At 74.4% G+C, this 57,671-nt stretch carries 42 protein-coding genes and 1 pseudogene (1 of these 43 running past the window's edge); 15 read left to right on the top strand and 28 right to left on the bottom strand.

Features of this window, described 5'->3' with window-relative positions:
• Positions 1 to 307, bottom strand: a 307-nt coding sequence (locus BUB17_RS13510; RefSeq protein WP_244277202.1) for an IS630 transposase-related protein, incomplete at its 3' end; no start/stop codon positions are given.
• Positions 308 to 350: 43 nt separating this feature from the next.
• Positions 351 to 1,313, bottom strand: coding sequence for a 2-hydroxyacid dehydrogenase (locus BUB17_RS13515; RefSeq protein WP_072918762.1), 963 nt, complete (start codon positions 1,311 to 1,313; stop codon positions 351 to 353).
• Positions 1,314 to 1,408: 95 nt separating this feature from the next.
• Between BUB17_RS13515 and BUB17_RS13520 the strand changes: the two genes are divergently transcribed.
• Positions 1,409 to 2,572: a PQQ-dependent sugar dehydrogenase gene (locus tag BUB17_RS13520; protein ID WP_072918763.1), complete on the top strand. Its 1,164-nt coding sequence runs from the start codon at positions 1,409 to 1,411 to the stop codon at positions 2,570 to 2,572.
• Between the two features lie 75 nt (positions 2,573 to 2,647).
• Here BUB17_RS13520 and gatB read toward each other — a convergent pair whose 3' ends face one another.
• The 4 genes from gatB to gatC are packed head-to-tail and all read right to left on the bottom strand — an operon-like array spanning position 2,648 to position 6,241.
• Positions 2,648 to 4,147 carry an Asp-tRNA(Asn)/Glu-tRNA(Gln) amidotransferase subunit GatB gene (gatB, locus tag BUB17_RS13525; RefSeq protein ID WP_072918765.1) on the bottom strand — a complete coding sequence of 500 codons (1,500 nt, stop codon included), beginning with the start codon at positions 4,145 to 4,147 and terminating at the stop codon, positions 2,648 to 2,650.
• The gene (locus tag BUB17_RS13530) at positions 4,144 to 4,326 is read right to left on the bottom strand and encodes a hypothetical protein (RefSeq protein WP_072918766.1); all 183 of its coding nucleotides are present in this window, start codon (positions 4,324 to 4,326) and stop codon (positions 4,144 to 4,146) included. The genes gatB and BUB17_RS13530 overlap by 4 nt, the downstream gene beginning before the upstream one ends.
• On the bottom strand, positions 4,323 to 5,855 hold the full coding sequence (gene gatA, locus BUB17_RS13535) for an Asp-tRNA(Asn)/Glu-tRNA(Gln) amidotransferase subunit GatA (RefSeq protein ID WP_083606328.1): 1,533 nt from the start codon (positions 5,853 to 5,855) through the stop codon (positions 4,323 to 4,325). The genes BUB17_RS13530 and gatA overlap by 4 nt, the downstream gene beginning before the upstream one ends.
• A complete protein-coding gene (gene gatC / locus BUB17_RS13540; protein ID WP_072918768.1) occupies positions 5,852 to 6,241 on the bottom strand; it encodes an Asp-tRNA(Asn)/Glu-tRNA(Gln) amidotransferase subunit GatC in 390 nt (129 codons plus the stop codon). Before gatC ends, gatA begins: the two co-directional genes overlap by 4 nt.
• A gap of 255 nt (positions 6,242 to 6,496) precedes the next feature.
• Between gatC and BUB17_RS13545 the strand changes: the two genes are divergently transcribed.
• Both BUB17_RS13545 and BUB17_RS13550 read left to right on the top strand, forming a co-directional pair.
• Positions 6,497 to 7,165 (top strand): ACT domain-containing protein, encoded by a 669-nt coding sequence (locus BUB17_RS13545; protein WP_072918770.1) that lies wholly within the window; start codon positions 6,497 to 6,499, stop codon positions 7,163 to 7,165.
• Between the two features lie 118 nt (positions 7,166 to 7,283).
• A complete protein-coding gene (locus BUB17_RS13550) occupies positions 7,284 to 9,500 on the top strand; it encodes an HNH endonuclease signature motif containing protein (protein ID WP_141243025.1) in 2,217 nt (738 codons plus the stop codon).
• A gap of 79 nt (positions 9,501 to 9,579) precedes the next feature.
• Here the strand turns inward: BUB17_RS13550 and ligA are convergent, their stop codons facing one another.
• The 11 genes and pseudogenes from ligA to BUB17_RS13605 form a co-directional block, all read right to left on the bottom strand.
• On the bottom strand, positions 9,580 to 11,838 hold the full coding sequence (gene ligA, locus BUB17_RS13555; RefSeq protein WP_244277203.1) for an NAD-dependent DNA ligase LigA: 2,259 nt from the start codon (positions 11,836 to 11,838) through the stop codon (positions 9,580 to 9,582).
• Positions 11,839 to 11,895: 57 nt separating this feature from the next.
• A complete protein-coding gene (locus tag BUB17_RS13560; protein WP_208983397.1) occupies positions 11,896 to 12,930 on the bottom strand; it encodes a methionine synthase in 1,035 nt (344 codons plus the stop codon).
• A gap of 82 nt (positions 12,931 to 13,012) precedes the next feature.
• Positions 13,013 to 14,056, bottom strand: a pseudogene (gene mnmA, locus BUB17_RS13565) (tRNA 2-thiouridine(34) synthase MnmA); the annotation flags it as partial.
• Between the two features lie 2 nt (positions 14,057 to 14,058).
• The gene (locus BUB17_RS13570; RefSeq protein WP_072918773.1) at positions 14,059 to 15,264 is read right to left on the bottom strand and encodes a cysteine desulfurase family protein; all 1,206 of its coding nucleotides are present in this window, start codon (positions 15,262 to 15,264) and stop codon (positions 14,059 to 14,061) included.
• Positions 15,261 to 16,643, bottom strand: coding sequence for an MFS transporter (locus tag BUB17_RS13575; protein WP_244277204.1), 1,383 nt, complete (start codon positions 16,641 to 16,643; stop codon positions 15,261 to 15,263). Before BUB17_RS13575 ends, BUB17_RS13570 begins: the two co-directional genes overlap by 4 nt.
• Before the next feature lie 181 nt (positions 16,644 to 16,824).
• The gene (locus BUB17_RS13580) at positions 16,825 to 17,787 is read right to left on the bottom strand and encodes an electron transfer flavoprotein subunit alpha/FixB family protein (RefSeq protein WP_072918776.1); all 963 of its coding nucleotides are present in this window, start codon (positions 17,785 to 17,787) and stop codon (positions 16,825 to 16,827) included.
• Positions 17,788 to 17,821: 34 nt separating this feature from the next.
• Complete coding sequence (locus BUB17_RS13585) at positions 17,822 to 18,601, bottom strand: electron transfer flavoprotein subunit beta/FixA family protein (RefSeq protein ID WP_072918778.1); 780 nt, start codon at positions 18,599 to 18,601, stop codon at positions 17,822 to 17,824.
• Between the two features lie 130 nt (positions 18,602 to 18,731).
• A complete protein-coding gene (locus BUB17_RS13590) occupies positions 18,732 to 19,517 on the bottom strand; it encodes an enoyl-CoA hydratase/isomerase family protein (protein WP_072918780.1) in 786 nt (261 codons plus the stop codon).
• 214 nt (positions 19,518 to 19,731) lie between these two features.
• Positions 19,732 to 21,366 (bottom strand): glycosyltransferase family 39 protein, encoded by a 1,635-nt coding sequence (locus BUB17_RS13595; RefSeq protein WP_175561363.1) that lies wholly within the window; start codon positions 21,364 to 21,366, stop codon positions 19,732 to 19,734.
• Between the two features lie 237 nt (positions 21,367 to 21,603).
• Positions 21,604 to 23,280, bottom strand: a complete 1,677-nt coding sequence (locus BUB17_RS13600) for a hypothetical protein (RefSeq protein ID WP_072918781.1) — start codon at positions 23,278 to 23,280, stop codon at positions 21,604 to 21,606.
• A 191-nt stretch (positions 23,281 to 23,471) separates the two neighbouring features.
• Positions 23,472 to 24,272, bottom strand: coding sequence for an ABC transporter ATP-binding protein (locus BUB17_RS13605; protein ID WP_072918783.1), 801 nt, complete (start codon positions 24,270 to 24,272; stop codon positions 23,472 to 23,474).
• A gap of 68 nt (positions 24,273 to 24,340) precedes the next feature.
• Between BUB17_RS13605 and glgX the strand changes: the two genes are divergently transcribed.
• A complete protein-coding gene (gene glgX / locus BUB17_RS13610) occupies positions 24,341 to 26,473 on the top strand; it encodes a glycogen debranching protein GlgX (protein ID WP_072918785.1) in 2,133 nt (710 codons plus the stop codon).
• A 248-nt stretch (positions 26,474 to 26,721) separates the two neighbouring features.
• Here the strand turns inward: glgX and BUB17_RS13615 are convergent, their stop codons facing one another.
• Together BUB17_RS13615 and glgP are read right to left on the bottom strand one after the other, a co-directional pair.
• Entirely contained in the window at positions 26,722 to 27,711 is a 990-nt protein-coding gene (locus BUB17_RS13615) for an FHA domain-containing protein (RefSeq protein ID WP_072918787.1), read from the bottom strand.
• Between the two features lie 176 nt (positions 27,712 to 27,887).
• Positions 27,888 to 30,437, bottom strand: coding sequence for an alpha-glucan family phosphorylase (gene glgP, locus BUB17_RS13620; RefSeq protein ID WP_072918788.1), 2,550 nt, complete (start codon positions 30,435 to 30,437; stop codon positions 27,888 to 27,890).
• A gap of 179 nt (positions 30,438 to 30,616) precedes the next feature.
• Between glgP and BUB17_RS13625 the strand changes: the two genes are divergently transcribed.
• The 5 genes from BUB17_RS13625 to BUB17_RS13645 all read left to right on the top strand — a co-directional run bounded on the left by BUB17_RS13625 (position 30,617) and on the right by BUB17_RS13645 (position 40,557).
• Positions 30,617 to 32,650: an alpha-1,4-glucan--maltose-1-phosphate maltosyltransferase gene (locus BUB17_RS13625; RefSeq protein ID WP_072918937.1), complete on the top strand. Its 2,034-nt coding sequence runs from the start codon at positions 30,617 to 30,619 to the stop codon at positions 32,648 to 32,650.
• A 112-nt stretch (positions 32,651 to 32,762) separates the two neighbouring features.
• The gene (treS, locus tag BUB17_RS13630; RefSeq protein WP_072918790.1) at positions 32,763 to 34,595 is read left to right on the top strand and encodes a maltose alpha-D-glucosyltransferase; all 1,833 of its coding nucleotides are present in this window, start codon (positions 32,763 to 32,765) and stop codon (positions 34,593 to 34,595) included.
• Entirely contained in the window at positions 34,592 to 35,986 is a 1,395-nt protein-coding gene (locus tag BUB17_RS13635) for a maltokinase N-terminal cap-like domain-containing protein (RefSeq protein WP_072918793.1), read from the top strand. The genes treS and BUB17_RS13635 overlap by 4 nt, the downstream gene beginning before the upstream one ends.
• Positions 35,987 to 36,014: 28 nt before the next feature.
• A complete protein-coding gene (gene glgB, locus BUB17_RS13640) occupies positions 36,015 to 38,867 on the top strand; it encodes a 1,4-alpha-glucan branching protein GlgB (protein ID WP_072918795.1) in 2,853 nt (950 codons plus the stop codon).
• A 292-nt stretch (positions 38,868 to 39,159) separates the two neighbouring features.
• Entirely contained in the window at positions 39,160 to 40,557 is a 1,398-nt protein-coding gene (locus BUB17_RS13645) for a neutral zinc metallopeptidase (RefSeq protein WP_244277205.1), read from the top strand.
• Positions 40,558 to 40,575: 18 nt separating this feature from the next.
• Here BUB17_RS13645 and BUB17_RS13650 read toward each other — a convergent pair whose 3' ends face one another.
• The 5 genes from BUB17_RS13650 to BUB17_RS13670 all read right to left on the bottom strand — a co-directional run bounded on the left by BUB17_RS13650 (position 40,576) and on the right by BUB17_RS13670 (position 45,978).
• A complete protein-coding gene (locus BUB17_RS13650) occupies positions 40,576 to 41,544 on the bottom strand; it encodes a tetratricopeptide repeat protein (protein ID WP_083606333.1) in 969 nt (322 codons plus the stop codon).
• A gap of 49 nt (positions 41,545 to 41,593) precedes the next feature.
• Positions 41,594 to 42,118: a MarR family winged helix-turn-helix transcriptional regulator gene (locus BUB17_RS13655; RefSeq protein WP_072918798.1), complete on the bottom strand. Its 525-nt coding sequence runs from the start codon at positions 42,116 to 42,118 to the stop codon at positions 41,594 to 41,596.
• A gap of 126 nt (positions 42,119 to 42,244) precedes the next feature.
• Positions 42,245 to 43,729 carry a phytoene desaturase family protein gene (locus BUB17_RS13660; RefSeq protein ID WP_072918800.1) on the bottom strand — a complete coding sequence of 495 codons (1,485 nt, stop codon included), beginning with the start codon at positions 43,727 to 43,729 and terminating at the stop codon, positions 42,245 to 42,247.
• A gap of 15 nt (positions 43,730 to 43,744) precedes the next feature.
• Positions 43,745 to 44,755, bottom strand: a complete 1,011-nt coding sequence (gene meaB / locus BUB17_RS13665) for a methylmalonyl Co-A mutase-associated GTPase MeaB (protein ID WP_175561364.1) — start codon at positions 44,753 to 44,755, stop codon at positions 43,745 to 43,747.
• Positions 44,756 to 44,787: 32 nt separating this feature from the next.
• Entirely contained in the window at positions 44,788 to 45,978 is a 1,191-nt protein-coding gene (locus BUB17_RS13670) for an acetyl-CoA C-acetyltransferase (RefSeq protein WP_072918945.1), read from the bottom strand.
• Positions 45,979 to 46,179: 201 nt separating this feature from the next.
• On the opposite strand from BUB17_RS13670, the gene BUB17_RS13675 reads away from it, so the two are divergent.
• The 5 genes from BUB17_RS13675 (at position 46,180) to BUB17_RS27825 (ending at position 52,480) form a co-directional block, all read left to right on the top strand.
• Positions 46,180 to 47,028: an alpha/beta fold hydrolase gene (locus tag BUB17_RS13675; RefSeq protein WP_072918802.1), complete on the top strand. Its 849-nt coding sequence runs from the start codon at positions 46,180 to 46,182 to the stop codon at positions 47,026 to 47,028.
• 250 nt (positions 47,029 to 47,278) lie between these two features.
• Positions 47,279 to 47,734, top strand: a complete 456-nt coding sequence (gene mce / locus BUB17_RS13680; RefSeq protein ID WP_072918804.1) for a methylmalonyl-CoA epimerase — start codon at positions 47,279 to 47,281, stop codon at positions 47,732 to 47,734.
• Between the two features lie 105 nt (positions 47,735 to 47,839).
• Complete coding sequence (ccrA, locus tag BUB17_RS13685) at positions 47,840 to 49,171, top strand: crotonyl-CoA carboxylase/reductase (RefSeq protein WP_072918807.1); 1,332 nt, start codon at positions 47,840 to 47,842, stop codon at positions 49,169 to 49,171.
• 203 nt (positions 49,172 to 49,374) lie between these two features.
• Positions 49,375 to 50,643 carry a coiled-coil domain-containing protein gene (locus BUB17_RS13690; RefSeq protein WP_072918811.1) on the top strand — a complete coding sequence of 423 codons (1,269 nt, stop codon included), beginning with the start codon at positions 49,375 to 49,377 and terminating at the stop codon, positions 50,641 to 50,643.
• Between the two features lie 304 nt (positions 50,644 to 50,947).
• Positions 50,948 to 52,480 carry a class F sortase gene (locus BUB17_RS27825; protein ID WP_244277206.1) on the top strand — a complete coding sequence of 511 codons (1,533 nt, stop codon included), beginning with the start codon at positions 50,948 to 50,950 and terminating at the stop codon, positions 52,478 to 52,480.
• A gap of 110 nt (positions 52,481 to 52,590) precedes the next feature.
• On the opposite strand, the gene BUB17_RS13710 is transcribed toward BUB17_RS27825, so the two are convergent.
• From BUB17_RS13710 to nucS, 3 genes are all read right to left on the bottom strand, one after another.
• Positions 52,591 to 52,827, bottom strand: coding sequence for a hypothetical protein (locus tag BUB17_RS13710; RefSeq protein WP_244277207.1), 237 nt, complete (start codon positions 52,825 to 52,827; stop codon positions 52,591 to 52,593).
• A gap of 73 nt (positions 52,828 to 52,900) precedes the next feature.
• A complete protein-coding gene (locus BUB17_RS13715; RefSeq protein WP_072918819.1) occupies positions 52,901 to 54,697 on the bottom strand; it encodes a 3-hydroxyacyl-CoA dehydrogenase family protein in 1,797 nt (598 codons plus the stop codon).
• Between the two features lie 111 nt (positions 54,698 to 54,808).
• Complete coding sequence (gene nucS, locus BUB17_RS13720; RefSeq protein WP_072918821.1) at positions 54,809 to 55,480, bottom strand: endonuclease NucS; 672 nt, start codon at positions 55,478 to 55,480, stop codon at positions 54,809 to 54,811.
• A gap of 77 nt (positions 55,481 to 55,557) precedes the next feature.
• Here nucS and BUB17_RS13725 point away from each other — a divergent pair, with 77 nt between their 5' ends.
• On the top strand, positions 55,558 to 56,415 hold the full coding sequence (locus tag BUB17_RS13725; RefSeq protein WP_083606330.1) for a hypothetical protein: 858 nt from the start codon (positions 55,558 to 55,560) through the stop codon (positions 56,413 to 56,415).
• A 55-nt stretch (positions 56,416 to 56,470) separates the two neighbouring features.
• Here BUB17_RS13725 and BUB17_RS13730 read toward each other — a convergent pair whose 3' ends face one another.
• Positions 56,471 to 57,671: the 3' portion of a dicarboxylate/amino acid:cation symporter gene (locus BUB17_RS13730; protein WP_072918823.1), read on the bottom strand. 134 nt of this gene lie beyond the right edge of the window; the window shows 1,201 of its 1,335 coding nt (coding positions 135-1,335); the start codon falls outside the window, past its right edge; it ends in the stop codon at positions 56,471 to 56,473.

Here is a 57,671-nt window from a genome sequence, read left to right on the forward strand (position 1 = left end):
CCGTCGCCGGCGACACCTCGATGCCGGTGGCGGCGGTGAACGCCGCGGCGTGCTCGGCCAGCGTCGCCTCCGGGCACTGCGCCAGTCGGCCGGGCAGCCAGGCGCGCACCGCCTCGGTCTTGACCGCCGCCGGACCGGGCTTGATCGCCCGCCGTGGCGCCAAGCTGCCGGTCTGGCGGCGCAACCGCACGTACCGCTCGATGCTGGGCACCGACACACCGAACACCGATGACGCCTGCTCCCGGCTCATTCCGGCGTCCACTGCCGCCAGCAGCTTCTCCCGAAGATCCACCGAATACGCCCGCATGGCCCGGGCCGTACCCACCCATCAATTCACCCGACCACCGCTGTCAGTAGGCGTCCACCACGTTGACCAACGGCTCGTCGGCCAGCACGCGGGCCAGCTGCGCGGTGAGGGCGGCCGCGGCACGCGCGTCGGTTCCCGGGACCTCCCCGGCCACGTGCGGGGTGAGCAGCAGTCCGGGCGCCGACCAGAGCGGGTGGCCCGGCGGCAGCGGCTCCGGGTCGGTGACGTCCAGGGCGGCGCGCAGCCGGCCCGCCGTCAGTTCGGCGAGGAGTGCATCGGTGTCGACGACGGCGCCGCGGGCCGCGTTGACCAGCAGCGCGCCGTCGGGCATGGCGGCGAGGAAGGCGGCGTCCACCATGCCGGTCGTGGCCGGGGTGAGCGGCACGACGACGATCACCACGTCGGCCACCGGCAGCAGCCGGGGCAGCTCGTCGGTGCCGTGGACCCCCTCCCGTGGCCTGCGTGCGACCGAGGTCAGCTCGACGTCGAAGCCCGCGAGCATCCGGCCGATCGTGCGGCCGATGTCGCCGGCGCCCAGGACGAGCACGCGGGCACCGACCAGGGAGGAGTGGGTGGCGAACGACCAGCGGCCGGCGTCCTGCTCCCGGACGAAGAACGGGATGCCGCGCTGGGCCGCCAGCGTCGCGGTGACCGCCCACTCCGCGGTCGAGGGCGTGTGGGCACCACGGGCGTTGCAGAGCAGCACGCCCCGGGGCAGGCGCCCGACGAACCGCTCGGCGCCGGCGCTGAGCAGCTGCACCAGGCGCAGCCGGGGCAGCGCGTCGAGGAACCCGTTCCCGGGCAGGGTCGCGCGGTTGACGCGCGGCACCCAGACCTGCGCCCGGGTGGCCTCGCCGGTGGGGAGGCCGGCGTCGGCGTCCACCGGGTACGCGCGCACCCGTGGGGACAGTCGCTCGACCTCCTCGGCCAGCGCCGGGGTGGGGACGAGGACGTGCAGCGTCTCGTCGGGGCCGACGACGGAGGAACCACGGAACTCGGTGGGCACGGCCCCCGACCCTAGGAGGACCCCGTCCTCCCCACCCTCGCGGGCTCGGTGCGGGACCCGGGACGGGGCCGTCGGGCGCACGTACTGTTCGAGGAGTGAGCCGGCAGCACACGCGAGGGGGACGGGGCCTGGCCGCCGCCGCCCTGCTCGCCGTCGTCCTGGCCGGCTGCGGCAGCGACGGCTACGAGCCGGCCGGCCCCTTCCGGCCGCAGCCGGAGGGCCCGCCGCCCCAGGTGGGGCCGCCCACGGAGTCCCCGCAGGCACCCGGCCCGGGGGACCCGGCCGACCCGGAGGGCGAGGAGGACGGCGGCGACCCGAACGTGGTGGCCTCCGGCCTCACCGTCCCCACCGGCCTGGTCGTGCTGCCCGACGGCACCGCGGTCGTCGGCGAGCGGGAGACCGGGCGGCTGCTGCAGGTCTTCCCGGACCGCTCCCCCGCCCGCGAGCTCATGACCGTCGGCGGCATCGACGCCGCCGGCGACGGCGGGCTGCTGGGGCTGGCGCTCTCGCCCACCTTTTCCGAGGACGGGCTGTTCTACGCCTACGTCTCGACGGCCACCGACAACCGGGTGGTCCGCTTCCCGATGGGCGGCATCCCGAACCCGGTGCTCACCGGCATCCCGCGCGGCGAGACGCACAACGGCGGTGGGCTGGTCTTCGCCGCCGACGGCACGCTGTTCGTGGGCACCGGCGACACCGGGAACGCAGGCCTGGCCCAGGACCCCGCGTCGCTGGCCGGCAAGGTGCTGCACGTCGACGTGTTCGGCCGCCCGGTGGGCGCGGACCCCGTGCACAGCACCGGCCACGCCGACGTCACCGCGCTGTGCGTGGGCGGCGAGGCATCGCTGTACGCCACCGACGACGCCGCGTCCGGGCCCGACGAGCTCAACGCCGTCGTCGAGGGCGGCGACGCCGGCTGGCCGACGGCGGGCCCGGCGAGCACCGGCCCGGTCGTGCAGTTCCCGACGGAGGGAGGCGGGCTCGGCGGCTGCGCGGTCGCCGGCCGCACCGTGTTCCTCGGCTCCCTGGACGGCCGGCGGGTGCACACGGTGCAGCTCGACGGCGGCGGCGTGCTGGCCGAGGAGCCGGGCGCGTTCCTCACCGACCGGTACGGCCGGCTGCGGACCGTCGTCCTCGACGGCGAGGGCGCGCTGTGGGTCACGACGTCGAACAAGGACGGCATCGGTACCCCGGCCGAGGACGACGACCGGGTGCTGCGCGTCTTCCCGCCGGGCGGGGCGTCCGACTCGCCGCTGTAGCAGCCCCTCGATGATCATGGCGCTGCGACCACCCTCGCGGTGGACGAGGTGGTCACGGCGCCATGATCGCGGGAGTCAGCTCCCGACCACGCGCTCCTCGAGCATGCGCTTCACCGTCGCGGCGTCGGCCTTGCCGCGGGTGGCCTTCATCACCGCGCCGACGAGCGCGCCGAGGGCCTGCACCTTGCCGCCCTGCACCTTGGCGACGACGTCGGGCGCTCCGGCGATCGCGGCCTCCACCGCGGCGACCAGCTCGTCGGACTCCCCCAGCACCGCCAGGCCGCGGGCCTCGACCACCTGCGCCGGGTCGCCCTCGCCGGCGAGCACGCCGTCGAGCGCCTGCCGGGCCAGCTGGTCGTTGATCGTGCCCTCCGCGACCAGGCGGGTCAGCTCGGCGACCTGCCGCGGGGTGACGGCGAGCTCGGCGAGCTCCGCGCCGGCGTCGTTGGCGCGACGGGCCAGCTCGCCGAGCCACCACTTGCGGGCGTCGGCCGGGGTGGCGCCGGCGGCCACGGTGGCGTCGACCAGTCCGAGCGCACCCGCGTTGACCAGCCAGGCCATCTCCGTCACCGACAGGCCCCACTCCTGCTGCAGCCGCGCGCGGCGGGCGACCGGCAGCTCCGGCAGCTCGGCGGCGAGCTCGTCCACCCACTCGGCGTCCGGGGCGATCGGCACCAGGTCGGGCTCGGGGAAGTACCGGTAGTCGGTGGCCTCCTCCTTGCTCCGTCCCGGCGAGGTGCTGCCGGTGTCCTCGTGGAAGTGCCGGGTCTCCTGCAGCACCCGGCCGCCCGCGTCGAGGACGGCGGCCTGGCGGCGCATCTCGTACCGGACGGCCCGCTCGACGCTGCGCAGCGAGTTGACGTTCTTGGTCTCGGTGCGGGTACCCCACTCGAGGCTGCCGACCGGAGCCAGGGAGGTGTTCACGTCGCAGCGGAGGCTGCCCTGCTCCATCCGGACGTCGGAGGCGCCGAGGGTCTGGATGATGTCGCGCAGCTCGCTGACGTAGGCGCGGGCGACCTCCGGGGCCTTGGCGCCCGCGCCGGGGATCGGCCGGGTGACGATCTCGACCAGCGGGATGCCGGCCCGGTTGAAGTCGACCAGCGAGTGCGAGGCGCCGTGGATGCGGCCGGTGGCCCCGCCGACGTGCAGGTTCTTGCCGGTGTCCTCCTCCAGGTGCACCCGCTCGATCTCCACCCGGTAGGTCTCGCCGTCGACCTCGACGTCGAGGTGGCCGGCGGTGCACAGCGGCTCGTCGTACTGGCTGGTCTGGAAGCCCTTGGGGATGTCCGGGTAGAAGTAGTTCTTCCGGGCGAAGCGGCACCACGAGGCGATCCGGCAGCCCAGCGCCAGCCCGATGCGGATGGTCGCCTCGATGGCGGCGGCGTTGGCCACCGGCAGCGAGCCGGGCAGGCCCAGGCAGACCGGGCACGTCTGGGTGTTGGGCTCGGCGCCGAAGGTGGTGGCGCAGCCGCAGAACATCTTCGACGCGGTGCCCAGCTCGACGTGGGTCTCCAGGCCGATGACCGGCTCGTAGCGGGTGAGGGTCTCGTCGTAGTCGACGAGGGTGTCGCTCATCTGGAGTTGGTCTCCTTCGGACCGGTGCTGCGGCCGCTCAGCCAGGCCCCGACGGCGGTGAGCAGACCCAGGACGATGAAGACGGCGAAGAACACCTCGCCGGTGACGATCCAGCCGACCAGGCCCACGAGGACGACGAACGCGGTGAGGGCCCAGGCGGCCTTGAGCGCGCCGTTCATGCCGCGGTCCGCTGGGTGAGCTCGTCGAGGAACCGGGAGCCGCGGGTGGCGTCCAGCGCCGCCTCGACCGCGGCGGCGACCCGGTAGCAGCGGTCGTCGGCCAGCGCCGGGGCCATGACCTGGAAGCCGACCGGCAGCCCCTCGGACAGCCCGCACGGCACCGAGATCGCCGGCAGCCCGGCGAGGCTGGCCGGCAGCGTGCACAGGTCGGCGGCGTACATCGCCAGCGGGTCGTCGACGCGCGCGCCGATCGGCCAGGCCACCGTCGGGCTGGTCGGGCTGACCAGCACGTCGACGTCGTCGAACGCGCTGGTGAAGTCCCGGGTGATCAGCGTGCGGACCTTCTGCGCCTGCCCGTAGTAGGCGTCGTAGTACCCGGCGGACAGGGCGTAGGTGCCGAGCACGATCCGCCGCTTCACCTCCGGGCCGAAGCCCTGCTCGCGGGTCAGCGACATGACCTCCTCGAGGGAGTGGCTGCCGTCGTCCCCCACCCGCAGGCCGAAACGCATGCCCTCGAAGCGGGCCAGGTTGGACGACGCCTCGCTCGGCGCGATCAGGTAGTAGGCCGGCAGCGCCAGGTCGAACGCCGGACAGGACACCTCGCGGACCTCGGCGCCCATGCCGGCCAGCAGCTCGACGGTCTCCCGCACGCGGTCCAGGACGCCGGGGTCGTAGCCGTCGGTGTGCCCGTCGCCGCCGAGCTCGCGGACGACGCCGACCCGCAGGCCGGCCAGCTCACCGCGGGCGCCCTCCTGCGTGGACCGCACCAGGGCCGGCACGGGGGCGTCGATGCTGGTGGAGTCGCGGGGGTCGTGCCCGCCGATCGCCTCGTGCAGCACGGCCGCGTCGAGCACGGTGCGCGCCATCGGGCCGGCCTGGTCGAGGCTGGAGGAGAACGCGATCAGCCCGTACCGGGACACCGAGCCGTAGGTGGGCTTGTGCCCGACCAGGCCGGTCATCGCGGCCGGCTGGCGGATCGAGCCGCCGGTGTCGGTGCCCAGCGCCCAGGGGGCCAGCCCGCCGGCGACCGCGGTCGACGATCCGCCGGAGGAGCCGCCGGGGATCCGGTCGGGGTCCCACGGGTTCCGCGTCGGGCGGTAGGCGGAGTTCTCGGTGGAGGAGCCCATGGCGAACTCGTCCATGTTGGTCTTGCCCAGCAGCACCGTGCCGGCGGCCTTGAGCCGCGCGGCGACGGTCGCGTCGTACGGCGGCCGCCAGCCCTCGAGGATCCTCGAGCCGCTGGTCGTCGGCACGCCCTCGGTGACGAAGACGTCCTTGAGCGCGACCGGCAGGCCGGCCAGCGGGCCGAGCTCCGCACCTGCGGCGCGGGCGGCGTCGACCTCGCCGGCGCGGGCGAGTGCGGCCTCGGCGTCGACGTGCAGGTAGGCGCCGAGGACGTCGTCCTGCGCGGCGATCCGGTCGAGGTAGGCCTGGGTCAGCTCGACCGAGCCGGTCTCCCCGGCCGCGAGCCGGCGGCCGAGCTCGGCGGCGTCCAGCTGCGTCAGGTCGGTGTTCACGGGGGCGGTCACTCCTCCTCCCCGAGGATCTGCGGCACGCGGAAGCGGTCGTCCTCGGCCGCCGGCGCCTGCGCGAGGACGACGTCGCGCGGCAGGCTCGGGGTGACGACGTCCTCGCGGGTGACGTTGGTCAGCGGTACCGCGTGGGTCATCGGCGGGACGTCGCCGGCGTCGGCCTTCCCGACCGCGGCCACGGCGTCGAGCACCGCGGACAGCTGCCCGGCGAAGTGGTCGAGCTCCTCGTCGGTGAGGGCGAGGCGGGCCAGCCGGGCCAGCTGCGCGACGTCCTCACGCCCGAGTCCGGCGACGGCATCACGCCCGGGTCCGGCGACGTCCTCGCGGCCGAGCGCGGCGGACGCCTGCGACTCGGCCGTCTCCTGCGGGGAGGGGGTGCTCATGCGGGGGCGGGACTCTCCTCGGTCGGCGCCCGACGGGCGCTCGTCACCACGTTCGGAACCTCGCCACTGTACGTGCCGCGCCTGTCGCGCCGGTCGGCCGGAGGCGGTCCGCGCCAGGTCGCTCGACCGGCGGGCCGTCGATGGGGGAAGCTGTCGCCGCCCGCGATCGACGGAGATCGAAGAAGGACCCCCTGCCCCCCACCGCTCGCGAGCTCGCGGCGGGACCCTGCAGGGGGCCGCTGACCCGGAGGCACCGTGTCCTATCTCCTTCGGCTGGTCGTGCCCGACCGCCCCGGCATCCTCGGCGCGGTGGCCACCGCGCTCGGCGAGGCGGGCGTGGACATCGTCTCCGTCGACGTCCTGGAGCGCGGTGGCGGCGTAGCCGTCGACGACATCCTCGTGGACCTGCCCACGGGCCGGGTGCCGGACAGCCTGATCACCGCCGCGCGGTCGGTGCCGGGGGTGCAGGTCGAGTCGCTGCGCCCCTTCGCCGGCCCCCTCGACATGCACCGCGAGCTCGAGCTGCTGGAGGCGCTCGCCCGGGCGGCCGAGGACACCGCCGCGAAACTGCTCGCCGCCGAACTCCCTCGGGTCTTCCACAGCGGCTGGGCCGTCGTCCTCCGGGGCGCGCAGCGGTGTCCCTGCGAGGTGCTCGCCGCCTCCGAGGCCGCGCCCACCTTCGACGAGATGACCCTGCCCTGGCTGCCCATGTCCGCGCCGCAGCTCCTGCCGAGCGAGGCGGAGTGGCTTCCCGAGCGGTGGCGGGAGATGGCCATCGAGATGATGGCCACCCCCTTCGGCGACCCCGGGACGGCCGTCGTCATCGGCCGCTCCGGCGGGCCGGCGTTCCGCCGCTCGGAGCTGCTGCGGCTGGTCCACCTCGCCGGCATCGCGGCCAGCGTCGCCCACCTGCCCCCGGCCTGAGCTCTCACCTCGCCGGCTAACCGGCCGCTCGCGCGCTCGGTCGACCGCCACCACTTCTCCTTCCTGAGCTGGGCTTTCCGCTTGCAGCAGCACCCTGTTCGAACGTATGATCGATTGCATGGGCGACGGCGGGCGGACCAGCACCCCGGGTGCCGAAGCTGCGCCCACCGTGGGGTGGGCGTCCGGTCCGCTGGGGGTGGTGCAGGCCGCGGACCGGGAGATCGCCCGGCAGGTCGCGGTGCGGGCGCGGGCGGTGGCGGCGTTCGCCGCGTCGCGGCCGGCGTGGACGGACCGGCAGCAGGGCGAGCGGGGCGCGATGAGCGCCGAACGCTGGGCGGCCCGCCCGGAGGTGCTGCGGTCGGTGTCGGAGTGGGCCACGCCGGAGCTGGCGATCGCGGTGAACCTGACCCAGCAGGCCGCGCAGGACCTGCTGCAGGAGTCCTTGACGCTGGTGACCCGGCTGCCGGGCACGCTGGCGGCGCTGGAGTCCGGGCTGCTGCACCGGGGGCACCTGTGGCACCTGCTCGACAAGGTCGCCCCGATCGCCGATGACCGGCTGCGCGCCGAGGTCGAGGCCGACCTGCTGGCCTGGGTCGGTCGGCGGCAGACGGTAACCTCCCCGGCGCAGCTAGGCGACAAGGCCCGCAGGGTGGTCGCTCGGCGTGATGCCGCGGCGGCCGGGCGGCGGCTGGCCCGGGCGCTGAAGGAGCGCGGCATCTCGATCCGGCCGGAGCGGGCCGACGGGATGGCGGCGGTGACGGTGGTGTGCACGCTGCCGGAGGCCAGGGCCTTCTACGCCGCGCTGGTGCAGTGCGCCGAGGCGCTCGTCGACGAGCCCGGCGGGCCGGTGCGCACCCGCGGGCAGAAGATGGTCGACGCCCTCGTGGACTTGGTGCTGCGCCCCGGGAAGACCGACCTCCCACCGGTACAGGCGCTGCTGACCATCGTGGCCTCGGTGCACACCGCCCTGGGTGGCGACCAGCTCGGTGAGGTGGACGGCATGGCGGTCCCGGCGGAGATGGCCCGCCAGCTGGCCCGCGCGTTCGCCGGCCTGGACACCACCCCGTCCGGTGCTGAGGACATCACCACAGACCGCACCGCCAGGGACGGCACCGCGGCTGACGGCATCGTCACCGAAGCGGCCGGATCGCCGGAGGACAGCGCGACCACCGACGACTCAGCGGTCACCACGGGCAGCACCGTCGGCACCGACATGGAGACCCGACCGGTCGACACGGAGCCGAACGACACCGCGTCGTCGGCCGGGGGCACATCCTGGCCCGACGATGTCGAGGGCGGCCCGGTCGAGCGGGCCGCCCAGGAGTTGAGCGGCTTCGACTTCGACCAGTGGCTGCAGGAGCTGGTGCGCTCCGGCTTCGGCGATGACCCCGCCCCCGATGACCCTGGCTGGCTCCCCGGTGGGCCACCGGACCCCAGCGAGTGGGACGCCGGTCCCTGGCACGACCCCTGTGAGTGGCTCGACGACCACGACCACGACCACGACAACGGCCACGACCAGCACCTGCCCGCACCCGATCCCGATAGCGATGCCGATGCCGATGCCGATGCCGATGGTTCGGCGTCGCCGGACGGTGATCCGCCCGGCGGTGGCTGGTGGGCGGCCGCCGACTGCGCGGTGGACCAGGCAGGTGCGACGGTGCACGCCGCCCGGCTGGCGCTGGGCGCGGCCAGGCGGATGGTGCGCACCGCGCAGAAGGCCGACGCCGCCGACGAGGCCGTCTGGGAGGTGAGCACCGCCGGGCGGGTCACCGCCGCCGACGACGCCCTCGCCGCCCTCGCGGTGGCCGCCGACACCCAGCGTGAGGAGTTGGCCGCGCTGCTGATGGCCACAGGCGGGGGTGGGCTGGCCGACCAGCCCCGCATCGCGGTCACCGACGCGATCACCGGCGCCCTGCTGACGCTGACCGACCTGCCTCAGCTTCGGCGCACCGGCACCTGTGGGCGACCGGCGTGCCGGCGCCGGCCGGAAGCCTGCGGCCACGACCTGACCGGCCGCCCTGGTCTCGGCCGGCCCGGCCCCACCGACGCCTACGCGCCGGGTGCGGCGCTGGACCGGTTCGTCCGCGCCCGCGACCGGCGCTGCCGCTTTCCCGGCTGCCGCCGCCGCGTGCCCAAGGCCGGCGAACTGGACCACCACCGGCCGCACGCCGAGGGTGGGGGGACCGCCGCAGCCAACCTGGCCGGCTACTGCACCGGCGACCACCGCGGCAAACACCAGGCCCCCGGCTGGCGACACGACCTGGCCCCCGACGGCAGCCTCACCGTCACTACCCCCACCGGCCTGACCGCCACCACCCAACCCCCGCCCTACTGAGCGACCCGCGGCCCGAGGCGAACTCTCGAGGGTCCGGTGCCGATGCGCCCCCTCAAGGCGCCGCCGCACGGCGACTTCGTCACCCGGCTCCCCGACCGGGCTCGGCGACAGGACGACCGGGACCGTCGTCAGTGGTCGCCGCGTCGTCGGAAGCTGCGGTGTCGGAGGCCGACGCCTCGGCAGCCGGCTCGCTGCCGTCGCCGATCGTCGCCACGGCGCGGGCAGCCTCCGGCCCCTCCTCCAGCAGCACCCGGAAGCCGTCGGCGTCCAGGATGGGCGCCTTGACCTGCACCGCCTTGTCGTACTTGCTGCCCGGGTCGGCGCCCACGACGACGAAGCCGGTTTTCTTGCTCACCGAGCCGGTCACCTTGCCGCCGCGCTCCTGGATGGCGGCGATCGCCTGGTCGCGGCTGTGGTCGCGCAGCGACCCGGTGACGACGACGGTCACCCCGGTCAGCGGACCCGGCCCGGCGTCATCCCCCTCGTCGGCCATCCGCACCCCCGCCGCCCGCCACTTCTCGACCACCCCGCGGTGCCAGTCGACGGCGAACCACTCCGTGACCGACCGCGCGATGGTCGGCCCCACGCCGTCGGCGGCGGCCAACTCCTCCTCGGACGCCTCGGCGATCCGGTCGAGCGAGCGGAAATCGCGGGCCAGCGCCTGCGCGGCCGTCGGTCCGACGTGCCGGATGGACAGGGCGACCAGCACCCGCCACAGCGGGACGTCCTTGCGGGTCTGCAGGTTCGCCAGCAGCTTGCGCCCGTTGGCCGACAGCGTGCCGTCCTTCTTGGTGAAGAACGCCGTTCGGCACAGCGCGGCCTCGTCCAGGGAGAAGACGTCGCCCTCGTCCTCGATGAGGTGCTCCTGCAGCAGCGCGATGCCCGCCTCGTAACCGAGGTTCTCGATGTCGAAGGCGCCGCGGCCGGCCACGTGGAAGACCCGCTCCCGCAGCTGCGCGGGACAGGACCGGGCGTTCGGGCAGCGGATGTCGGCGTCGCCCTCCTTCTCGTGCCGCAGCTCGGTGCCGCACTCCGGGCAGTGCGTGGGCATCTCGAACTCACGCTCGGCGCCGGTGCGCGCGGCGACCACCGGCCCGAGCACCTCGGGGATCACGTCGCCGGCCTTGCGGATGACGACGGTGTCGCCGATCAGCACGCCCTTGCGCCTGACCTCGCTGGCGTTGTGCAGGGTGGCCAGCTGCACCGTCGACCCGGCGACCTTCACCGGCTCCATGTAGGCGAACGGCGTGACCCGCCCGGTGCGCCCGACGTTGACCCGGATGTCGAGCAGCTTGGTGGTGGCCTCCTCCGGCGGGTACTTGAAGGCGATCGCCCACCGCGGCGCGCGCGAGGTCGAGCCCAGCCGGCGCTGCAGCGCCACCTGGTCGACCTTGACCACCACGCCGTCGATCTCGTGCTCCACCGAGTGCCGCTGCTCGCGGTAGCGCTCGATGTAGGCCCACACGCCCTCGAGGTCGTCGAGCACCTCGAAGCGGTCGCTCACCGGCAGGCCCAGCTCGCGCAGCCTCGTGTAGGCCGCCGACTGCCGGTCAGGCGTGAACCCCTCTCGCGCGCCGAGCCCGTGCACGACCAGCCGCAGCGGGCGGGAGGCGGTGACCCGCGCGTCCTTCTGCCGCAGCGACCCGGCCGCGGCGTTGCGCGGGTTGGCGAAGGGCGGCTTGCCCTGCTCGACCAGGCCCGAGTTGACGTCGGCGAAGCCGGCGATCGGGAAGTAGATCTCGCCGCGCACCTCGAGCAGCGGCGGGATGTCGTCGCCGGTGAGCTGCTGCGGGACGTCGTCCATCGTGCGCACGTTGGCGGTGACGTCCTCCCCCGTGACGCCGTCCCCCCGGGTGGCCGCGCGCACCAGCCGGCCGCGCTCGTAGACCAGGTCGACCGCGACGCCGTCGACCTTGAGCTCGCACAGGTAGACCGCCGCGGAGCCGACCTCCCGCTCGACGCGGGCGGCCCAGGCGGACAGCTCGTCGCCGGAGAACGCGTTGTCCAGGCTCTGCATCCGCTCCAGGTGCCGCACCGGGGCGAACGTGGCGGCGAAGCCACCGTTGACCTTCTGGCTCGGCGAGTCCGGCGTGACGAGCGCCGGGTGGGCGGCCTCGATCGCCTTGAGCTCGCTCATGAGCTCGTCGTACTGGCCGTCGCTGACCAGCGGCGCGTCCTGCACGTAGTAGGCGAACGCGTAGCGGTCGAGCTCCTCCGAGAGGTCGCGGTGCCGGGTCCGCGCCTCGTCGGGGAGCTCGGTGACGTCCGCCCGCTCGGCAGCGGCCTCCACCCGGGGGGCGTCGGCCGGCGGCTGGTCCAGGTCGGCGTCGGTGGTCACGGCGGAACGGTATCCGGCGGGTCCGACGGCGAACCGACGATCACCCGGCCGTGTACGTCACTCGGGCAGCAGGTACCGCGCGGCCTCGCGTACGTGGGTCATCGCTGCCCGCGCGTGGCCCGGTGTCGCCCCTGCCAGCCCGCAGGACGGGGTGAGCGTGACCGCCTCGTGCAGCCGGTCGGCGGGGAAGCCGAGCTCCCGCCACCACGCCCGCAGCCGGGACGCGGTCGCCTTCGGCGCGGGCAGCGGGGCGTCGGCGCCCGGGACGACGCCCGGGAACAGGTGCGTACCGGCCTCGACCGCGGTGCCGAGGGCGTCGAGGTCCTGCACCAGCCCCAGGTCGAAGGAGACGGCGTCCGCCCCCGCCGAGCGGAACAGCTCCAGCGGCGCGCGGTCGGCGCAGCAGTGCACCACCACGGGGCCCGGCAGCGCACCGACGACGGCGGCGAGCTCCTGCTCCACCACGGCCGCCTCGACGGCGGGCAGCTTGCCGAACCCGCTCGCGGTCGGTAGCGCGCCGACGAGGACGGCGGGCAGCGACGGCTCGTCCAGCTGCACGACCACCTGGGCGCCGGGCACCCGCGCGGTGACGGCAGCGACATGCGCGGCGAGGCCCTCGGTGAGCGACTGGGCGAGGTCCCGGCGGGCGCCGGGGTCGACGACGGCGCGGTCGCCGCGGGTGCGCTCCAGACCGGCGGCCAGCGTCCACGGCCCGGCGGCCTGCACCTTGAACGGGCCGGTGTAGCCCTCGGCCACGTCGTGCAGCGCGTCGAGGTCGCGGGCCAGGAGCTCCTCGGCGCGGCGCTGGTCGATCCCCGCGCGCGGCACCAGTCGCCAGCCGGCGGGGGTCAGCTCGACGGCCAGGTCCACCAGCAGCGCGGCGCTGCGGCCGACCAGGTCCGCGCCGGCGCCGCGGCCGGGCAGCTCGGGCAGGTGGGCGAAGTCGGGCAGCTCGCCGGTGACCACGCGCAACGCCTCGACCGGGTCGGTGCCGGGCAGCGAGCCGACACCGGTGGCCGGTCCCCACGACGGGCGCGCGGGCGTCCCCTCCTCGGGGGACGGTCCGGGCGCCGGCTCGATCGGTGCTGCCACGCCCGAGACGGTAGCCCTGCGACGCCCGGCCGACGCCAGGCCGTGGCGAGGGCTGGGCCGTGGCGAGGGCCGTGCCCTGGCCCAGCACCAGGTCGCCGCGCTCGGCGTCGGGGGCGTACAGCACCGCCGACTGCCCGGGCGCCACACCGCGCTGCTGAGACCCCAGCAGCAGCCGCAGGCCGCCTTCGTCCCCCGCGGTCACCTCGCACGGCACCGGGGTGCCGTGCGCCCGCAGCTGCACCTCCGCGGGGAACGGCAGCGCGGGCGCGGGGCCCGTCCAGGTCGGCGCCGTGGTGCGGACCTCGCCCACCCCGGCGAGGTCGGCGGTGCCGATGGTCACCGTGCGGGTCACCGGCTCGATGCCGAGCACGTAGCGCGGCCGGGAGTCGCCGACCGCGACGCCGAGGCCACGGCGCTGGCCGACGGTGAAACCGTAGGCGCCCGCGTGCTCGCCCACCGTCGCGCCGGTGGCGGCGTCCACGACCGGGCCGGGCTGCGCGCCGAGCCGCCGGGCGAGGAAGCCGCGGGTGTCGCCGTCGGGGATGAAGCAGATGTCGTGCGAGTCGGCCTTGGTGGCCACGGCGAACCCGCGCTCGGCGGCGATCTCGCGCACCCGCTGCTTGGTCATCGAGCCCAGCGGGAAGACCGCGCCTGCCAATTGGTCGGCCGTGAGGACGGCGAGCACGTAGGACTGGTCCTTGGCCGCGTCCACCGACCGCCGCAGCTCCCCGCCGGCCAGCCGCGCGTGGTGGCCGGTGACGACCGCGTCGAAGCCGAGCGCCTGCGCGCGGTCCAGCACCGCGGAGAACTTGATCTTCTCGTTGCAGCGCAGGCAGGGGTTGGGCGTGCGGCCCGCGGCGTACTCGGCGACGAAGTCCTCGACGACGTCCTCGGTGAAGCGCTCGGCGAGGTCCCAGACGTAGGACGGGATGCCCAGCTCGTCGGCGACCCGGCGGGCGTCGTGCGCGTCCTCGACGCTGCAGCACCCGCGCGCGCCGCTGCGCAGGGTCTGCCGGTCCGGGGAGAGCGCGAGGTGGACGCCGGTGACGTCGTGCCCGGCGTCCACGGCCAGGGCGGCGGCGACCGCCGAGTCCACTCCCCCGCTCATCGCGGCGAGCACCCGCATGGTCACCGCCGCCCCATCCCGGCCCGCCGGGCTCGCTCCACGACCGGGCCGATCACGTCGAGCACCGCGTCGACGTCGGCGTCGGTCGAGGTGTGCCCGAGGCTGAAGCGCAGCGAGCTGCGCGCGCGGTCGGGATCGGCGCCGGCGGCCAGCAGCACGTGGCTCGGCCGCGCAACGCCGGCGCTGCAGGCCGACCCGGTGGAGCACTCCACGCCGCGGGCGTCGAGCAGCATGAGCAGCGCGTCGCCCTCCGCACCGGGGAAGGACAGGTGCGCGTTGCCCGGCAGCCGCCCCGGCCCACCGGCGACGACGTCGTCCAGCGGGGCGCCGTTGAGCTGGGCGTCGGGCACCTGCGCCACCACGCCGGCCACCAGCCGGTCGCGCAGGGTGGCCAGCCGCGCGGCGCGGTCCTCCCGTTCGGCGACGGCCAGAGTGGTGGCCACCTGCAGGCCGACGATCGCCGCGACGTCGAGGGTGCCGGAGCGCACGTCGCGCTCCTGGCCGCCGCCGTGCAGCAGCGGGGTGCACTCGGCCTCACGGCGCAGCAGCAGGACACCGGCGCCCATCGGCCCACCGAGCTTGTGCCCGGTCATGGTCAGCGCGTCGACGCCGCTGGAGGCGAAGTCGACCGGCACCTGCCCGACCGCCTGGACCGCGTCGGTGTGCACCGGGACGCCGACGTCGTGCGCGACGTCGGCGAGCGCGGCCAGGTCGCTGACCGTGCCGATCTCGTTGTTGGCCCACATGACGCTGACCAGGGCGACGTCCTCACCGGTGCCCAGCGCAGCGTGCAGCGCCTCGGGGGTGACCCGGCCGGTCGGCTCGACGGGTAGCCAGGTGACGTCGGCGCCGTCGTGCTTGGCCAGCCACTCGACGCTGTCGAGCACCGCGTGGTGCTCGGCGGGGCTGATCACGATGCGCCGGCGGCGGGAGTCTGCGTCGCGCCGGGCCCAGAACAGGCCCTTGACGGCGAGGTTGTCGCTCTCGGTGCCGCCGCCGGTGAACAGCACCTCCGACGGGCGCGCACCCAGCGCCTCGGCCAGCCGTTCGCGCGACTGCTCGGCGACCCGGCGGGCGGCCCGGCCGCTGGCGTGCAACGAGGAGGCGTTGCCCACGCGGCCCAGCTGCTCGGTCATCGCGGCCAGCACCGCGGGCAACAGCGGCGTGGTCGCCGCGTGGTCCAGGTAGACCGCCTCGGAGCTGCTCATGACGCCGCCAGGGTAGTCCCGGCGCCGGGGACCGCCTCCCGCGGCGGAACAGCCGCCCGTCCGGCCAGCCGCGCGCCCAGCAGCGCGAGGGCGGTGCAGACGGCGACGGACGCCGCCACCGCCGCAGGCAGGCCGAGCAGCCCCTCCGTGGCCGCCGCGACGAGGACGCCGGCCAGCCCGATGCACAGGGCCGACATGGTCACGTCGGCGATCTGCAGCGCGGCCGAGTCCGCACCCCTGCGGTGCTCCGGGGACTGCTCCAGCAGCAGCACGCCGACGCTGGGCATGCCGAACCCCATGCCCAGACCGGCGACCGCCCAGGTCAGGTACGCCGGCCAGCCGCTCAGCGCGGGGACCGCGGCCAGCACGGTCGCGGCCAACCCCGCGGCGAGCAGCACGAACCCGAGGCGCAGCAGCCGCTCCCGCGGCACCTGCGGAAAACGGCCCTGCAGCTGCGAGGCCAGCGCCCAGCCCACCGCGCCGGCGGTCAGCGGGAGGCCTGCGGCGGTGGGGCTGTGGCCGTGCACGCTGGTCAGCAGCAGCGGGATCAACGCGTCCATGCCGAAGAAGGCGCCGGCCAGGAGCCCGCGGGACGCGACCACCGCCGGCAGGCCCCGCGCGACACGGGCGGTTCCGCGTGGGAGCAGCGGGCGCAGGCCGGCGACCAGGGCCGCCGCGCCGAGGACGGCGACGGGCACCGCCGGCAGGTCCAGGCGCTGGCCGGCGTACTGCAGCGCCGCGATCCCGAGACCGGCGAGGACCGCCCACCAGCGCCGTCCCCGCGCCGGGGGTGGCGGGGAGTCCGGCGCGGTCAGCGACCGGCCGGCCGAGAGCACCAGGACGGCGCCGAGGACGATCAGCGGCAGCAGGCCGAGGAAGACCAGCCGCCAGCTGGCGTGCGTGGTCACGAGCCCGGCCAGGACGGGACCCACCAGGGCCGGGAGCACCCACGCCGCGGAGATGGCGCCGAACAGGCGGGGCCGCAGCGACGACTCGTAGGCCTGTCCCGCGATGACGTACAGCAGGACCACCATGACGCCGGCGCCGAGCCCCTGCAACGCCCGTCCGGCGACGAAGACCGCCATGCTCCCGGCCAACCCGGCGACCAGCAGTCCCGCCGCGAAGGCCGCGACCCCCCAGGGCAGCGCGATCCGGGGACCGCGGCGGTCGCCGGCGTCCCCGCCGACGACCATGCCGACGACCGAGGCCACGAGGAAGGCGCTGAACGGCCAGGCGTACCAGGCCAGCCCGTCGAGCTCGACGACCGCGGTGGGCATCGCCGTCCCGACGGCCATGGCCTCGAACGCGACGAAGGTGACGAGCATGAGCAGGCCCGCGGTCGTCCGCCGGTGTGCCTGGTCGAGGATCCCCGGCACCACGCTTCCGCCCACCTCTCCGCCAACCCGGTCGGCCCCCGGACGCTTCCCGCCGGACAGCCGTCGAGCGCCGGCCCCCGGAGGGAACCGGCGCTCGACGCGGCGACCTACTGGAACGGCCTCGCTGTGGCCCCCTGCAGGGCCCCACCGCGAGCCTGCGAGCGGTGGGGGGCAGGGGGGTCCTCTATCTGCGGGCGGTGATGGCCTCGGTGGCCTGCGGGACGACGGTGTTCAGGTCGCCCACGACGCCGAAGTCGGCGAGCTCGAAGATCGGCGCCTCGGGGTCCTTGTTGACCGCGACGATGGTCTTGGAGGTCTGCATGCCGGCCCGGTGCTGGATGGCGCCGGAGATGCCGACGGCGATGTACAGCTGCGGGCTGACGGTCTTCCCGGTCTGCCCGACTTGGAAGGTGTGCGGGTAGTAGCCGGAGTCGACCGCGGCACGGGAGGCGCCGACCGCCGCACCGAGGGAGTCGGCGAGCGCCTCGATGATGGAGAAGTTCTCCGCCGAGGCGACGCCGCGACCACCGGAGACGACGATGGAGGCCTCGGTCAGCTCCGGGCGGGAGGACTTCTGCTCCACGACCCGGTCGACGACGCGGGTGGCGCGGGCCGCGTCGGACAGCTGCACCGCCACCTGCTCCTCCTCGGCCGCGCCGGGCGCGGGCTCGGGGGTGACCGAGTTGCCGCGCACGGTGTAGATCGGGGTGCCGACGGTGACCTTGGAGTGCACGATCGTCGCCCCGGCGAAGGCGACCTGCGTCGCGGTGCCGTCGGGCGCGATCTCGGTGACGTCGGTCAGGAACCCGCTGCCGGTCTTGATGGCCAGCCGGCCGGCGACCTCCTTGCCTTCCGGCGAGGACGGGATGACCACCGCGGCCGGCGACTTCTCGGCCACCAGCCGCGCGAGCACCTCGGCCTTGGGGGCGACGAGGAAGGAGTCGACCTCCTCGGACTCGGCGACGTAGACCTTCTGCGCGCCGAACTCGGCCAGCTGCGCCTTGGCGGCGGCGGCCGAGCCGGGGCCGCCGACGACGACCGCCGCGGGCTCACCCAGCGCACGGGCGGCGGTCAGCGCCTCCAGCGTGGTCTTGCGCACCCCCTCACCGGTCGGGTTGAGCTCGACGAGGACCAGGACCTCAGCCATGGGAACTACCTCTCTCCTTCGAATCCGGTCCGGGTCAGACGATCTTCTGGGCGGCCAGGAAGTCGACCAGCTGGGCGGCACCGTCGCCCTCGTCGTTGACCTTGACCCCGGCGCCCTTGGGCGGGCGGCCGGCGAAGTCGATGACCTGGCTGGTCGCCGTCGCCAGGCCCACGGTCGCCGGGTCGATGCCGAGATCGGCCAGCGACTTCTTCTCCACCGGCTTCTTCTTGGCGGCCATGATCCCCTTGAAGGAGGGGTAGCGCGGCTCGTTGATGGTGTCCCAGGTGGACACGACCGCCGGCAGCGGCGCCTCCAGCGCCCAGAAGCCGCCGTCGGTCTGCCGCTCGACCCGGGCCACGCCGCCCTCGACGGTGAGCTTGCGGGCGCCCGACAGCTGCGGGATGCCCAGCCGCTCGGCCAGCAGCGCCGGCATCACCGACAGCTGGCCGTCGGTGGACTCGGCACCGCACAGCACGATGTCGAACGGCATCTGCTGCAGTGCCGCGGCCAGGATGGCGCTCGTCTGCGGGGCGCAGGCGCCGTGGATGGCGTCGTCCACCACGTGCACGGCCTTGTCCGCGCCCATCGACAGGGCCTTGCGGATCGCGTCGGCCGCCGAGTCCGGGCCGACGGTGAGCACGGTGACCTCGCCGCCGTGGGCCTCCTTGAGGACGAGGGCCTCCTCGATGGCGTACTCGTCGATCTCGTTGACGACGTTGTCCGCGCTCCCCCGGGCGACGGTGTTGTCCGCCGGGTCCAGGTTGCGCTCGCTCCCGGAGTCGGGGACCTGCTTGACCAGAACGACGATGTCCATCGTCAACCCACCTCCACGCACAAAGGGCGCGGGCTGTCGCCCGCCTGCTCCGATAGTGGACGTTACCGGCCGGTAACGACCCTGCTGCCGGGGGCCTGGGTGAGCTGGGTCACCTCGGCCCGGGGATGGCTCAGCGCCCGGTGAAGGTCGCCTTGCCGGGACCGTTCTCGAGGAACGAGCGCATGCCGGTCGCCTGGTCCTCGGTGTCGAACAGCTCGGCGAACAGCCGGCTCTCCAGGACCAGTCCCTCGCGCAGCGGCCGGTCCAGGCCCTCGTCGATCGCCTTCTTGGCAGCGGCGAGCGCCAGCGGCGGCCCGGCGGCGAACTTGCGCGCCATGGCCACCGCCGTCTCGTACACCTCGGCGTCGGGGACGACGGCGTCGGCCAGCCCGATCTCCATCGCCTCCTCCGCCCCGACGTGCCGGCCGGTGAAGACCAGGTCCTTCGCCTTGGCCGGGCCGACCAGCCGGGCCAGCCGCTGGGTACCGCCCGCGCCGGGGATGACGCCGAGGAGGATCTCGGGCTGGCCGATCTTCGCGCCGGCACCCATGACCCGGAAGTCGGCGCACAGGGCCAGCTCGTAGCCGCCGCCGAGCGCGTAGCCGGTGATCGCGGCGATCACCGGCTTGGGGATCTCCTGGACGGCGGTGAACGAGTCGGTGAGCTCGCGGCCCCAGGCGACCATGCTGCGGCCGTCGAGCTGGGACATCGCCTTGATGTCGGCGCCGGCGGCGAACACCCGCTGGCCGCCGTAGACCACGACGGTCCGCACGTCCTCGCGCTTCCCGGCCTCCAGGGCCGCGGCGCGGACCTCCATGTGCAGCTGCTCGTTGATCGCGTTCATCTTGGGCCGGTCCAGGCGGATGGTCCCCACCCCGTCCTCGACCTGCAGCGTCACGAACTCCGGCTCTGCCACGGGGACCTCCTGGCGGTGGGCGACGTCGTCGTCCGCACCCTAGCCAGCGGCCCGCCGCCGTCCCCCCGCCGGGCGGCCCGGTGACGTACGGGAAGGGCCCCTCTGCAGGGCCCCTCTGCAGGGCCCCCCGCCGGCCACGTTCGGAGGCTCGCGCCGAGCCTGTGCGGCGTGAGGGGAACGGGGTCCTCCCATGGTGGGGGGCAGGGGTCCGCTCTCAGGCGACCGGCGGCAGGTACTGCAGCCGGCTGTCCTCGAAGATGCGGCGCTCGGGCGTGACGACGAGCTCGGCCGGCCCGCGGGCGGCCTCCAGACCGTCGACGAGGCTGCCGCAGCGCTGCGCCGAGGGCACGCGGTATCCAGGCCCGGTCACGACCCAGACGGCCGATCCGGCGCCGGCGCGCTGCAGCACGTCGGCGGCGACGACGGCCGACGGTGTGCTCGTCATGCGGGCCTCGTAGTCGGTCCAGTCGACCCGGTCGGCCGGGCGCAGGTCCGGGTAGACGACCAGCTCCAGCCCGGCCTCCGGCGGGATCAGCCGGGACACCGAGGGCCCGAGCTGGTCGGGGCAGAAGACGACGACGTCGCCGGGGCTGGCGTCGTCGAGCGCCTGGGCCACCTCCCCCGCCTGGGTGCGCGGATCGGCCAGCTGCGGCAGTGCGGTGACCAGCCCGAGCCCGGCGACGACGACGAGCCCGGTGGCGCGCACGCCGGTCCCGGGCAGGGCTGCCACGCCCAGGGCGGCCAGCGCGAGGAACCCGAACACGGCGACGCTGGTGTAGCGGTCGGCGACCGCGGTGCCCGTCAGCCCGCTCACCGCGCCGGCCACCAGCAGGGTGCCCAGCGACAGCGCCAACAGGACCGCACGCGAGGGCCGCGGCCGCAGCGCCAGGAGCACCGTGCGCTCGCCGGGTCGCCGGGCGGCGGCCGCGGCGAGCAGACCCAGGGCGGCCAGCAGCAGCAGCGCCGTCCCGAGGACGTGCGCGCGCACCTGGGACCCGCCCTGCCAGGCCTCCAGTGCCAGGGGCAGCACGGCGAAAGCGGGCGGTGCGGCCCACGGCGTCCCGGTGTGGGCCAGCTGGATCAGCAGCGAGAGCACCCAGGGGGTGAACAGCAGCCCGCCCACGGCCAGCCCGGCGAGCAGGCGCAGCGCCGGGCCGCGGCGGACCGGCAGCGTCGCGAGCGCGAGCAGCCCGGTGACCGCGACGACGTGGAAGGCCCACACGTGCGTGAGCAGCAGGGCGCCGACGACCACACCGAGGCGGAGGACAGGCCCCGGACCGGGACGGCGCACCACCGCGGCGGCCGCGCCCACGCCGAGCACGACCAGCAGCACCAGCAGCGTGTACATGCGTGTCTCGCTGGCGTAGCGGATCAGGAACGGCGAGGTGGCGAGCAGGACGACCAGGGCGACCGCGACGCGGCGCCCGGCCAGCCGGCGGGCGACGTGCCAGGCCAGCGGCAGCGTCAGGACGCTCATCCCCGCCGACAGGGCGCGCACCGCGGTGGCGCTGTCCCCGAACACCGCGATCCAGGCGTGCAGCAGCAGGTAGTACAGCGGCGGCGAGCCGTCCTGCTCCAGCGCGGCGAAGAGCTCCGGCAGCGGCAGCCGGGCGATCGCGACGCTCTGCGCCTCGTCGAGCCACAGCTCGGGGGGCGCGACGAAGCGGGCGACGACCCCGGCGGTGACGAGGCCGCCGAGGACGACGGCGAGCACGGCGACCGGCCACGGCTGGCCCGGGCGCTCCCCGAGACGGGGCCAGGCTGCCGACCGGCGGACCTGTCGCGCCGGCGCCGGGCGCTGGAGGGCGATGGGAGGAGCGGCCTGCGTGCCGCCGGGCCTAGGCGACACGCGTACGACGGTCGAGCGGCCACCCGGCGGACCCGGTCGCGCCGACGACGGTGCCGGCCCCGGCGACCGGGACGCGGACGTCCTCTCCGAGCACCCCGGGGACGGCGGATCCCCTGGGTCCGACGTCGGCGGGAGAGCCGGTTCCCGGCTGTGGCCTGCGCACGCGTCCTCCGCAACTCTCCCGGCGTCCCGGGACCTGGTCGCCACGCCGTCGTCTCGGCCGTGGCGGAACCGGCTCTACCCCGATGGTCCGGAACCGGAACCTGTGGGTCTCCCCTGGGGGGCGGCCGCGCTGCCACCGGCCGCAGTGTGACCGGACGGCGGGTCGGCGCGCCACAGCACCGCCAGGCCGGACGGCGAAGTCGCCACCTGTGCGTAGTGGGTCCGGAGCTCTGCGGTGACCGCGCGGGTGCTCCCGGCCCGCCGCACGTCCTTGCCGGCCCGGTCCAGGCCCAGTACCACGACCGCGTCGAGGTCGCCGCGGACGGCGGGGAGGTCGACCACCGGCGGGATGCGCTCCAGTCCGTGCAGCTCCGGATCGGCGTCCAGCCGCTGGCGCAGGTACGGCGGCCCGTCGAACCGCACCTGGAAGTAGTCGTGCACCGCCTCGTAGTGGCCGACGTCGACGCCCCCAGCGCGGACCGCCAGTCGGCTGGACTCGTGGCGCAGCGGGTCCGGCGATCCCGCGCCGGGCCAGACGACCGACCGGTCGTACTGCAGGACGGCGACGGTGGAGCCGGGCGGGATCTGCTCGGCCAGCGCCAGCAGCTCGCGGACCTCGTCGGCCGCGGCGGTCTGCGCGGGCAGCCGGCCCAGCGCGGCGGCCGAGGCCGCGGCCACCAGGAGCACGGCCGCGGCGGCGCCGACCCGCGGCGCCGGCGGTCGCGTGGCCGCCCACAGCACCAGCAGCAGCGGCGGGAACCAGGCCAGCCGGGCGGCGAGGAAGCCGAAGTCCTCGCCCAGCCGATCGGGCGTGAGCCAGTAGGCCGCCGTGACGCCGGCCAGCAGCAGCCCGAGCGCGACCCGCTCGGCCCGCAGTCCGGGAGCGTCCGGGCGCACCCGCCGCAGCGCGAGGGCGCCGAGGACGGCCAGCACGGCGACGGTGGCCAGTGCCGGCAGGCGCTCGTCCCCCCAGCCGGTGACGAACGGCCGCAGTCCGGTGAGCAGCTCCCCGAGCCGTGCCGCCGAGGGTGCGACCTCCCCCTGGGCCGGTGGCCCCTCCCCCGTGGCGAGGTAGCGGGTGGTCAGCGCTCCCGAGGGCAGGACGGCGAGCAGCACCGGGACGGCGTGCTGCCGGACGGCGGCGGGGACCGGCCGGCCGTCGCGGGCGGCGCCGACGGTGCGGACCCCGGCCAGCACCAGCACGCTGCCCGCCGCGAACACCCAGGGCAGCAGGTGCGCGCTCCAGGTCAGCACGAGGAGGGCGGCCAGGCCCGCCGCCCCGGGGACCCGCCACCCGTCGCGGCGGCGCAGCGCCACCGCGAGGACCAGCAACGCCCCGACCACCCCGAGCACGAAGTTGTAGAAGCCGTAGGCCACCAGGTGGCTGCCGGCGAGGGGCAGCGCGGCCGCGGCGAGCCACCAGGCGCGCCGGTCCAGGGCGCTCGCCGCGCAGGCCAGCGCGGCGACCAGGCCGACGACGAGTCCGGCGACCAGCAGCGCCTCCGCGCCGTCGGGGCCGGCCAGGGGCAGCAGGGCGGTCAGCAGCAGCGTGGCCAGCATGTTGGGCACCGGTGTCAGGTCGCTGCGGTAGTGCGCGCGCAGCAGCGCGCCGGTGGCGTCGTCGTCCCCGGAGTGGAGCAGGACCCAGGCGCCGGCCACGTGTGCCGGGCCGTCCTGGCTGAGCACCGTGGGGAACAGCACCAGCGGCAGCAGCTGGACGACGACCCCGAGGACCAGCGCGCCGCCGGCCACGACCGCGGACGCCGACGGGCGGCGGCGCGGGCGGACCGGCGCGGCCCCGCTCCGAGCTCGCGAGGTGGCCCCCTGCAGGGCCCCCGGCCCCGTCCCGGGTCCCGCCCTGAGCCTGCGAAGGGTGGGGAGGACGGGGTCCTTCACCGAGTGGCGGGGGGCAGGGGGTCCTCCGGGGGGTCCTCCCACCTCTGTCAGGCGGCCCGGCGGGCGGTCCAGCGCCCGTCGGAGCGCTGCACCTGCAGCGCCAGCCCGAAGGTCTCCGACAGCGCCTCCTGGGTGACCACCTGGTCCATCGGCCCGGCCGCCACGACCTGCCCGCTGCGCAGCAGCAGCGCGTGGGTGTAGCCCGGCGGGATCTCCTCGACGTGGTGGGTCACCAGCACCTGGGCCGGGGCGTGCAGGTGGCGGGCCAGGTCGGTCAGCCGGGTGACCAGGTCCTCGCGGCCGCCGAGGTCCAGGCCCGCGCCCGGCTCGTCGAGCAGCAGCAGCTCCGGGTCGGGCATGAGCGCGCGGGCGATCTGCACCCGCTTGCGCTCGCCCTCGCTGAGCGTGCCGAACGGGCGGTGCGCCATCGGGGTCACGCCCCACTGCTGCATGAGCATCGCCGCGCGGGTGAGGTCGTGGACGTCGTAGCGCTCCCGCCAGCGGCCGAGCACGGCGTACCCGGCGGAGAGGACGACGTCGCCGGTGCGCTCGCCGGGCTCGATGCGCTGGGCCAGCGCGGCGCTGGTCAGCCCGATCCGCGGCCGCAGCTCGAAGACGTCGACCGCGCCGAGGGTCTCCCCCAGCAGCGTGACCACGCCGCGGGTGGGGTGCATCTGCGCGGCGGCCAGCTGCAGCAGCGTCGTCTTGCCCGCACCGTTGGGCCCGAGGACCACCCAGCGCTGGTCGGCCTCGACCGTCCAGTCGACCCCGCGCAGCAGGTGGGTCTGCCCCCGGACGACGTCCACACCCTGCATCTCGACGACCGGATCGCTCGACACGCCCCCCATCCAACCAACCCGCACCGCACCCGCGCCGCTGCGACCCCGGGTCGGCCGGTGCTGTCAGGATCGCTGCCGTGCGCAGCAGCCCGGACGAGTACGAGGTGTGGCCCGGTTCCCCCGCCCCCCTGGGAGCCCACTGGGACGGCACCGGGACCGATTTCGCGCTGTGGTCGGCCGGGGCGCACGCGGTGGACCTGTGCCTGTTCGACGACGACGGCACCGAGCACCGTCTCCGGCTGCAGGAGAACACCCACCAGGTGTGGCACGGCCGGCTGCCCGGCGTGGGTCCCGGCCAGCGCTACGGCTACCGGGTGCACGGCGGGTGGGACCCGAGCTGGGGGCAGCGGTACAACCCCGCCAAGCTGCTGCTGGACCCCTACGCCCGCGCGGTCGACGGTGCGCAGACCCTGGACCCGGCGCTGTTCGGCTTCCGGTACGAGGGCGGCGAGGGGCCCGACCCGCGCGACTCCGCGCCGTACGTGCCACGCGGGGTGGTCGTGCGCGACGCCTTCCCGTGGGACGGCGACCGCTCCCCCGGCACCCCGTGGTCGGACACCGTCATCTACGAGGTGCACGTCAAGGGCGCCACGGTCCGCCACCCCGACGTCCCGCCGGCCCTGCGCGGCACCTACGCGGGCCTGGCCCACCCCGCGTTCATCGAGCACCTGCAGTCCCTCGGCGTGACCGCCGTCGAGGTGCTGCCGGTGCACCACTTCGTCAGCGAGCCGCACCTGCTGCGCCGCGGCCTGAGCAACTACTGGGGCTACAACACGCTGGGCTACTTCGCCCCGCACGCGGCCTACAGCTCGTCGGGCACGGGGGGGCAGCAGGTCACCGAGTTCAAGGCGATGGTCAAGTCGCTGCACGCCGCCGGCATCGAGGTCGTCCTCGACGTCGTCTACAACCACACCGCCGAGGGGGACCACACCGGCCCGACCCTGTCGTTCAAGGGCATCGACAACGGTGGCTACTACCGGCTGCGCGAGGGCAACCCGTCGCGCTACCAGGACTACACCGGCTGCGGGAACACCCTCGACGTCCGCCGTCCCCAGGTGCTGGCGCTGCTCATGGACTCGCTGCGCTACTGGGTCACCGAGATGCACGTCGACGGGTTCCGCTTCGACCTCGCCAGCGCGCTGGCCCGCTCCTTCCACGACGTCGACCGGCTCTCGGCGTTCTTCGACGTCGTCCACCAGGACCCGGTGGTCAGCCAGGTCAAGCTCATCGCCGAGCCCTGGGACGTCGGCCCCGGCGGTTACCAGGTCGGCAACTTCCCGCCGCTGTGGACCGAGTGGAACGGGCAGTACCGCGACACCGTGCGCGACGTGTGGTCCGGCGCCCGCGTGGGGGTGCGCGACCTGGCCTACCGGCTGACCGGCTCCTCGGACCTCTACCGCTCCGACGGCCGGCGTCCCTTCGCCAGCGTCAACTTCGTCACCGCACACGACGGCTTCACCCTCGCCGACCTGGTCACCTACGAGCACAAGCTCAACGAGGCCAACGGCGAGGACAACCGGGACGGCGAGAGCCACAACCGGAACTGGAACTGCGGCGTCGAGGGCCCGAGCGACGACCCGCAGGTCACCGCGCTGCGGGCGCGGCAGGTGCGCAACATCCTCGCCACGCTGCTGCTGTCGACCGGGGTCCCGATGCTGACCGCCGGCGACGAGCTCGGCCGGACGCAGGGCGGCAACAACAACGCCTACTGCCAGGACAACGAGATCTCCTGGCTCGACTGGACCGACGTCGACGAGGACCTGCGCGCCTTCGTCAGCCGCCTGGTGCGGCTGCGCCGGGGGTCCCCCGTGCTGCGGCAGGAGGCGTTCTTCGAGGGTCACGAGCTCCCCGGCACCGGCGGCACGCGCGACCTGGCCTGGTTCGCCCCGGGTGGTGCGCAGCTGGACACCGCCGACTGGTTCGACACCGGGCTGCAGACGATCGGGATGTACCTCGACGGCCGCGGCATCCGGCACCGGGACCAGCGTGGCCGGCCGGTGCAGGACGACTCCTACCTCGTGCAGCTGCACGCCGGCGCGGAGCCGGTGACCGTGCACCTGCCCGGCGCCCCGTGGGCCGACGGCTACGAGTTCGTCGTCTCGACCGAGTGGGCGACGGGCGCGCCGCCGCGTCCGACCGTGGTCGCGCCCGGCCCGATCGAGGTGCCGCCGCGCTGCGTCTGGCTGCTCCGGGTCCTCCGCCGGCCCTGACCCCGCGGTCCCGCCGACGGCACCCGGTCCCGGTGCCGTCCCCGGCTCCCCGCCCGGGCGACTCCCGCGCGGTTACTGCCGCTCCCGCGCCGCTGCACCGGCGCGAGAGCAGGCGGATCAGCGCGAGTCGGTGGGCCCGGTCCGGCTGGAACGCCGAGAGCCCCGGTCCGCACGGACCGGGGCTCTCGTGGCCCCCTTGCAGGGTCCCGCCGCGAGCCTGCGAGTGGCGGGGAGCAAGGGGCCCTTGATCAGTCGGGTTGCTGCTCGAAGGTGATGACCGTCCAGCCCAGCAGGAGCCGGTCGCCGTCGGCGAGCGGGTGGGCCACGCCGGGCTCGAGCTGGGTCCACTCGGTGGCCTCGGGGCCGGCGACGTGCGTGCCGTTGAGCGATCCGAGGTCGACCAGCGACACCTCGCGGCCGTTGCGCTGGATCGCGGCGTGCGCCGAGGAGAGCACGTTCTGGGTGTCGGCGATCGGCACCGGCCGCGCCGAGCCGGCGGTGACCAGCTCGTGGTTGTCCGGCCGGCGGCCGAGCACGAGGTCCTCGTCCACGGTCACGACCAGGCCGTCGTCGAAGCGCAGCACCGGGGCGGGCGCGGTCTCCGGCTTCCAGAAGGCGGTCGCCTCGCCCTCGTCGTCCTGCTGGCGCGCGGGGGCGGCCGTCGCGCCGTAACCGGAGGATCCGGCGCTGCCGAAGCCCGCGTCGGAGCCGGCGGTGAACGACGACGCCTGCGTCGGTGCCGCCTGCGGGGCAGCAGCCGCCGACGGGTGCGCGACCGCGGCGAGCTGCAGCATCGCCCCGGAGCCGGGGACGGTGCCCTCGACCAGGTCGTAGGCGACCCCCGGCGGCATGGTGGGCACCGGCTGGCCGGGGCCGACGTAGAGGGTCTGCCCGAGCTGGAAGCCGCTGGCGAGGGTGCAGCCGTCGACCGACGTGCCCGACACCGGGACGCCGTCCACGGCCGGCTGGCCCTTGCCGCACCACAGCGCGACGCCGTTGCCCGAGCCGCCCGCGGTGTCGACGAGGACCAGCGCGAAGGACGCCGAGCTACCGCCGAGGACGGAGACCTGACCGGCGACCGCCGCCAGGACGCGCTCCGCGCCGAGGCCGGACACCCCCAGGCAGGCGTGCAGCGCGGCGACCAGGGCCGGCGAGCCGGGGGCGTCCACCCACAGCAGGCCGCCTCCACGTCGGGCGACGACGGAGTCGCCTGGCAGGACTTCACAGCGGTCGGGCATGGCATCCAGCGTAGAGGCGACTCACCCGACTGGGTGATCCGTCCTCCCCGCCACGCCGAGCCGGTCGCACCGGCCGGAGACCGGTGCGACCCGCGTGGCGGGTGTGCCTCCCGTGAGCGAGGACCCCCTGCCCCCACTGCTCGCAGGCTCGCAGCGGGCCCCTGCAGGGAGGCCGTTCAGGCGCTCGCGACGACCCCCAGCTCGGCCGGGTCCGCCAGGTGCTCCGAGTGCGGCAGCACGCGCACCGTGTAGCCGAAGGCACCGGTGCGCTCCAGCGGCAGCGTGGCGGTGAACCAGTGCCGCGACCCGTCGGTGTGCTCGTGCGTCATCGGCAGCGTGGTCACCTCGTGCAGGCCGTCGGCGTCGTCGACCCGCCCGTAGGCGGCCTGCACCTGGACGTCGGACGGCGTGAGCCCCGGCAGCTCCACCTCCGCCCGCAGTGCCAGCGTCGAGCCGATCTCCGGGGTGTCGCCGGCGCCGGTGGCCTCGACGTGCGCGACCCGCACGGTGCTCCAGCGGTCGAGCAGCCGGGCACGCCAGCCCGCCTCGGTCCGGGCCGCGCCGTACCCGGACTCGGCCATGGCCCGGGACGAGCCGACCGCCGGCACGTACAGCTGCTGCACGTAGTCGCGCACCATCCGGGTCGCCTGCACCTTGGGGCCGGTCTCGCGCAGCGTGTGCCGCACCATCTCGACCCACCGGCTGGGGACGCCGTCGCGATCGGTCTCGTAGAAGCGCGGGATCACCTGGCTGCTGAGCAGCTCGTAGATGGCCCGCGCCTCGATGTCGTCGCGGCGCTCGGGGTCGGCGATCCCGTCGGCGGTGGGGATGGCCCACCCGTTCTGGCCGTCGAACCACTCGTCCCACCAGCCGTCGCGGATGGAGAGGTTCAGCCCGCCGTTGAGCGCGGCCTTCATGCCCGAGGTGCCGCACGCCTCCAGCGGGCGCAGCGGGTTGTTCAGCCAGACGTCGCAGCCCCAGTAGAGGTAGCGCGCCATGCCGATGTCGTAGCCGGGGAGGAAGGCGATGCGGTGCCGGATCGCGGGATCGTCGGCGAACTTCACCATCTGCTGGATCAGCTGCTTGCCGCCGTCGTCGGCCGGGTGGCTCTTGCCGGCGATGACCAGCTGCACCGGGCGCTCGGGGTCCAGCAGCAGTGCCCGCAGCCGCTCGGGGTCGCGCAGCATGAGGGTCAGCCGCTTGTACGAGGGGACCCGGCGGGCGAAGCCGATCGTGAGGACGTCGGGGTCGAACGCGCTGTCGGTCCACCCCACCTCGGACTCCGCGGCGCCGCGGGAGAGCGCCGTGTCCCGCAGCCGGCGGCGCACCTCCTCGACCAGCCGGCCGCGCAGCATCCGGCGGGTGCTCCACAGCTCGCCGGAGGAGATGCGGTCCACGCCGTCGAAGTGCACCGGGCCCTCGACGTCGACCGGGTCGCCCTGGCTGCTGACCTGGGAGCCCATCTCGACCAGCTCGCGCGCGGTCCAGGTGGGCGCGTGCACGCCGTTGGTGATCGAGCTGATCGGCACGTCGCCCTCGTCGAAGCCCGGCCACAGGCCGCGGAACATCGACCGGCTGACGTGCCCGTGCAGCCGGCTGACGCCGTTGGCGCGCTGGCCCAGCCGCAGGCCCATGTGCGCCATGTTGAACTTCGTCGGGTCCTCCTCGGCGCCCAGCGGGATCAGCTGGTCCAGGGGGACGCCGAAGCCGGCGAAGTAGCGCTCGATCAGCGCCCGCGGGAAGCGGTCGATGCCGGCCGGCACCGGCGTGTGGGTGGTGAACACCGTGCCGGCGCGCACCGCCTGCAGCGCCTCGGGGAACGACAGCCCGTGCGACTCGGTGAGCTCGCGGATCCGCTCGACGCCGAGGAAGCCCGCGTGCCCCTCGTTGGCGTGGTAGACCTCCGGCGCCGGCGTCCCGGTGAGCTGGCAGTAGGCGCGCAGCGCCCGCACGCCGCCGATGCCGAGCAGCATCTCCTGGCGCAGCCGGTGGTCCTCGTCGCCGCCGTAGAGGCGGTCGGTGACCCCGCGCTCGGCCGGCGTGTTCTCCTCGATGTCGCTGTCGAGCAGCAGCAGCGACACCCGGCCGACCTGGGCCCGCCACACGTGCGCGAACAGCGTGCGCCCCTCGGGCAGCGGGACGTTGATGACGACGGCGGTGCCGTCGGGCTGGCGCAGCAGCTTCAGCGGCAGGCCGTGCGGGTCCAGCGACGGGTAGTGCTCCAGTTGCCAGCCGTCGGCCGACAGGCCCTGCTCGAAGTAACCGGCCCGGTACAGCAGCCCCACGCCGATCAGCGGGACGCCGAGGTCGGAGGCGGCCTTGAGGTGGTCGCCGGCGAGGATGCCCAGCCCACCGGAGTACTGCGGCAGGACCTCGGTGATGCCGAACTCAGCGGAGAAGTAGGCGACCGTCGCCGGCGCGCCCTCCCCCAGCGACTGGTACCAGTGCGGCGCCGACAGGTACTCCTGCAGGTCGTCGACCGCGTCCTGCAGCCGGCGCACGAACCGCCGGTCCCTGGCGAGGGTGGCCAGCCGCTCGGCCGAGACCTCACCGAGGACCTGCACCGGGTCGCCGTTGCAGGTCCGCCACAGCTCGGGGTCGAGCGCCTCGAAGAGGTCACGGGTCTCGGCGTGCCAGGACCACCGGAGGTTGATGACCAGCTGGGACAGCGGCAGCAGCTCCTCGGGGAGCGATGCCCGGACGGTGAACCGACGGAGTGCGCGCACGGAGCGAGACTAACGACGGCCGCTGGGGCCGCCAGAGCGGCGCAGCGATCGACGCGCGAGGATGAGCCATGGCCAGCCGACGCCCCGGTCACCCCTCCGTCCCACCCGTCCCGCACCGCGAGCGCCAGGCCACGGCGGCCGATGTGCTCACCCGGCGCGCCCTGGATAGCGTGGCCGGGATGACTGGCCGCGCTGACCTCCGTCTCGGCATCACCGATGTCGCCCCCGTCGTGTCCTGCGGCGCGTTCTCCGCGCGCGCCGTGGTCGGCGAGCACCTCCCGATCACCGCCACCGTCTTCCGCGAGGGTCACGACGCCGTCGCCGCGAACGTCGTCTGGACCCCACCGGCTGGGGACGGCGCGGCACCGTCCCGGCACCGGATGGAGCGCTTCGGCGACCAGCCCGACCGCTGGCTGACCACCGTCGTCCCGGACCGCGAGGGCCGGTGGACCTACCGCGTGGAGGCCTGGAGCGACCCGCTCGCGACCTGGCACCACGCCGTCGAGGTCAAGATCGCCGCCGGTCAGGGGCCCGAGGAGCTGGCCAACGACCTGGAGGAGGGCGCCCGGCTGCTCGACCGGGTGGCCGCCGAGGCCGACGCCGACTGGCGGGAACGCGTCTCCGAGGCCGCCGCGGCGCTGCGCGATCCCTCCCGGGAGCTCGCCGCGCGGGTCGCCCCGGCGCTGGCGGAGGCGGTGCAGCGGTACCTGCACGACCACCCAGTGCGCGAGCTGGTCACCCCCGGGCCGGAGTACGAGGTCTGGGTCGACCGGCCCCGCGCGCTGTTCGGCTCCTGGTACGAGTTCTTCCCCCGGTCCACCGGCCCGGTCGTCGACGGCCGCCCCACGCACGGCACGTTCGCCACCTCGGCCGAACGGCTGCCCGCCATCGCCGACATGGGCTTCGACGTGGTCTACCTGCCGCCGATCCACCCGATCGGCACGGTCAACCGCAAGGGCCCGAACACCTCGCAGTTCCCGGGCGGCAACCCCTTCGAGATCGGGCCGGACGACCCGGGCTCACCGTGGGCCATCGGCAGCGCCGAGGGCGGGCACGACGCCGTCCACCCGCAACTGGGCACGATGGAGGACTTCCGGGCCTTCGTCGAGCGCACCCGCGAGCTGGGCATGGAGGTGGCGCTGGACTTCGCGCTGCAGGCCGCGCCCGACCACCCCTGGGTGAAGGAGCACCCGGAGTGGTTCACCACCAAGCCCGACGGCACGATCGCCTACGCGGAGAACCCGCCGAAGAAGTACCAGGACATCTACCCGGTCAACTTCGACAACGACCCCGAGGGCATCTACGCCGAGTGCCTGCGGGTTCTCCGGGTGTGGATGGAGGCCGGGGTGCGGGTCTTCCGCGTCGACAACCCGCACACCAAGCCGCTGAACTTCTGGCACTGGCTCATCTGGACGGTCAAGGAGACCGACCCGGACGTGCTCTTCCTCGCCGAGGCCTTCACCCGGCCGGCCATGATGCACCAGCTGGCCCGCATCGGGTACACGCAGTCCTACACGTACTTCACGTGGCGCACCGGGCGCGAGGAGCTCGAGGAGTACGGCCGCGAGCTGGCCGTCAACAGCCACTACATGCGGCCGAACTTCTTCGTGAACACCCCGGACATCCTGCACGCGTCGCTGCAGCTCGGCGGCCCGCCGATGTTCAAGGTCCGCGCCGTCCTGGCGGCCATGATGAGCCCGACGTGGGGTGTCTACTCGGGCTTCGAGCTCTTCGAGCACGTCGCGGTGCGCCCCGGCAGCGAGGAGTACCTCGACAGCGAGAAGTACCAGCTGCGGCCGCGCGACTGGGCCGCTGCGGAGTCCTCCGGGCGCAGCCTCGCGCCCTACCTCCGCCGGCTCAACGAGATCCGCCGCGCCCACCCGGCCCTGCAGCAGCTGCGCACGCTGCGGTTCCACTCCGTGGACAACCCGAACCTGATCTGCTTCACCAAGACCGACCCCGGCTCGCAGGACGCCGTCCTGGTGGTGGTGAACCTCTCCAGCCACCACACCCAGATCGGGACGACGTCCCTGGACCTGCCGGCGCTCGGGCTGGACTGGCACGAGCGGTTCACCGTGACCGACGAGCTGACCGGCAACAGCTGGGACTGGGGCCAGTTCAACTACGTCGAGCTCGACCCCTACCGGGAGCCGGCGCACGTCTTCTCGATCACCTACCCCCGGCACGTCCAGGTACCGCCGCCGGTGGCGTGAACGAGGCCCCCTTGCCCTACCGCTGCCACCACCGGCCTCGTCCAGAGGCTCACCCCGAGCTTGCCAGGGGTGAGGAGGACGAGGTCCTTCTACCGAGGGGCCAATCCTCCCGATGACCGTTCCCGTCCCCGACCTCCCCGTCAGCCGCCCCGAGGCGCCGGCGTCGGCGCTGCCCGCACCCGGCACCGACCCCGAGTGGTACAAGCGCGCCGTCTTCTACGAGGTGCTCGTCCGCGGGTTCGCCGACAGCAACGCCGACGGCGTCGGCGACCTGCGCGGCATGATCGACAAGCTGGACTACCTGCAGTGGCTCGGCGTCGACTGCCTGTGGCTGCCGCCGTTCTTCGCCTCGCCGCTGCGCGACGGCGGTTACGACGTCAGCGACTACACCGCCGTGCTGCCCGAGTTCGGCGACATCGACGACTTCACGGAGTTCCTCGGCGCGGCCCACGCCCGTGGCATCCGCGTGATCATCGACTTCGTCATGAACCACACCTCGGACCAGCACCCCTGGTTCCAGGCCAGCCGCAGCGACCCCGAGGGCCCGTACGGCGACTTCTACGTGTGGCGCGACGACGACACCGGCTACGCCGACGCGCGGATCATCTTCGTCGACACCGAGAGCTCGAACTGGACCTTCGACCCGGTCCGCAAGCAGTACTTCTGGCACCGGTTCTTCTCCCACCAGCCCGACCTCAACTTCGAGAACCCGAGGGTGATCGAGGCGATCCTGGACGCCTTGCGGTTCTGGCTGGACCTGGGCATCGACGGCTTCCGGCTGGACGCCGTGCCCTACCTGATCGAGGAGGAGGGCACCAACTGCGAGAACCTGCCGGGGACCCACGAGATCCTCAAGCAGGTCCGCAAGGTCGTCGAGGCCGACTACCCCGACCGGGTCCTGCTGTGCGAGGCCAACCAGTGGCCGGCCGACGTCGTGGAGTACTTCGGCGAGGACGGCGACGAGTGCCAGATGGCCTTCCACTTCCCGGTGATGCCGCGCCTGTTCATGGGCGTGCGGCGGGAGCAGCGGTTCCCGATCTCGGAGATCATGGCGCAGACCCCGGAGATCCCGGACAACTGCCAGTGGGGCATCTTCCTGCGCAACCACGACGAGCTGACCCTGGAGATGGTCACCGACGAGGAACGCGACTACATGTGGGCGGAGTACGCCAAGGACCCCCGCATGAAGGCCAACATCGGCATCCGCCGCCGGCTGGCGCCGCTGCTGGACAACGACATGGACACCCTCGAGCTGTTCAACGCGCTGCTGCTGTCGCTGCCCGGCTCGCCGGTCCTCTACTACGGCGACGAGATCGCCATGGGCGACAACATCTGGCTCGGTGACCGCGACGGCGTGCGCACCCCGATGCAGTGGACGCCGGACCGCAACGGCGGCTTCTCCACCGCCGACCCGCAGCGGATGTACCTGCCGCTGAACCAGGACCCGGTCTACGGCTACCAGGTCACCAACGTCGAGTCGCAGCTGCGCAACACCAACTCGATGCTGCACTGGCTGCGGCAGATGATCCACGTGCGCAAGCAGCACCCGACCTTCGGCCGGGGCAGCTACGCCGAGATCGGCTCCCGCAACCCGACGGTGCTCTCCTTCGTCCGCGAGTTCGGCGACGACGTGGTGCTATGCGTCAACAACCTCTCCCGGTTCCCGCAGCCGGTGGAGCTGGACCTGCGCCGCTTCGAGGGCTACACCCCGATCGAGCTGACCGGCCGGGTGGAGTTCCCGCAGATCGGGGTCCTGCCCTACATGCTCACCCTGTCCGGGCACGGCTTCTACTGGTTCGAGCTGGCCAAGCCCGCCGAGCCGGTGGAGGAGCCCACCGAGACCGACGACACCGCGGTGGCCGACTCCCTGCTGGCGGCGGGCCTCGTCGGCTCCGGCGAGGAACCACCTGCGGGCGACACGGCCGACACGGGAGGAGCCCGATGAACGCCCTGACCGGACTGTTCCGGGAGTGGATGCCGTCCCAGCGCTGGTTCGGCGGCAAGGGCCGGGAGTGGGCCGGCGTGGAGGAGGAGAGCTTCTTCCTCGACCGCTCGCACCCCGTCCTGTCCATCCACCGGGTGACGGTGACCTACACCGACGGCGCGACGGAGACCTACCTGGTGCCGCTGTCGTGGCGTGACCGCGCCGTGGAGGAGCTGGCCGCGGCGCTCGTCGGCACCGTGGCGCACGAGAACGGCGAGAACCACGCCTACGACGCGATGCGCGACCGCGAGGCCACCGCCAGCTGGCTGACCCACCTCGCCGAGGGCGCCACGGTGGGCCCGATGCGGTTCGTGCCGGGCGAGGGTGCCGAGATCCCGGCCGGGCTCCCCGGCGACATCGTCTCCACCGAGCAGAGCAACACCTCGCTGGTGTACGGGCAGGAGGCGATCCTCAAGCTGTTCCGGCGGCTCGAGCCCGGCCTCAATCCGGACGTCGAGGTCCACAGCGCCCTGCGCCGGACCGACAACCCGCACATCGCGCCGCTGCTCGGCCACGCCGAGATCGACCACGACCGGGACGCCGACACCCCGCCGGCGACGGTCCTCATGCTGCAGCGGTTCGTGCCCAACGCCAGCGACGGGTGGCGGCTGGCCACCGCGAGCGTGCGCGACCTCTACGCCGAGGCCGACCTGCACGCCGACGAGGTGGGCGGGGACTTCGCCGCTGACAGCGAGCGGCTCGGCGCGGCCACCGCCTCGGTGCACGCCGACATGGCGCAGGTGCTGCCGACCGAGGAGGCCGACCGCGACTGGTTCACCACCGTCGCCCGGCAGATGACCGAGCGGCTCGACGCCGCGATCGAGGTCGTCCCGCAGCTGGCCGACCACGCCGACGGGCTGCGTGCGGTCTACGCGGCCGTGGCGGAGAACCCCGAGCCCGTCGTCCGCCAGCGGGTGCACGGGGACCTGCACCTGGGCCAGGTGCTGCGCACCGCCACCGGGTGGATCGTGCTCGACTTCGAGGGCGAGCCCGCCCGCCCGCTGGCCGCGCGCCGCGAGCTGGACAGCCCGATGCGCGACGTGGCCGGGATGCTGCGGAGCTTCGACTACGCCGCCCGCCACATGCTCGTGGAGCAGCCGGGTGATCAACAGCGCGCTTACCGCGCGCAGGAGTGGGCAGAGCGCAACCGGAGCGCGTTCTGCGCGGGCTACGCGGCCGCGAGCGGGATGGACGCCTGCGGCAACAGCCCGTTGTTGCGTGCGTTCGAGGCGGACAAGGCCGTCTACGAGTGCGTCTACGAGGCGCGCAACCGCCCGCACTGGCTGATGATCCCGCTGCAGTCGCTGTCCCGGCTCACTGCCGCGGGCCAGCGCGGCGAGCCACGACCCTGAACACCGCACCGAAGAGGACGGCGACGCGATGACATCCCCGGACGAGACCGACCGCACCACCGATTCCCCGCTGACCGGCGGGCGGCCTCCCGCGAGCCGCGAGGAGCTGCAGGCGGCCGTCGAGGAGATGACCGCCGAGGCCGAGGCGGCCGAGGCGGAGCCGGTCGTCAACGCCACCCCGGCCCGCAAGCGGGCCACGGCGAAGAAGGCCCCGGCGAAGAAAGCGACCGCGAGGAAGGCCACCGCGGCGTCCGGGAGCGAGGCCCCGGCGAAGAAGGCGACCAAGCGTGCGCCGCGGAAGCGGGCGGCCCAGGCCGACGCGCCCCAGGGCGAGGTCGTCGCCGAGCAGGGCGGCACCGCCGCGCCCGTGGTCGCCCCGGCGCCGATCGCCGAACCGGGCAGCCCGAGCGGCGCCCCGGCCGGCCAGCCGGAGCCGCCGAGCCCGGACCCGGCGGAGCCGAGCACCCCGCAGGCCCCGGACGAGGACGGCGGCGCGGGTCCGGCGGCGACCCCAGCCGCGGCCACCCCGCCCGCCGGGACCCAGCCGTCGCAGACCCAGCCGTCGCAGACCCGGCCCGCCGAGGGCGCCACGGCCGGCACCGGGCCGCAGGTGGCGGCGGCGACCGTCCCCGAGGGGCAGGCCCCCGCCGAGGAGGGCCTCGCCCAGCAGGAGGCGCCCGCCGAGGTGAGCGAGGAGCAGCTGCGCGCCGTCGTCGACGGCTGGTCCTACGCCCCGCACAGCGTGCTCGGCGCGCACCCGGCCCGCGACGGCTGGGTGGTCCGCACGCTGCGGCCGAACGCGGTCTCGGTGACCGTCGTCGACGAGGACGACGCCCGCTACGACGCCCGGCAGCTGCACGGCGGCGGCATCTACGAGGCCCACCTGCCCGGGCAGCCCGGCGACTACCGGGTCGAGGTGACCTACGGCGACGGCGAGGGCGGCACCAACACCTTCGTCGTCGACGACCCCTACCGCTGGCTGCCGACCGTCGGCGAGCTGGACCAGCACCTCATCCGCGAGGGGCGGCACGAGCAGCTGTGGGAGGTGCTCGGCTCGCACGTGCGGCGCTACGACACCCCGCGTGGGCTGGTCGAGGGCGTCTCCTTCGCGGTCTGGGCGCCCAACGCCCAGGGCGTGCGGGTGACCGGCGACTTCGACTACTGGGAGGCCCGGGCCTACCCCATGCGGTCGCTGGGCTCCTCGGGCGTGTGGGAGGTCTTCATCCCCGGCGTCCCGGTCGGCACGCGGTACCGCTACCAGGTGCTGGGCCGCGACGGCGTCTGGCGGCACAAGTCCGACCCGCTGGCCTTCGAGACCGAGGTCCCGCCGCTCAACGCCTCGGTGGTCACCGAGTCGGCCTACGAGTGGAGCGACGAGCAGTGGCTGACCGACCGCGCGCAGAGCGGCTGGCACCAGCGCCCGATGAGCATCTACGAGGTGCACATCGGCTCCTGGCGGCAGGGGCTGTCCTACCGCGAGCTGGCCGACGAGCTGGTCGACTACGTCGTCGAGCACGGGTTCACCCACATCGAGTTCATGCCGGTCGCCGAGCACCCCTTCGGCGGCTCCTGGGGCTACCAGGTCACCTCCTACTACGCGCCCACCTCCCGGTACGGCAGCCCGGACGACTTCCGTTACCTGGTCGACCGCGCGCACCAGGCCGGCATCGGCGTTCTCGTCGACTGGGTCCCCGCGCACTTCCCCAAGGACGACTGGGCGCTGGCCCGCTTCGACGGCACCGCGCTGTACGAGCACGGCGACCCGCGCCGCGGCGAACAGCTGGACTGGGGCACCTACGTCTTCGACTTCGGCCGCTCCGAGGTCCGCAACTTCCTCGTCGCCAACGCGCTGTTCTGGTGCAAGGAGTTCCACGTCGACGGCATCCGGGTCGACGCGGTTGCCTCGATGCTCTACCTGGACTACTCCCGCGACGACTGGGTGCCCAACGTGCACGGCGGCCGGGAGAACCTGGAGGCGATGGCGTTCCTGCAGGAGATGAACGCCACCGTCTACCGCGAGGTCCCCGGCGTCGTCACCATCGCCGAGGAGTCGACCGCCTGGCCCGGCGTCACCCGGCCCACCCACCTCGGCGGCCTGGGCTTCGGCTTCAAGTGGAACATGGGCTGGATGCACGACTCGCTGGCCTACATGTCCAAGGAGCCGGTGTACCGCGGCTACCACCACGGCCAGCTGACGTTCTCGATGATCTACGCCTACTCCGAGAACTACGTGCTGCCCATCAGCCACGACGAGGTCGTCTACGGCAAGGGGTCGCTGCTGCGGAAGATGCCCGGTGACCGGTGGCAGCAGCTGGCCAACCTGCGCGGCTACCTCGCCTACATGTGGGCCCACCCCGGCAAGCAGCTGCTGTTCATGGGGTCGGAGTTCGCCCAGGACGCCGAGTGGGCCGAGAGCCGCTCGCTGGACTGGTGGCACCTCGACGACCCGGCGCACCGCGGCGTCCTGCAGCTGGTGACCGACCTCAACGCCCGGTACAAGGAGACCGCCGCGCTGTGGTCCCAGGACGTCGACCCCGCCGGTTTCCAGTGGATCGACGCCAACGACGCCTCGGGGAACGTGCTGTCCTTCCTGCGCTACGGCCGCCCGGAGGCCACCGGGGACGGCTCGGACGGCGCCGGCGGCGAAGTGCTGGCCTGCGTCGCGAACTTCTCGGGCGCCCCGCACCACGGCTACCGCATCGGCCTGCCGCGGCCGGGCACCTGGCGCGAGGTGCTCAACACCGACGCCGAGGGCTACGGTGGCTCGGGCGTCGGCAACCACGGCTCCGTCGAGGCGGTCGAGCAGCCCTGGCACGGCCAGCCCTGGTCGGCGACCCTCGCCGTCCCGCCCCTGGGCACCGTCTGGTTCGTGCACGGGTAAGGACCCCCCTGCCGCCCACCACTCGATGGACGACCCCGTCCTCCCCACCCGTCGGGGAAGGACCCCTGGCCCCCGCCCACTCGCGAGCTCGCGGCGGGGACCCTGCAGGGGGCCGGCGGGACCCGGGACGGAGCCGGCGGGGCTCTGCGGAAGGGCGGTTCCAGCACGTCACCGGGCTCGGGACGGGCCCGGTGAACGGGGGCCTCCCGAGTGCGTCCGGGGGCCGCACCGGCGTCCGTCGCTGCAGCTACGGGGGGCGACAGGGCCGCCGCGATGGGACGATCCGAGGGACATGCCTGACTCCTCCGTGTGCCGCGTGGCCGTGGCCCTGCTCGCCACGGCCACGCTGCTGCTGGTGTCCGGCTGCTCGGTCGCCGTCGTCGGCCTGCCCAGTGCAGCCCGGCCCCCGGCCTCCGACATCCCCTCCGCCGAGCTGCAGGTCGTCGGCGCCACCGGCGGCCCGACCGACACCCTGGCGCGCAACGCCCTGGCCGACCTCGAGGCCTACTGGACGCAGCAGTTCCCCGACGTCTTCGGGCAGGACTTCGTGCCGCTCCAGGGCGGCTACTTCAGCGCCGACCCCGATGACGTCGACCCCCGCGCGTACCCGCAGGGCATCGGCTGCGGATCCGACCCCCGCGACGTGGAGGGCAACGCCTTCTACTGCCAGGCCCCCGACGCGCCGAACTCCGACTCGATCAGCTACGACCGCGCCTTCCTGCAGGAGCTCGCCGAGCAGTACGGCCGCTTCATCCCCGCGCTGGTGATGGCCCACGAGTTCGGCCACGCGGTGCAGGGCCGGGTCGGCTACCCCGACTACTCGATCTCGGTGGAGACCCAGGCCGACTGCTTCGCCGGCGCCTGGACGGCGTGGGTGGCCGACGGGCAGAGCGAGCACACGCAGATCCGCGCACCCGAGCTCGACGAGGTGCTGCGCGGCTACCTGCTGCTGCGCGACCCGGTGGGCACCAGCATCAACACCGAGGCCGCACACGGGTCCTACTTCGACCGCATCTCGGCGTTCCAGGAGGGCTTCCGGGCCGGACCGACCGCGTGCCGCGACAACTTCTCCGCCCAGCGCCCGTACACGCAGGGCGCCTTCTCCTCCGCCAGCGAGGCAGCGAGCGGCGGGAACGCGCCCTTCGGCGAGGCGCAGCAGATCGCGGCCGAGGCCCTCCCGGAGTTCTGGGGCCTCGCCTTCGACCAGGTCTTCGGTGAGACGTTCAGCACGCCGCAGCTGGAGCCGTTCGAGGGCAACCCGCCGACCTGCGCTGCCGACGACCTGGACCTGGTGTTCTGCGCCGACGACGACCTCGTGGGTTACGACGTCGAGGACCTGGTGGGTCCGGCCTACCAGGAGCTCGGCGGCGCCGACTACGCCGTCATCACCGCCGCCTCGCTGCCCTACGCGCTGGCCGCGCGCGACCAACTGGGGCTGTCCACCGACGACGAGGCGGCCATCCGGTCGGCGGTCTGCCTCACCGGCTGGTTCTCGTCGGCCTTCTTCGACGAACGGCTGACGGCCGCCGTCATCTCCCCTGGCGACATCGACGAGGCCGTGCAGTTCCTGCTGACCTACGGCACCGACCCGTCGGTCGTGCCCGAGGTCGCGCTGACCGGCTTCCAGCTGGTCGACCTGTTCCGCAACGGCTTCTTCCAGGGCGCCGCCGCCTGCGACGTCGGCGTCTGAGGTCCCCTGCCGGGAGCCTCAGTAGAGCGCGAGGGTGAGCTGGCGGCGGGCCGCGGCGACCCTCGGGTCCTGGTCACCGACGACGCCGAAGAGCTCAACCAGGTGCCGGCGCGCCTGGTCGCGGTCGTCCCCGGCGGTCCGGCGGACCACGTCCAGCAGCCGCTCGAAGGCACCCTCGACGTTCCCGGTGCCGAGCAGGAAGTCCGCGGCCCGGGCCTGTGCGGCGACGTCGTCCGGAGCGGCGTCCGCGGCGGCGAGCGCATCCGGTCCGGCCTCGTCGGCGCGGCGGAACAGCTGCACCTGGCGCAGCGCGAGGCCCGCAACGGGGTGGTCGGGCTCGGCGTCGAGGATCGACTGGTAGGCGGCCTCGGCGGCGGTCAGGTCACCGCGCTCGAGGGCGGCCTCGGCGGCGTCCAGCCGAGGGTCCTCGGCCTCGCCGGCCTCGTCGTTCCCGGCCTCGGGGACGGCGCCACCGGTGGTCGCCCGCACCAGCTCGGTGACGAACTGCCGCGCCTGCTCCTCGGGGATGGCACCGGTGAACTCGGCGACCAGCTGCCCCTGCCAGACCGCCTTGACCGCGGGGATGCCCTGCACCCGCAGGCCCTGGGCGAGTGCCGGGTTGGCGTCGACGTCGACCTTGGCCAGCACCCAGGAGCCGCCGCCCTCCGCGGCCAGCCGCTCGAGCACCGGGGAGAGCTGCTTGCACGGCCCGCACCACTCGGCCCACAGGTCGAGCACGACCGGGACCTGGAAGGAGCGGTCGAGCACCTCGGCCTGGAAGGTCTCCTCGGTGACGTCGACGACCGCGGCACCTGGGGCGCCGGTCGGCGCGGCGGCACTGGGCGGCGGCGCCGACTGGGCCCGTGCCGCGGCCTCGGAGCGGGCCTTGACGGCAGCGAGGTCGACCGCGCCGGCGAGGGAGGCGGCCAGCTGAGCCTGCTGGGCCTGCGCGCGCGGGTCGGGGCGTCCGGGACGGGTGGGCTGCATGACCTCGATCATCCCACCGCGGCGGAGGCGGTGTCGGAGGTGCCGGGGCTCAGGCGCCCGCCGTCCCGTCGTCCGCCACGTCACCGGCCCCGCGGCGGACCCGCTCGAGGATGGCGAACAGCGCGTCCAACTCGGCGTCGGGCACGTCGCCGAGGCCGAAGTCCAGTGCGGTCAGGGCGGCGGTCGCCTCCTCGACGACGCCCCGCCCGCGGTCGGTGATCGCAGCGAGCACGCCCCGCCCGTCGGCGGGGTTGGGACGCCGGTCGACGTAGCCGGCCGCGACCAAGCGGTCGATGGCGTTGGTGACGCTGGTCGGGTGGACCATCAGCCGGCTGCCGATCACCTTCAACGGCAGCTCGCCGGTGCGGCTGAAGGTGAGCAGCACCAGCACCTCGTAGCGGGCGAAGGTCAGCGCGTGCGGCCGCAGCGCCTCGTCGAAGCGGGCGAGCAGGATCTGCTGCACCCGGAAGACCGAGGTCGCGGCGCGCATCGCTGCGGCGGGCCCGAAGCGCTGCTCCCAGGACTCCCCGGCGCGCGCGATGGGATCGAACGGCAACCCCAGCGGACGGACCATGGCCCCAGAGGTTACGGGGGTCCACCCCAGCACCGAGTGGCGACTTGATGTGGTCGCCGTCCACAGGAGGCCGCCTCCAGGGGCCCGCCCCGAGCCTGCGAGGGGTGGGGAGGAGGTGGTCCTTCATCAGGCGGCCGGCGGGGCGGGGCGCAGCCGGGGGACGTGCCGCAGCCCGAACACCTCGCGCAGCGCCACCTGCGCGGCGTTGTCGCCGCAGGCACCGTGCACGGCCGGCCCGGGCGGCGTCGCGGACGAGGCGAGGTAGACCCCCGCCACCGGCGTCTTGTAGGTGTTCCAGCGCGGCACCGGCCGGGCCAGCATCTGCCGCAGCGTCGCCTGGCCGTTGGAGATGTCCCCGCCGAGGTAGGTCGGGTTCCACGCCTCCATCTGGACGGCGTCCTTCGTGGCCCGCTCGACGATCGTGTCCTTGAAGCCCGGTGCGAAGCGCTCGATCTGGTTCTCGATGGCCGCGGTCATGTCGATGTCCGAGCCGTGCGGCACGTGCACGTAGGCCCAGAAGACGTGCCCGCCCTCGGGAGCGCGCGTCGGGTCCGGCACGGTCGGCTGGACGGCCAGCACGTACGGGCGGTCGGTGGACCTCCGCTCGTTGGGGGCCCGCTCGCCGTCGATCGTCTCCTCGAGGGTCCCGGCGACGTGGATGGTCCCGGCCCGCCGCACGTCGGGGTTGGTCCAGGGCACCGGCTCGGACAGGATCCAGTCGATCTTGAAGACGCCCGCACCGTGCTCGTACCGGTCCACCCAGCGGCGGTAGCCCTCGTGCACCCGGTCGCCGGCCATCGACACGAAGGCCTCCGGCGTGGTGTCCAGCAGCACGGCCGGGACGCCGTCGAACTCGCGCAGGTCGGTGACCAGGTGGTCGGTCTCCACCTCGCCGCCCTGCTGCTCCAGGGCGGTCACCATCGCGTCGGCGAGGTTCTGCGACCCGCCCTCGACCAGCGGCCAGCCGACGTGGTGGCCGAGCATCGTCAGCAGCATCCCGAGCGCGGAGGTGAGCGGCCGGGTCAGGTCGAGCATCCCGTGCGCGGCCGCCCCGCCGAGCAGCGCGCGGGCACCCTCGGTCTCGAAGTAGCGGTGCGCCAGCCAGCGCACGTTGGGCAGCCCGTTGAGCCCGAAGTGCGCGATCTGCGGCACGCTGCGGGTCGGCAACCGGCGCAGCCTGCTGGTCAGGAAGAAGTCGACGACGTCCTGCCCGTGCTCGACCAGCGGCTCGAACAGGCGGCGGTAGGCCGGCCCGTCGGGCCCGAGGCCGGCCGCGGTCTCCGCCAGCGAGTGGTACGCGACCGAGGCACCCCCGCCGTCGAGAGGGTGCGCGAAGTTGACCTCCGGCTGGACCAGGCGCACACCTCGGCCGGCCAGGTCGAACTCGCGGAAGAACGGCGCCGCGGCGGCCATCGGCTGCACGATCGAGCAGACGTCGTGCCGGTACCCCGGCCGCATGAGCTCCTCGGTGCGCATCCCCCCGCCCGGGCGCCCGGCCGCCTCGACGACCTGCACCCGCAACCCGGCGGCGGACAGCCGGAGGGCCGCCGCCAGCCCGTTCGGCCCGCTCCCGACGACGACGGCGTCCGGCTTCCCGTTCACCCGGGCCATCCTGCCCTCAGCGGGTCAGAGCTGCGCGATCAGCGTGTCGGCGGCGCGGAACGGGTCGCTCTCCCCCGCCACCACCTGCTCGGCCAGGGTGCCGAGCGCCGCCGAGCCGCGGACGTCGCCCATCCGCTCCCGCAGCCCGGCCAGTGCGATCACCTCGACCTCCCGCGCCGCGCGGACCAGCCGGCGGCGGTAGCCCTCGCCCGAGGAGTCCAGCCACGCGCGGTGCTCCCCGATCGTCTCGGCGAGCTCGTCGATGCCGGTGTCGGAGGCGGCAACCGTGCGGCGGATCGGCGGCCGCCAGGCGCCGGGGAGGTCGTGCCGGCCGCCGAGCGAGAGCGCGTAGCGCAGGTCGCGCACCGTCTGGTCGGCGCCGTCCCGGTCGGCCTTGTTCACCACCAGGACGTCGGCGACCTCGAGGATCCCGGCCTTCGCCGCCTGGATGCCGTCGCCCATGCCCGGCGCGAGCAGCACCAGCGTGGTGTCGGCGAGCGAGGCCACCTCCAGCTCGGACTGCCCGACGCCGACGGTCTCGACCAGCACGACGTCGCACCCGGCGGCGTCCAGCACCCGCATCGCCTGCGGCGTGGCCCAGGCCAGCCCGCCGAGATGGCCGCGCGAGGCCATGGAGCGGATGTAGACGCCGGCGTCCCCGGCGTGGTCCTGCATGCGCACCCGGTCGCCGAGCAGCGCACCACCCGAGAAGGGGGACGACGGGTCGACCGCGAGGACGCCGACCCGCAGTCCGCGCTCGCGGTAGGCGCGGACCAGCGCGGTCGTCGTCGTGGACTTGCCGACGCCGGGCGAGCCGGTGAGGCCGACGACCTGCGCGTGCCCGGTGTGCGGGGCCAGTGCCGCGGCGACCTCGCGCAGCGCCGGGCTGGCCTCCTCGACCAGCGTGATCAGCCGCGCCACCGCGCGCGCCTCGCCGTCCCGTGCCCGCGCGACCAGGTCCGGGACGTCGACCGCGCGACGGCCCCGCCTCCTCCCGGGGGAGACGGGGCCGGGCGCCTGGACCGCAGTGTCCACCGCGTCAGCGGGAATCGCAGGGCCCTCCGAGGTCACGCCGTCGCGGGCACGTGCAGGATCAGCGCGTCGCCCTGCCCGCCGCCACCGCACAGCGCGGCGGCGCCGACACCGCCGCCGCGGCGGCGCAGCTCCAGCGCCACGTCCAGCACGATCCGCGCGCCGCTCATGCCGATCGGGTGGCCCAGCGCGATGGCGCCGCCGTTGGGGTTCACCTTCTCGGGGTCGATCCCGAGCTCCTTGGTGGAGACGAGTGCGACGGCGGCGAAGGCCTCGTTGAACTCGACCAGGTCGAGGTCGGCAGGCTCGATGCCCTCGCGCTCGCAGGCCTTCTGGACGGCGCGCGACGGCTGGCTCTGCAGCGTGGCGTCCGGGCCGGCGACGACCCCGTGCGCGCCGATCTCGGCGATCGGGGGAATGCCGAGCTCGGCGGCCTTCTCCGCACTCATGACGACGACCGCGCAGGCGCCGTCGGAGATCTGCGACGCGGTGCCGGCGGTGATCGTGCCGTCCTCGGCGAAGGCCGGCTTCAGCCGCGACAGGCTCTCCGCCGTGGTGTCGGCACGGACACCCTCGTCGTCGCGGAACTCGATCGGGTCGCCCTTGCGCTGCGGGATCAGCACCGGGGTGATCGCCTCCTCGAAGATGCCGTTCTTGCCCGCGCGAGCGGCCTTCTGGTGGCTCTCCGCGGCGAACGCGTCCTGCTCCTCGCGGGTCAGGTCGTAACGGCTGTTCGCCTGCTCGGTCAGGGCGCCCATCGCCACCTGGTCGAAGGTGTCCGAGAGCCCGTCGTGCGCCATGGCGTCGACGAGTTTGGTGTCCCCGTACTTGGTACCGGTGCGGGAGCTGGGCAGCAGGTGCGGCGCCTGGGTCATCGACTCCTGGCCGCCGGCCACGACGATGTCGAACTCGCCGGCGCGGATGAGCTGGTCGGCCAGTGCGATGGCGCTCAGGCCGGAGAGGCACACCTTGTTGACGGTGATGGCCGGCACCGTCATGGGGATGCCCGCGGCGACGGCCGCGGGGCGGGCCGGGTTCTGGCCGGCGCCGGCCTGCAGCACCTGCCCCATGATCACGTACTCGACCTGGTCGCCGGCGATGCCGGCCCGCTCGAGCGCGGCCTTGATGGCTACGCCGCCGAGGTCGGCGGCGGAGAAGTCCTTGAGCGAGCCGAGCAGCCGACCCATCGGGGTGCGGGCGCCGCTGACGATGACCGAACGGGACATGACTGCCTCCAGGGGCGGGCCGCCGACGCCGGCGACCGCGGGGTCGGTAGCGCCGCGCCACGGGGACACGGCGCCGGTCCCTCGCAGGATAGGACGCGGGCCGCGGCGTGGTCACCGGCGTGACGAGCGTCTCAGCGCATCCGATGGTGGGCCACCGGGTAGGACGCCAGCGACCGAGCACCCGAGACGAGGGAGACCCCCATGCCCCGCCTGCACGTCGGCGACGAGAACGGACACCCGGTCGAGCTGCACCACGAGGACGTCGGTGCCGGCCGCCCGGTCGTGCTGATCCACGGGTGGCCGCTGTCCGGCCGCTCCTGGGAGGCACAGGTCGGCCCGCTGGTCGAGGCCGGCCACCGCGTCGTCACCTACGACCGCCGCGGCTTCGGCGACTCGTCGCAGCCGTGGCACGGCTACGACTACGACACCTTCACCGCCGACCTGCACGCGCTGCTCGAGCACCTGGACCTGCGCGACGTCGCGCTCGTCGGCTTCTCCATGGGCGGCGGCGAGGTCGTCCGCTACCTGTCCCGCCACGGCACCGAGCGGGTCAGCCGCGCCGTCCTGGCCGCCGCCGTGCCGCCCTACCTGTACAAGAGCGCCGACAACCCCGACGGCGGCCTCGACGACGCCACCATCGAGGGGTTCCAGCAGGGCGTGCGCACCGACCGCCCGGCCTTCCTCGACGGTTTCACCAAGGACTTCTTCACTCCCGGTGGCTCGAGCCTCCTCAGGAGCCCCGCGGTCAGCGAGCAGCAGCGGCAGTACGCGCTGCACCTCGCCGAGTCCGCCTCGCCGAAGGGCACGCTCGACTGCATCACCGCCTTCGGCCGCACCGACTTCCGCGGCGACGTCGCCGCGATCACCGTGCCGACCCTGGTCGTCCACGGCGACTCGGACGCGATCGTGCCGTTCGAGGTCAGCGGCAGGCGCTCGCACGAGCTGATCCCGGGCAGCGAGCTGGTCGTCATCGAGGGCGGGCCACACGGGATCAACGCCTCGCACCCGGAGCAGTTCAACGCGGCGCTGATCGACTTCCTGCGTCGCTGACGGAGGACCTGGCTGCCCCCACCGTAGGAGGACCCCGTCCCCCACCCCTCGTGGCAGGACCCCCTGCCCCATCGCTCGCAGGCTCGCGGCGGGACCCTGCAGGGAGGCCGGCGGAGCCGGGCCGGAGCCGGCGGCGAACCCCGGCAGCCAGGCCTCCAGGGCCCGCCGTGGACCTGTGTGCGGCGGGCCCTCCCCTGTGTGTGGTCCACCCACCTGTCGTCTCAGACGTCTGGTCCGGGAGGATGCCGCGATGAGCACCGATCCGCGTACCGGCCTGCCGGCCGAGCTGTTCACCACGATCGATCACGTCGGCATCGCCGTCCCGGACCTGCGCGAGGCGATCGCCTTCTACGAGCTGGCCTTCGGCATCACCTCCGTGCACGAGGAGGTCAACGAGGAACAGGGCGTCCACGAGGCGATGCTCGCCGTCGGGGACGGCGACACCCGCATCCAGCTGCTGGCCCCGCTGACCCCCGAGTCGACGATCGCGAAGTTCATCGGCCGTTCCGGCCCGGGCCTGCAGCAGCTGGCCTTCCGCGTGACCGACGTCGAGGCGGTCAGCGCGACGCTGCGCGAGCGCGGCCTGCGGCTGCTCTACGACACCCCGAGGCGGGGGACGTCGGACAGCCGGGTCAACTTCGTCCACCCCAAGGACGCCGGCGGCGTCCTCGTCGAGCTCGTCGAGCCGGCGGCGTCGCCGCACTGACCGCCCGACCGGTGGACCGACAGCTGTCTACCGGCCGGTAACATCTCGCGCCACCGCACGGCCGCTGCACCGACTCACGAGCCGACGAAGACCCGGGAGACTCACGTGTTCGACATCAGGGACGCCATCCTCGCCGACCGACTGGACGCCCTCGCCGGGCTGCCGGTTCCGGAGTCCTACCGCGCCGTGCTGGTCCGCAAGGACGAGCAGGACATGTTCGAGGGTCTGGCCACCAAGGACAAGGACCCCCGCAAGTCGCTGCACGTCGAGGAGGTGGCCACACCGGAGCTGGGGCCGGGCGAGGCGATCGTCGCGGTGATGGCCTCGAGCGTGAACTACAACACCGTCTGGACGTCGATCTTCGAGCCGGTGTCGACCTTCGGGTTCCTGGAGCGCTACGGGAGGCTGCACGACCTGGCCAAGCGGCACGACCTGCCCTACCATGTGGTCGGCTCGGACCTGGCCGGCGTGGTGCTGCGGGTGGGCCCGGGGGTGAACCGGTGGAAGCCGGGTGACGAGGTGGTCGCGCACTGCCTGTCCGTCGAGCTGGAGGACCCGGCCGGCCACGACGACACGATGATGGACCCGCAGCAGCGGATCTGGGGTTTCGAGACCAACTTCGGCGGCCTGGCCGAACTGGCGCTGGTCAAGAGCAACCAGCTGCTGCCCAAGCCCGCACACCTGACCTGGGAGGAGGCCGCCGCCCCCGGGTTGGTCAACTCCACCGCCTACCGGCAGCTGGTCAGCCGCAACGGCGCGGGCATGAAGCAGGGCGACGTCGTGCTGATCTGGGGCGCCTCCGGTGGGCTGGGCTCCTATGCCACCCAGATGGCGCTCAACGGTGGCGCGATCCCGGTGTGCGTGGTCTCGAGTCCGGAGAAGGCCGAGATCGTCCGGAAGATGGGCGCGGACCTGGTCATCGACCGCTCCGCCGAGGGCTACCGGTTCTGGAAGGACGAGGACACCCAGGACCCCCGGGAGTGGCAGCGGTTCGGCAAGCGCATCCGCGAGCTCACCGGCGGCGACGACGTCGACATCGTCTTCGAGCACCCTGGCCGGGAGACCTTCGGCGCGAGCGTCTACGTCGCCAAGAAGGGCGGCACGATCGTCACCTGCGCCTCCACCAGCGGCTTCCTGCACCAGTACGACAACCGCTACCTGTGGATGAACCTCAAGCGGATCGTCGGCTCCCACTTCGCCAACTACAAGGAGGCCTGGGAGGCCAACCGGCTCATCGACCGCGGCCTGATCCACCCCACCCTGTCCAAGGTCTACCCGATGGAACAGGTCGGCCAGGCCGCCTGCGACGTCAAGAACAACTGCCACCAGGGCAAGGTCGGCGTGCTCACCCTCGCCCCGGAGGGGGGCCTCGGGGTCAAGGACACCGCCAAGCGGGAGCAGCACCTTCCCGCGATCAACCGTTTCCGGGGCGTGTGAGGAAGGACCCCGGAAGGCCCCCTGCTCCCCCCCGCTCGCCGGCTCGCGGCGGAGCCATGCAGGCGGCCATCGGGACCCGGGACGGAGTCGGCGGGGCCGTGCAGGGTGCCGGCACGTGGCGCGGCCGCGTGCGGTGCTGGCACCCTGCAGGGAGGGCCTGACGACACGCCAGACCCGCCCACCGACTCTGCGAGGATGACTGCATGACCGATCCCCGCCGCGACATGCTGCCGATGCGCGAGGCCCAGCACTCGTTCGACGTGGTGCTCCGGGGCTACGACCGGCACCAGGTGGCCGAGACGATCGAGCGCCTCGAGGCCGACATCCAGGTCGCCCTGGCCGACCGCGACGCGGCGCTGAGCCGCTCGTCCGACCTCGCCGGCCAGCTCTCGGCGCTGCACGGGGAGATCGACCAGCTGCGGCGCAAAGCAGCGTCTTCCGGACCGGCCACCTTCGAGAACATCAGCGAGCGCATCCAGCACATGCTGCGGCTCGCCGAGGAGGAGGCGGCGGAGATCCGCCGGTCCGCCGAGCAGGAGGCCCAGGCGCTGCGGGAGCACACCGCCGCCGAGGAGCGGGCGATGCACGAGCGGCACGCCGCCGGGCAGGCCGAGGTCGACCGGATGATCGCCGAGGCCCGGCAGAACGCCGAGCAGATCGCCAGCAAGGCGCAGATCCGCGCCGACGAGCTGGTCGCCAAGGCCCAGGAGAAGGTGGCCCGGCTCGACGCCGAGTCCCAGGCCCGGCGGGCGAAGGTCGAGGAGGACTTCGAGATCGCCCAGCGGGCCCGCCGGCAGGAGACGGCCAGGCTGGAGGAGGAGCGCGACCGCTCGTCGGCCGAGGCCGCCGCCCAGCGGGTGTCCGGAGCCGAGAAGCACGCCGCCCAACTGGTCAGCGACGCCGAGGCTGCCGCGGCGGCCATCCGCGCCGTACGCGACGAGCTCGCCGGTCGGCTGGTCGAGGCCCGCCGGCTGCTCGAGCGACTGCCCGACCTCGGCGACCGGCGACCCGAGCCCCAGGCCGGTCCCCGGCCGCCCGCGCCGGCTCCGCTCCGCCCGCAGCCGACCCCCCGCTCCCAGCAGGCCCAGCCCGAGCCGGTCCGCGGCGAGCAGCCGCGCCAGGCACCGATCGGCCCGGTGACCACCGAGCAGCCGGTGGTGCGGCCCACCACCGCTCCCCAGCCGGCGCAGCGCCCTGAGCCGCCTGCGGGCAACGGTGAGGCGGCCGCGGCACGTCAGCCCACCCGGCCCCCGGCCCCGCCGACGCAACCCGCCGTCACCCCGGTGGCCGACGCACCGACCCAGCAGGTGACGCCGGACTCGCAGACGACCCAGCAGCTGCGTTCGGTGACCACGGGCGGCACCGGGGCCCCGGCGCCGCCGAGGGTCGACCCGCCGACCCTCGTCCAGCCGGCGGTCGAGCCCGACGGCGCCGACACCGGCAGCCAGTCCGTCACCCCCGGCCGGCGCTGACGAGAGGACCGTCCTTCCACCCACCGTGAGAGGACCTCGTCCTCCTCACCGCTCGCAAGCCCGGAGACCCCCGCCTGGGCGCTGCCGGGACCAGGCCGACCGCGAGCTGCCGGACGGCGCGCGGCTGCGCCCCGCGGACGACGTCCGCGGCGACCTGCTCACCCCCGGCGCCCCCGACGACCTGGTGGCACCGAGGAGCCGGCCTGACCGGGCGCGACCTCGTCCGCACCGGCACGGACGGCCGGCCGCGTCGCCGAGGTCTCCCCGTGACGGTCGTTGGACGAGAGTCGCGAGGAGTGCGCGAATGGCCGCCAGGACCGGCGCCGGGTCCCCCGAGACCTTTGGAGGAACCGTGCACCGCTGGACCCGCGTGCTGGCCGTCACGGTCGTGACCGCCGGGACGGTGCTCGTCGCCCCCTCCACGGCCGGCGCCGCCGGTACCGGGCTGGTGCGTCTGGCCCACCTGTCCCCCGACACCCCGGCGGTCGACGTGTACGTCGACTCGGTCGCCGATCCCGGCGACGGGACGGCGCTGCTCACCGTGCCCGGCGTCGGCTACGGGACCATCACCGACTACCAGGACGTGCCCGGGGGGGTCTACACCGTCAGCATGCGCGCGGCCGGGGCCGACCCGGCCACCCCACCGGTGCTCTCCACCACCGTGCAGGTCGGCAGCGACAGCGCACGCACCGTCGCCGGGGTGGGCCGCTTCGCCGACCTGGGCCTGGCGGTGCTCGAGGACGACCTCGCGCTCCCGCCGTCCGGGCAGGCGCGGGTGCGGGTGGTGTCCGCCGCGGCCGGCGCGCCGACGCTCCACGCCGCGGCCGGCGGCACCGGGATCGCCGGGGACCTGGCCTTCGCCGAGGCCGGGAGGTACACCGCCGTGTCCGGCAACGCGGACCGGCTGCAACTGGCGGTGGACGGCGAGCAGACCGAGCTGCCGCTCGACCTGGCCGCGGGCTCGGTCTACAGCTTGTTCGTCCTCGACCGGCCCGAGGGCGGGCTGACCCTGCGCACCGTGCTGGACGCCGCGGGCTCCGGGGTGGTCCCGACCGGCGGCGTGGAAACCGGCGCCGGCGGCACCGCGGCCGGGGAGCTGGAGCCGGGCCTCGTCGGCGGTGCCGTCGGGCTCACGCTGCTGACCGGCCTGGTCCTGACCCGGCGGTCGCGGGCGGGGGTCCCGCGCGGCACGCCGCCGCATTCCGAGGTCCGGCCGGTGAGCGGGCACCGGGAGTCGCGGCGACGACTGCTGCCGCTGGTCCGGGGGCTGCTCGCCGGCACCGCGGTGGTCGCCGGCACGGTGGCGGTGGTCCTCCCTGGCGGCGCCGGAACCGCCGGGGCGGCGCCGGCCGCGGAATCCCCCGTCCCCGTGGTCGCCGAACGCGGCTCGGAGCGGACGGCGGCGCCGATCCGCGTACGCGTGCCGGCCATCGGCGTGGACAGCGAGCTGCGGCGGCTCGGCACCGACGCCACCGGCGTGCTGGTGCCACCGGACGACCACGACCGGGCCGGGTGGTTCGCCGGCAGCGCCGTCCCGGGCGACGTCGGCCCGGCGGTGGTCGCCGGCCACGTCGACTCGGTCGACGGGCCGGCGGTCTTCTCCCGCCTGGGCGAGCTCGGGCCCGGGAACGAGGTGCTCGTCGACCGCGCGGACGGGACGACGGCGCGGTTCGCCGTCACCGGGGTCGACCGGTACCCCAAGAGCGACTTCCCGACCGAGTCGGTCTACGGGCCCACCCCGCGGGCGGAGCTGCGGCTGGTCACCTGCGGCGGCGAGTTCGACCGCGCCGCGCGCAGCTACGAGGACAACGTCGTCGTCTTCGCCCGCGCGAGGTGATGGAACGGCCCCGCTGCAAGGTCCCGCGCCGAGCCCGGTGACGTACTGGAACGGCCCCGTCCAGGGCACCGTCCTGAGCCTGCGAAGGGCGGGGAGGACGGGGTCCTTGCTCAGCGGCGGTGACCCCGGGACTGCCAGCAGGTCGCGTGCCAGTGCCGGCGCAGGTCGGCGGCCGAGTCGGTGTCCCAGGGGTCGAGGTCGGAGTCGCGCGGATAGGCCGGCCAGGTCACCAGGTGCGGCGTTCCCAGGCGGATCTCCTGGTCGCAGCCCGGGCAGCGGTAGGTCTTGCCGCTCGCGGCCCCGGTGAGCCGGCGCACCACCCAGTCCCCGTCGGCCGCCTCCTCCACCGTCTCGGTACGGCGCAGGGGGTCACGGCCCGCAGGCCGTGACCCCCTCCGACCGCTGCGCCGGGGCACCGGGTCAGCGGCGCGCCAGGTCACGGTTGGCGTGGTCCCGGAACCCGCGGCCGGTCTTGCGGCCCAGGTACCCGGCGGTGACCAGGTGCTCGAGCAGCGGGGCCGGCGCGAAGCCGGGCTCGCGGAACTCGGTGTAGAGCTCCCGCTCGATGGCCAGGGACACGTCGAGGCCGACGACGTCCAGCAGCTCGAAGGGGCCCATCGGGTAGCCGCAGCCGACCTTCATGGCGGCGTCGATGTCGTCGGCGGTCGCGTAGTGCGCCTCGAGCATCTTGACCGCGTCGTTGAGGTAGGGGAACAGCAGCGCGTTGACGATGAAGCCGGCCCGGTCGCTGCAGGACACCGCGTGCTTGCCCAGCCGCTGCGACACGGCGTGCGCGGTCGCCGCGACGTCGGGCGCGGTGGAGATGGTCGAGACGACCTCCACGAGCTTCATCACCTGCGCCGGGTTGAAGAAGTGCATGCCGACGACGTCCTCCGGCCGGCCGCTGGCCTGGGCGCACTCGATGACCGGGAGGCTGGAGGTCGTGGTGGCCAGCACGGCGCCGGGCCTGGCGATCTCGCCGAGGTTGGCGAACAGCGCCTCCTTGACCGGCAGCGACTCGACGACGGCCTCGATGACCAGGTCGCGGTCGGCGAGCTCGTCGAGGACCGTCGTCCCGCTGACCCGGACGAGCGCCTCGTCGCGCGCGGCCTCGTCGAGCCGGCCGCGCTGCACCTGCTTCTCCAGCGACTTCGCCAGCGCGGTGCGGACGGCCTCGACCTTCTCCGGCGACCGGGCGACGAAGCGGACGTCGTAGCCGCCCTTGGCGACGACCTCGATGATCCCGGTGGCCATCGTCCCCGAGCCGACGACGCCGACCGTGCGGACCTCGCGGGCGCCCTCGGCGGCCCTGCCCTCGGCCGGGGTCTGGGCGTCGGGCACCACCTCGGCGGAGTCGCGGCCGGCGTAGGTGTAGAAGCCGCGGCCGGACTTCCGGCCGAGCAGGCCCGCGGTCATCATCTGCTTGATGATCGGGTTGGGCGCGTGCAGCCGGTCGCGGGACTGCCGGTACATCGTCTCGAGGATCTCGAAGGCGGTGTCGATGCCGATGAGGTCCATGAGCGCCAGCGGGCCCATCGGCAGGCCGCAGCCCAGCCGCATGGCCGCGTCGATGTCCTCACGGCTGGCGTAGCGGTTCTCGTACATGGAGACCGCGTGGTTCAGGTAGCCGAACAGCAGCGCGTTGGCGATGAAGCCGGCCTTGTCGCCGATGGTGACGTCGACCTTGCCCAGCCGCGCGGCCAGCGCCTCGACGTCCTCGACCACCGGTTGTTCGGTCACCACCGTGCGCACCACCTCGACCAGCTTCATGACCGGCGCCGGGTTGAAGAAGTGCATGCCGATGACCTTGCCCGGCCGCCCCGTGGCCACCGAGATCTCGGTGACCGACAGGCTCGAGGTGTTGGTGGCCAGGATGGTGTCCGGCGGGCAGATCTTGTCGAGCGCGGCGAAGATCTCGCGCTTGAGCTCCAGCCGTTCGGGCACGGCCTCGACGACGAGCTCGGCCTGGGTGAGGTCCTCCAGCGAGGTGCCGAACCGGATGCGGCCGAGGATCGCGTCGCGCTCGGCGGCGTCGAGCTTGCCGCGCGTGACCGCCCGCCCGGTGGAGTGCTCCAGGTGCTCACGGCCGCGGGCCACGGCCGCCTCGTCGACGTCCACGGCGGTCACCGACAGGCCCGCCCGGGCGAGCACCTCGGCGATGCCGGCACCCATCGTGCCCAGCCCCACCACGCCGACCTCGGTCAGTTCTCTGGCCACGCTGCCATCTCCTCTGCGCCGGCACCCGGCCCCGGGCACCCCGTCCGCGATCGGGGGCAGTCTCGCACCCGCGGGCGACCGCGCGGACGCCGGGCTACCGTCCGGTAACGCTCAGAACAGCCGCTGCGAGGGGTCGTCGGTGCCCTTGAGGACGGCGTAGTCGACCGTCACGCAGTCGATGCCGCGGTCCTGCGCGAGCACCTTCGCCTGCGGCTTGATCTCCTGTGCCGCGAAGACCCCGCGCACCGGCGCCAGCAGCGGGTCGCGGTTGAGCAGCTCGAGGTAGCGGGTCAGCTGCTCCACGCCGTCGATCTCGCCGCGGCGCTTGACCTCGACGGCCACGGTGGCGCCGGCGGCGTCGCGGCAGAGCAGGTCCACCGGGCCGATCGCGGTCGGGTACTCGCGGCGGACCAGCGACCAGCCGGCCCCGAAGGTCTCCACGTGCAGCGCGAGCAGCCGCTGCAGCTCGGCCTCCACGCCGTCCTTCTGCAGGCCCGGGTCGACCCCGAGCTCGTGGGAGCTGTCGTGCTCGACCGACTCGATGGTGATGATCAGCTGCTCGCCGGCCTTGTTGGTGACCGTCCAGGTGCCCGCACCGTCGACCAGCTCGTCCGTGAACGAGCACGGCGGGGTCATCCAGTTCAGCGGCTTGTAGGCGCGGTCGTCGGCGTGCACCGACACCGACCCGTCCGCCTTGACCAGCAGCAGCCGCGGCGCCATGGGCAGGTGGGCGGTCAGCCGCCCCACGTAGTCGACCGAGCAGCGGGCGATGACCAGACGCACGGGGACCGACGGTACCGAACCGGCAACGACCGGCCCGGAGCGACGGGGTGCCCACCGGAGCACGGCATCCTGACCAGGTGAGACGCGCCCCGCTGCCCGCCGTCCTGGTCCTGCTCGCGCTGGTGACCGGCTGCGCCGGCAACGGCGGCGAGGCCGCGGCTCCCCGGCCGACGCCCGTCTCCGACGGGCCGGGCCGGTTGGTGCTGGAGGTCGAGCACGTCCGCGGCTTCACCACGCCGGAGGCCCTGGCCACGCGGGTGCCGCTGGTCGCCGTGTACGGCGACGGCCGGGTCGTGGCCCCCGGAGCGCAGATCGAGGTCCACCCGCCACCGGCATTGCCGTCCCTGCAGGTGTGGCGGCTGGACGCCGACGGCGTGCAGTCGGTCGTCGACCGCGCCGTCGCGGCCGGCGTGACCGGCACCGCCGACCTGGGCACCCCACCGGTCGCCGACGCCCCGGCGACCCGGTTCACCCTCGTCACCGACGAGGGGACGGCGGTGCGCGAGGTCGAGGCGCTGTTCGAGATGCCCGGGGACAGCGGGCTCACCCTGGAGCAGCAGGCGGCGCGCGGGGAGCTGCTCGGCCTGCTGGAGGTGCTGAGGTCGCCGGAGCCGCTGGGCGCCACCCGCCCGGAGCCCTACGAGGCCGAGGCGGTGGCCGCGGTCGTCGCGCCGTGGACGCCGCCCGCGGACCCCGCGCTGGTCCAGCCGGAGGCTCCCTGGCCCGGCCCGGCGCTGCCCGGCGAGCCGCTGCCGGGTGGGCTGGGCCTGTGCTGCGTCGTCGCCCGCGGCACCCAGGCCGGGGCCGTGCTCGCCGCCGCGGCGTCGGCCACCACCCTGACGCCGTGGGTCGCGGGCGACGGCAGCCGGTGGACGCTCACGCTGCGCCCGCTGCTCCCGCACGAGACCGGCTGCGCGGACCTCAGCGGCGGCTGAGACGACGCAGGCCCGGCCCTCCAGGTGGAGGACCGGGCCTGCGGAGGTCGGACGGCTAGACCGTCACCGGCCGGCGCAGGTCGTCGTCCACCTCGACCCGGACCACCGGGTCCACCGTGGAGGTCGACCGGTACCGGTCCACGTCGAGGATGCCCTCGCGCTTGGCGACGATCGTCGGGACCAGCGCCTGGCCGGCGACGTTCACCGCGGTCCGGCCCATGTCCAGGATCGGGTCGATCGCCAGCAGCAGGCCGACGCCGGCCAGCGGAAGGCCCAGCGTGGAGAGGGTCAGCGTCAGCATGACCACCGCGCCGGTGACCCCGGCCGTGGCCGCCGAGCCGACGACCGAGACCAGCGCGATCAGCAGGTAGTCGGTGAGCGACAGGTCCACGCCGAAGAACTGGGCCACGAAGATCGCGGCCAGGGCCGGGTAGATCGCCGCGCAGCCGTCCATCTTCGTCGTCGCACCGAGCGGCACGGCGAAGGAGGCGTAGGACCGCGGCACCCCGAGGTTCTGCTCGGCCACCCGCTCGGTCACCGGCAGGGTGCCGATCGAGGAGCGGGAGACGAAGGCCAGCTGGATGGCCGGCCAGGCGCCGGCGAAGTACCGCAGCGGCGAGAGGCCGTGCAGCCGCAGCAGCACCGGGTAGACGACGAACAGCACGAGCGCGAGACCGGCGTAGACGGACCCGGCGAAGACGCCGAGCGAGCCGAGGGACTCCCAGCCGTAGCTGGCCACGGCGTTGCCGATCAGGCCGACGGTGCCGAGCGGGGCCAGCAGGATGACCCACCACAGCAGCTTCTGCACGATCGCCAGCGCCGAGCGGGTCAGCGCCAGGAACGGCTCGGCCGGCTCGCCGACCTTGAGCGCGGCGACGCCGATCGCCACGGCCAGCACGATCAGCTGCAGCACGTTGAAGGACAGCCCGCCGTCGGCCGAGGACTGCAGGCCGAGGATGTTGACGGGCACCAGGCCGGTGAGGAAGTCCCACCAGGAACCGGTGGTCTCGGGCGCGGCCTGGGCGGTGGCGTCGACGGAGCTGTTGCGGCCCGGCTGGGTGAGCAGGCCCAGGCCGATGCCGAGGGAGACCGCGATGAGTGCGGTGATCGCGAACCACAGCAGCGTCTGTCCGGCGAGCCGGGCGGCGTTGGAGACCTGCCGGAGGTTGGCGATGCTCACGATCACCGCGGTGACGATCAGCGGCGGGACGAGGACCTTCAACAGCGTGACGAAGGTGCTGCCGATGGTCTGCAGG

The sequence above is a fragment of the Geodermatophilus obscurus genome, from assembly GCF_900143215.1.
Taxonomy (GTDB): Bacteria; Actinomycetota; Actinomycetes; order Mycobacteriales; family Geodermatophilaceae; genus Geodermatophilus; species Geodermatophilus obscurus_A.

What these genes read in the sequence shown, in the direction of transcription:
- gatB (WP_072918765.1), bottom strand. Translation starts at nt 4,147, where the DNA reads ATGAGCGACACCCTCGTCGACTACGACGAGACCCTCACCCGCTACGAG.
- BUB17_RS13530 (WP_072918766.1), bottom strand. Translation starts at nt 4,326, where the DNA reads ATGAACGGCGCGCTCAAGGCCGCCTGGGCCCTCACCGCGTTCGTCGTC.
- gatC (WP_072918768.1), bottom strand. Translation starts at nt 6,241, where the DNA reads ATGAGCACCCCCTCCCCGCAGGAGACGGCCGAGTCGCAGGCGTCCGCC.
- BUB17_RS13550 (WP_141243025.1), top strand. Translation starts at nt 7,284, where the DNA reads ATGGGCGACGGCGGGCGGACCAGCACCCCGGGTGCCGAAGCTGCGCCC.
- BUB17_RS13570 (WP_072918773.1), bottom strand. Translation starts at nt 15,264, where the DNA reads ATGAGCAGCTCCGAGGCGGTCTACCTGGACCACGCGGCGACCACGCCG.
- BUB17_RS13580 (WP_072918776.1), bottom strand. Translation starts at nt 17,787, where the DNA reads ATGGCTGAGGTCCTGGTCCTCGTCGAGCTCAACCCGACCGGTGAGGGG.
- BUB17_RS13585 (WP_072918778.1), bottom strand. Translation starts at nt 18,601, where the DNA reads ATGGACATCGTCGTTCTGGTCAAGCAGGTCCCCGACTCCGGGAGCGAG.
- BUB17_RS13605 (WP_072918783.1), bottom strand. Translation starts at nt 24,272, where the DNA reads ATGGGGGGCGTGTCGAGCGATCCGGTCGTCGAGATGCAGGGTGTGGAC.
- BUB17_RS13615 (WP_072918787.1), bottom strand. Translation starts at nt 27,711, where the DNA reads ATGCCCGACCGCTGTGAAGTCCTGCCAGGCGACTCCGTCGTCGCCCGA.
- BUB17_RS13625 (WP_072918937.1), top strand. Translation starts at nt 30,617, where the DNA reads ATGACTGGCCGCGCTGACCTCCGTCTCGGCATCACCGATGTCGCCCCC.
- treS (WP_072918790.1), top strand. Translation starts at nt 32,763, where the DNA reads ATGACCGTTCCCGTCCCCGACCTCCCCGTCAGCCGCCCCGAGGCGCCG.
- BUB17_RS13635 (WP_072918793.1), top strand. Translation starts at nt 34,592, where the DNA reads ATGAACGCCCTGACCGGACTGTTCCGGGAGTGGATGCCGTCCCAGCGC.
- glgB (WP_072918795.1), top strand. Translation starts at nt 36,015, where the DNA reads ATGACATCCCCGGACGAGACCGACCGCACCACCGATTCCCCGCTGACC.
- BUB17_RS13645 (WP_244277205.1), top strand. Translation starts at nt 39,160, where the DNA reads ATGCCTGACTCCTCCGTGTGCCGCGTGGCCGTGGCCCTGCTCGCCACG.
- BUB17_RS13650 (WP_083606333.1), bottom strand. Translation starts at nt 41,544, where the DNA reads ATGCAGCCCACCCGTCCCGGACGCCCCGACCCGCGCGCGCAGGCCCAG.
- BUB17_RS13655 (WP_072918798.1), bottom strand. Translation starts at nt 42,118, where the DNA reads ATGGTCCGTCCGCTGGGGTTGCCGTTCGATCCCATCGCGCGCGCCGGG.
- BUB17_RS13660 (WP_072918800.1), bottom strand. Translation starts at nt 43,729, where the DNA reads ATGGCCCGGGTGAACGGGAAGCCGGACGCCGTCGTCGTCGGGAGCGGG.
- BUB17_RS13670 (WP_072918945.1), bottom strand. Translation starts at nt 45,978, where the DNA reads ATGTCCCGTTCGGTCATCGTCAGCGGCGCCCGCACCCCGATGGGTCGG.
- BUB17_RS13675 (WP_072918802.1), top strand. Translation starts at nt 46,180, where the DNA reads ATGCCCCGCCTGCACGTCGGCGACGAGAACGGACACCCGGTCGAGCTG.
- mce (WP_072918804.1), top strand. Translation starts at nt 47,279, where the DNA reads ATGAGCACCGATCCGCGTACCGGCCTGCCGGCCGAGCTGTTCACCACG.
- BUB17_RS13690 (WP_072918811.1), top strand. Translation starts at nt 49,375, where the DNA reads ATGACCGATCCCCGCCGCGACATGCTGCCGATGCGCGAGGCCCAGCAC.
- BUB17_RS27825 (WP_244277206.1), top strand. Translation starts at nt 50,948, where the DNA reads ATGGCCGCCAGGACCGGCGCCGGGTCCCCCGAGACCTTTGGAGGAACC.